Source organism: Variovorax sp. BGA-UO-ETr-C22, from assembly GCF_059567965.1.
In genome coordinates, this window is sequence record NZ_JCAQPA010000009.1 from 558,622 (window position 1) to 612,382 (window position 53,761).

The 53,761-nt window shown below is 70.2% G+C and carries 54 protein-coding genes and 1 pseudogene (2 of these 55 running past the window's edge); 31 read left to right on the forward strand and 24 right to left on the reverse strand.

Translation table 11 applies throughout. From position 1 onward, the window contains the following. Positions 1–387, forward strand: a pseudogene (gene hisC, locus AC57B8_RS12125) (histidinol-phosphate transaminase) (its annotated part extends 597 nt beyond the left edge of the window); the annotation flags it as partial. 52 nt (positions 388–439) lie between these two features. After that, positions 440–1,408 (forward strand): Bug family tripartite tricarboxylate transporter substrate binding protein, encoded by a 969-nt coding sequence (locus tag AC57B8_RS12130; RefSeq protein WP_496479727.1) that lies wholly within the window; start codon positions 440–442, stop codon positions 1,406–1,408. A 3-nt stretch (positions 1,409–1,411) separates the two neighbouring features. Here the strand turns inward: AC57B8_RS12130 and AC57B8_RS12135 are convergent, their stop codons facing one another. Then, positions 1,412–2,152 (reverse strand): IclR family transcriptional regulator, encoded by a 741-nt coding sequence (locus AC57B8_RS12135; protein ID WP_070063727.1) that lies wholly within the window; start codon positions 2,150–2,152, stop codon positions 1,412–1,414. 89 nt (positions 2,153–2,241) lie between these two features. Here AC57B8_RS12135 and AC57B8_RS12140 point away from each other — a divergent pair, with 89 nt between their 5' ends. The 4 genes from AC57B8_RS12140 (at position 2,242) to AC57B8_RS12155 (ending at position 5,845) form a co-directional block, all read left to right on the forward strand. Then, entirely contained in the window at positions 2,242–3,177 is a 936-nt protein-coding gene (locus AC57B8_RS12140) for a hydroxymethylglutaryl-CoA lyase (RefSeq protein WP_390347046.1), read from the forward strand. Beyond that, positions 3,170–4,360 (forward strand): CaiB/BaiF CoA transferase family protein, encoded by a 1,191-nt coding sequence (locus tag AC57B8_RS12145; RefSeq protein WP_496479728.1) that lies wholly within the window; start codon positions 3,170–3,172, stop codon positions 4,358–4,360. The genes AC57B8_RS12140 and AC57B8_RS12145 overlap by 8 nt, the downstream gene beginning before the upstream one ends. Positions 4,361–4,401: 41 nt before the next feature. Then, entirely contained in the window at positions 4,402–5,328 is a 927-nt protein-coding gene (locus tag AC57B8_RS12150; protein ID WP_062479733.1) for a LysR family transcriptional regulator, read from the forward strand. A gap of 64 nt (positions 5,329–5,392) precedes the next feature. Beyond that, the gene (locus AC57B8_RS12155; RefSeq protein WP_056584391.1) at positions 5,393–5,845 is read left to right on the forward strand and encodes a DUF2214 family protein; all 453 of its coding nucleotides are present in this window, start codon (positions 5,393–5,395) and stop codon (positions 5,843–5,845) included. Between the two features lie 82 nt (positions 5,846–5,927). Here the strand turns inward: AC57B8_RS12155 and AC57B8_RS12160 are convergent, their stop codons facing one another. After that, a complete protein-coding gene (locus AC57B8_RS12160; RefSeq protein WP_095743349.1) occupies positions 5,928–6,293 on the reverse strand; it encodes a hypothetical protein in 366 nt (121 codons plus the stop codon). 132 nt (positions 6,294–6,425) lie between these two features. Here AC57B8_RS12160 and argS point away from each other — a divergent pair, with 132 nt between their 5' ends. From argS to AC57B8_RS12195, 7 genes are all read left to right on the forward strand, one after another. Beyond that, complete coding sequence (argS, locus tag AC57B8_RS12165; protein ID WP_070063731.1) at positions 6,426–8,111, forward strand: arginine--tRNA ligase; 1,686 nt, start codon at positions 6,426–6,428, stop codon at positions 8,109–8,111. A 14-nt stretch (positions 8,112–8,125) separates the two neighbouring features. After that, complete coding sequence (locus AC57B8_RS12170) at positions 8,126–8,893, forward strand: SPOR domain-containing protein (protein WP_496479729.1); 768 nt, start codon at positions 8,126–8,128, stop codon at positions 8,891–8,893. 156 nt (positions 8,894–9,049) lie between these two features. Next, positions 9,050–9,694, forward strand: a complete 645-nt coding sequence (locus AC57B8_RS12175) for a thiol:disulfide interchange protein DsbA/DsbL (RefSeq protein ID WP_095743352.1) — start codon at positions 9,050–9,052, stop codon at positions 9,692–9,694. A 122-nt stretch (positions 9,695–9,816) separates the two neighbouring features. Beyond that, positions 9,817–10,536, forward strand: coding sequence for a lipopolysaccharide transport periplasmic protein LptA (gene lptA, locus AC57B8_RS12180; RefSeq protein WP_159278745.1), 720 nt, complete (start codon positions 9,817–9,819; stop codon positions 10,534–10,536). Next, positions 10,533–11,327, forward strand: a complete 795-nt coding sequence (gene lptB / locus AC57B8_RS12185) for an LPS export ABC transporter ATP-binding protein (RefSeq protein ID WP_070063734.1) — start codon at positions 10,533–10,535, stop codon at positions 11,325–11,327. Before lptA ends, lptB begins: the two co-directional genes overlap by 4 nt. Positions 11,328–11,344: 17 nt before the next feature. After that, positions 11,345–12,934, forward strand: a complete 1,590-nt coding sequence (gene rpoN, locus AC57B8_RS12190) for an RNA polymerase factor sigma-54 (RefSeq protein ID WP_354347981.1) — start codon at positions 11,345–11,347, stop codon at positions 12,932–12,934. A 10-nt stretch (positions 12,935–12,944) separates the two neighbouring features. Further along, positions 12,945–14,561: a phospholipase D family protein gene (locus AC57B8_RS12195; protein WP_496479730.1), complete on the forward strand. Its 1,617-nt coding sequence runs from the start codon at positions 12,945–12,947 to the stop codon at positions 14,559–14,561. Between the two features lie 4 nt (positions 14,562–14,565). On the opposite strand, the gene AC57B8_RS12200 is transcribed toward AC57B8_RS12195, so the two are convergent. The 5 genes from AC57B8_RS12200 to AC57B8_RS12220 form a co-directional block, all read right to left on the reverse strand. Beyond that, positions 14,566–15,213 (reverse strand): LysE family translocator, encoded by a 648-nt coding sequence (locus AC57B8_RS12200; RefSeq protein WP_496479731.1) that lies wholly within the window; start codon positions 15,211–15,213, stop codon positions 14,566–14,568. 25 nt (positions 15,214–15,238) lie between these two features. Further along, entirely contained in the window at positions 15,239–15,871 is a 633-nt protein-coding gene (locus AC57B8_RS12205) for a YceI family protein (RefSeq protein ID WP_095743357.1), read from the reverse strand. A gap of 38 nt (positions 15,872–15,909) precedes the next feature. Next, positions 15,910–16,494 (reverse strand): YceI family protein, encoded by a 585-nt coding sequence (locus AC57B8_RS12210; RefSeq protein WP_159273635.1) that lies wholly within the window; start codon positions 16,492–16,494, stop codon positions 15,910–15,912. Continuing rightward, positions 16,491–17,102 (reverse strand): cytochrome b, encoded by a 612-nt coding sequence (locus tag AC57B8_RS12215; protein ID WP_496479732.1) that lies wholly within the window; start codon positions 17,100–17,102, stop codon positions 16,491–16,493. The genes AC57B8_RS12210 and AC57B8_RS12215 overlap by 4 nt, the downstream gene beginning before the upstream one ends. Before the next feature lie 92 nt (positions 17,103–17,194). Then, entirely contained in the window at positions 17,195–19,021 is a 1,827-nt protein-coding gene (locus AC57B8_RS12220) for a sensor histidine kinase (protein WP_496479733.1), read from the reverse strand. 81 nt (positions 19,022–19,102) lie between these two features. On the opposite strand from AC57B8_RS12220, the gene AC57B8_RS12225 reads away from it, so the two are divergent. Further along, complete coding sequence (locus AC57B8_RS12225) at positions 19,103–20,356, forward strand: THUMP domain-containing class I SAM-dependent RNA methyltransferase (RefSeq protein ID WP_062480312.1); 1,254 nt, start codon at positions 19,103–19,105, stop codon at positions 20,354–20,356. Position 20,357: 1 nt separating this feature from the next. On the opposite strand, the gene AC57B8_RS12230 is transcribed toward AC57B8_RS12225, so the two are convergent. Beyond that, positions 20,358–20,672, reverse strand: a complete 315-nt coding sequence (locus AC57B8_RS12230) for an SMR family transporter (protein ID WP_492683442.1) — start codon at positions 20,670–20,672, stop codon at positions 20,358–20,360. A gap of 14 nt (positions 20,673–20,686) precedes the next feature. Continuing rightward, positions 20,687–21,625, reverse strand: coding sequence for a DMT family transporter (locus tag AC57B8_RS12235; RefSeq protein ID WP_496479734.1), 939 nt, complete (start codon positions 21,623–21,625; stop codon positions 20,687–20,689). A 120-nt stretch (positions 21,626–21,745) separates the two neighbouring features. Here AC57B8_RS12235 and AC57B8_RS12240 point away from each other — a divergent pair, with 120 nt between their 5' ends. Beyond that, positions 21,746–22,657, forward strand: coding sequence for a LysR family transcriptional regulator (locus AC57B8_RS12240; RefSeq protein ID WP_496479735.1), 912 nt, complete (start codon positions 21,746–21,748; stop codon positions 22,655–22,657). A 50-nt stretch (positions 22,658–22,707) separates the two neighbouring features. Beyond that, positions 22,708–23,133, forward strand: a complete 426-nt coding sequence (locus AC57B8_RS12245) for a PIN domain-containing protein (protein WP_496479736.1) — start codon at positions 22,708–22,710, stop codon at positions 23,131–23,133. Between the two features lie 16 nt (positions 23,134–23,149). Here AC57B8_RS12245 and AC57B8_RS12250 read toward each other — a convergent pair whose 3' ends face one another. Beyond that, complete coding sequence (locus AC57B8_RS12250) at positions 23,150–24,055, reverse strand: BUD32 family EKC/KEOPS complex subunit (protein ID WP_496479737.1); 906 nt, start codon at positions 24,053–24,055, stop codon at positions 23,150–23,152. Beyond that, positions 24,052–25,752: an FMN-binding glutamate synthase family protein gene (locus AC57B8_RS12255; protein WP_095743364.1), complete on the reverse strand. Its 1,701-nt coding sequence runs from the start codon at positions 25,750–25,752 to the stop codon at positions 24,052–24,054. Before AC57B8_RS12255 ends, AC57B8_RS12250 begins: the two co-directional genes overlap by 4 nt. Positions 25,753–25,821: 69 nt before the next feature. Between AC57B8_RS12255 and AC57B8_RS12260 the strand changes: the two genes are divergently transcribed. Both AC57B8_RS12260 and AC57B8_RS12265 read left to right on the forward strand, forming a co-directional pair. After that, the gene (locus AC57B8_RS12260) at positions 25,822–26,616 is read left to right on the forward strand and encodes a UPF0149 family protein (RefSeq protein WP_062480299.1); all 795 of its coding nucleotides are present in this window, start codon (positions 25,822–25,824) and stop codon (positions 26,614–26,616) included. 368 nt (positions 26,617–26,984) lie between these two features. Next, a complete protein-coding gene (locus AC57B8_RS12265) occupies positions 26,985–28,172 on the forward strand; it encodes an MFS transporter (RefSeq protein ID WP_496479738.1) in 1,188 nt (395 codons plus the stop codon). Here the strand turns inward: AC57B8_RS12265 and AC57B8_RS12270 are convergent. Further along, positions 28,162–28,485 (reverse strand): GNAT family N-acetyltransferase, encoded by a 324-nt coding sequence (locus tag AC57B8_RS12270; RefSeq protein WP_159278737.1) that lies wholly within the window; start codon positions 28,483–28,485, stop codon positions 28,162–28,164. The genes AC57B8_RS12265 and AC57B8_RS12270 overlap by 11 nt on opposite strands. Next, complete coding sequence (locus tag AC57B8_RS12275) at positions 28,482–28,979, reverse strand: nuclear transport factor 2 family protein (RefSeq protein WP_070063749.1); 498 nt, start codon at positions 28,977–28,979, stop codon at positions 28,482–28,484. Before AC57B8_RS12275 ends, AC57B8_RS12270 begins: the two co-directional genes overlap by 4 nt. 193 nt (positions 28,980–29,172) lie before the next feature. Here AC57B8_RS12275 and AC57B8_RS12280 point away from each other — a divergent pair, with 193 nt between their 5' ends. Both AC57B8_RS12280 and AC57B8_RS12285 read left to right on the forward strand, forming a co-directional pair. Next, positions 29,173–29,937, forward strand: coding sequence for a helix-turn-helix transcriptional regulator (locus tag AC57B8_RS12280; protein ID WP_496479739.1), 765 nt, complete (start codon positions 29,173–29,175; stop codon positions 29,935–29,937). A gap of 122 nt (positions 29,938–30,059) precedes the next feature. Beyond that, a complete protein-coding gene (locus tag AC57B8_RS12285) occupies positions 30,060–31,253 on the forward strand; it encodes an Acg family FMN-binding oxidoreductase (protein ID WP_496479740.1) in 1,194 nt (397 codons plus the stop codon). Between the two features lie 15 nt (positions 31,254–31,268). On the opposite strand, the gene AC57B8_RS12290 is transcribed toward AC57B8_RS12285, so the two are convergent. Together AC57B8_RS12290 and AC57B8_RS12295 are read right to left on the reverse strand one after the other, a co-directional pair. Then, positions 31,269–31,793 carry a CinA family protein gene (locus tag AC57B8_RS12290; RefSeq protein ID WP_496479741.1) on the reverse strand — a complete coding sequence of 175 codons (525 nt, stop codon included), beginning with the start codon at positions 31,791–31,793 and terminating at the stop codon, positions 31,269–31,271. 5 nt (positions 31,794–31,798) lie between these two features. Further along, on the reverse strand, positions 31,799–32,356 hold the full coding sequence (locus AC57B8_RS12295; RefSeq protein ID WP_496479742.1) for a phosphatidylglycerophosphatase A family protein: 558 nt from the start codon (positions 32,354–32,356) through the stop codon (positions 31,799–31,801). A gap of 162 nt (positions 32,357–32,518) precedes the next feature. Here AC57B8_RS12295 and AC57B8_RS12300 point away from each other — a divergent pair, with 162 nt between their 5' ends. Further along, positions 32,519–33,979, forward strand: a complete 1,461-nt coding sequence (locus AC57B8_RS12300) for an MFS transporter (RefSeq protein ID WP_496479743.1) — start codon at positions 32,519–32,521, stop codon at positions 33,977–33,979. On the opposite strand, the gene AC57B8_RS12305 is transcribed toward AC57B8_RS12300, so the two are convergent. Then, a complete protein-coding gene (locus AC57B8_RS12305; protein ID WP_159273648.1) occupies positions 33,976–35,688 on the reverse strand; it encodes an FAD-dependent oxidoreductase in 1,713 nt (570 codons plus the stop codon). The two genes, AC57B8_RS12300 and AC57B8_RS12305, sit on opposite strands and share 4 nt — an antisense overlap. Before the next feature lie 19 nt (positions 35,689–35,707). Beyond that, positions 35,708–36,724, reverse strand: a complete 1,017-nt coding sequence (locus AC57B8_RS12310) for a Bug family tripartite tricarboxylate transporter substrate binding protein (protein WP_496479744.1) — start codon at positions 36,722–36,724, stop codon at positions 35,708–35,710. A 99-nt stretch (positions 36,725–36,823) separates the two neighbouring features. Here AC57B8_RS12310 and AC57B8_RS12315 point away from each other — a divergent pair, with 99 nt between their 5' ends. Then, complete coding sequence (locus AC57B8_RS12315; RefSeq protein WP_095743373.1) at positions 36,824–37,723, forward strand: LysR family transcriptional regulator; 900 nt, start codon at positions 36,824–36,826, stop codon at positions 37,721–37,723. 63 nt (positions 37,724–37,786) lie between these two features. Further along, complete coding sequence (locus tag AC57B8_RS12320) at positions 37,787–38,512, forward strand: DUF3053 domain-containing protein (RefSeq protein WP_496479745.1); 726 nt, start codon at positions 37,787–37,789, stop codon at positions 38,510–38,512. Here the strand turns inward: AC57B8_RS12320 and thiL are convergent, their stop codons facing one another. After that, entirely contained in the window at positions 38,513–39,469 is a 957-nt protein-coding gene (gene thiL, locus AC57B8_RS12325; RefSeq protein ID WP_354347964.1) for a thiamine-phosphate kinase, read from the reverse strand. A gap of 136 nt (positions 39,470–39,605) precedes the next feature. Here thiL and AC57B8_RS12330 point away from each other — a divergent pair, with 136 nt between their 5' ends. Continuing rightward, entirely contained in the window at positions 39,606–40,745 is a 1,140-nt protein-coding gene (locus AC57B8_RS12330) for a helix-turn-helix transcriptional regulator (protein ID WP_496479746.1), read from the forward strand. Positions 40,746–40,827: 82 nt separating this feature from the next. Next, complete coding sequence (locus AC57B8_RS12335) at positions 40,828–41,613, forward strand: SGNH/GDSL hydrolase family protein (protein WP_062483039.1); 786 nt, start codon at positions 40,828–40,830, stop codon at positions 41,611–41,613. Positions 41,614–41,626: 13 nt separating this feature from the next. Here AC57B8_RS12335 and AC57B8_RS12340 read toward each other — a convergent pair whose 3' ends face one another. Further along, a complete protein-coding gene (locus AC57B8_RS12340) occupies positions 41,627–42,256 on the reverse strand; it encodes an isochorismatase family protein (protein ID WP_496479747.1) in 630 nt (209 codons plus the stop codon). Positions 42,257–42,363: 107 nt separating this feature from the next. Here AC57B8_RS12340 and AC57B8_RS12345 point away from each other — a divergent pair, with 107 nt between their 5' ends. Next, entirely contained in the window at positions 42,364–43,353 is a 990-nt protein-coding gene (locus AC57B8_RS12345; RefSeq protein WP_496479748.1) for a GlxA family transcriptional regulator, read from the forward strand. A gap of 9 nt (positions 43,354–43,362) precedes the next feature. Here AC57B8_RS12345 and AC57B8_RS12350 read toward each other — a convergent pair whose 3' ends face one another. Genes AC57B8_RS12350 through apaG form a run of 4 tightly spaced genes read right to left on the reverse strand, consistent with a single transcriptional unit; the run spans position 43,363 to position 48,264 of the window. After that, entirely contained in the window at positions 43,363–44,586 is a 1,224-nt protein-coding gene (locus AC57B8_RS12350; protein WP_095743380.1) for a YbdK family carboxylate-amine ligase, read from the reverse strand. Next, positions 44,583–45,854 (reverse strand): cation:proton antiporter, encoded by a 1,272-nt coding sequence (locus AC57B8_RS12355; protein ID WP_062480997.1) that lies wholly within the window; start codon positions 45,852–45,854, stop codon positions 44,583–44,585. The genes AC57B8_RS12350 and AC57B8_RS12355 overlap by 4 nt, the downstream gene beginning before the upstream one ends. Beyond that, positions 45,851–47,824, reverse strand: a complete 1,974-nt coding sequence (tlpB, locus tag AC57B8_RS12360; protein WP_496479749.1) for a transporter-like protein TlpB — start codon at positions 47,822–47,824, stop codon at positions 45,851–45,853. Before tlpB ends, AC57B8_RS12355 begins: the two co-directional genes overlap by 4 nt. Before the next feature lie 44 nt (positions 47,825–47,868). Continuing rightward, positions 47,869–48,264, reverse strand: coding sequence for a Co2+/Mg2+ efflux facilitator ApaG/CorD (gene apaG, locus AC57B8_RS12365; RefSeq protein ID WP_062481013.1), 396 nt, complete (start codon positions 48,262–48,264; stop codon positions 47,869–47,871). A 60-nt stretch (positions 48,265–48,324) separates the two neighbouring features. On the opposite strand from apaG, the gene rpe reads away from it, so the two are divergent. After that, positions 48,325–49,020, forward strand: a complete 696-nt coding sequence (gene rpe / locus AC57B8_RS12370) for a ribulose-phosphate 3-epimerase (RefSeq protein WP_496479750.1) — start codon at positions 48,325–48,327, stop codon at positions 49,018–49,020. On the opposite strand, the gene AC57B8_RS12375 is transcribed toward rpe, so the two are convergent. Next, positions 49,010–49,243, reverse strand: coding sequence for a hypothetical protein (locus AC57B8_RS12375; RefSeq protein ID WP_369631050.1), 234 nt, complete (start codon positions 49,241–49,243; stop codon positions 49,010–49,012). The two genes, rpe and AC57B8_RS12375, sit on opposite strands and share 11 nt — an antisense overlap. Before the next feature lie 163 nt (positions 49,244–49,406). Here AC57B8_RS12375 and AC57B8_RS12380 point away from each other — a divergent pair, with 163 nt between their 5' ends. From AC57B8_RS12380 to AC57B8_RS12395, 4 genes are all read left to right on the forward strand, one after another. After that, the gene (locus AC57B8_RS12380; protein ID WP_496479751.1) at positions 49,407–50,399 is read left to right on the forward strand and encodes a succinylglutamate desuccinylase/aspartoacylase family protein; all 993 of its coding nucleotides are present in this window, start codon (positions 49,407–49,409) and stop codon (positions 50,397–50,399) included. A 157-nt stretch (positions 50,400–50,556) separates the two neighbouring features. After that, the gene (locus AC57B8_RS12385) at positions 50,557–50,715 is read left to right on the forward strand and encodes a hypothetical protein (protein ID WP_167394958.1); all 159 of its coding nucleotides are present in this window, start codon (positions 50,557–50,559) and stop codon (positions 50,713–50,715) included. Positions 50,716–50,744: 29 nt separating this feature from the next. Then, positions 50,745–52,934 (forward strand): catalase, encoded by a 2,190-nt coding sequence (locus tag AC57B8_RS12390; protein WP_496479752.1) that lies wholly within the window; start codon positions 50,745–50,747, stop codon positions 52,932–52,934. 226 nt (positions 52,935–53,160) lie between these two features. Beyond that, positions 53,161–53,761, forward strand: the 5' end (the start) of a protein-coding gene (locus AC57B8_RS12395; RefSeq protein WP_496479753.1) for a CHAT domain-containing protein. The gene runs 1,511 nt beyond the window's last position; 601 of the gene's 2,112 nt are visible here — the first part of the coding sequence; it begins with the start codon at positions 53,161–53,163; its stop codon lies off the right edge, out of view.

Genomic DNA, 53,761 nt, shown 5'->3' on the forward strand with positions numbered 1-53,761 from the left:
GGGATGCGCATCGGCTACGGCGTGTCGCAGCCGGCGCTCACGGCGCGCCTGAACGCGCACCGCCCGCGCTTCAACGTGACGACGCCGGCCCAGGCCGCGGCCGTGGCGGCACTGGGCGACACCGACTTCCTGGCGCGCACCTACGAACTCAACACCGCCGGGCGCGAACAGCTCGCCGCGGGCTTCGCCGCACTCGGCCTGACGCAGGTCCCGTCGTCGGGCAACTTCGTGATGGTGCAGGTCGGCGACGCGCCGGCCGTGCACGCGCGCCTGCTGGCCGCCGGCATCGAGGTCTCGCTGCTCGGCCCCTACGGGCTGCCGCAATGGCTGCGCGTGAGCGTCGGCCTGCCGGCGCAGAACGAAGCCCTGCTGGCCGCGCTGCGCTGACAGCCACGCGCACAGAGCACACCGAAGAACAACCACCCCGAGGAGACCGCCCATGCAACGCCGCCAGTTCGCAGCGCAGGCCGCTGCCGTCATCACCGCCACGGCGCTCGCGCCGATGGCGTTCGCGCAGGAGCGCACGGTGCGCATCCTGATCGGCTTTCCGCCGGGCGGGTCGGCCGACGTGGTCGCGCGGATCCTGGCCGACAAGATGCGCGTGTCGCTCGGACAGAACGTCATCGTCGACAACAAGCCCGGCGCGGCCGGCCGGCTGGCGCTGGCCGAGCTCAAGCGCTCGCCGCCGGACGGCAGCGTGCTCATCTTCTCGCCCAGCGGCGCGATGGTGATCCACCCGTGGCTGTATTCGAACCTCAGCTACGACACGGTGAAGGACTTCACGCCGATCGCGCTCGGCAGCACCTTCGACTTCGCGGTCACGGCTGGGCCGGGCGCGCCGGCGGGCGACCTGAAGGCGGTGCTGGCCTGGATGAAGGCCAACCCGGGCAAGGCCAACTACGCGACCTCGGGCGCCGGCACGGTGCCGCACTTCGCGGGCCAGCTGCTGGCGCAGGCCTCGGGCGTGCCGATGACGCACGTCGCCTACCGCGGCGGCGCGCCGGCCGCGCAGGACCTCATCGGCGGACAGGTGCCGCTGATGGTGGACACCGCCTCGGAAACCATCGAGCACCACCGCGCGGGCAAGGTCCGCATCCTCGCGGTGACGGGCGAAAAGCGCAGCCGCGCGCTGCCCGACGTGCCGACGCTGAAGGAGGCCGGCATCAACGTGACGGCCGATGCATTCTTCGGGCTGTACGGCCCGCCGGGCATGTCGCCTGAGCTGGTCGCGCGCATCGACAAGGCCGTGGCCGACGCGCTGCGCCTGCCCGATGTGCAGGAAAAGATCTACGCGCTGGGCCTCGTGCCGGCGCATGCGGGGCCGGCGGAACTGGCGAGCATCCAGGCGACGCACCTGAAGCGGTGGGAACTGCCGATCAAGAATTCCGGCTTCAAAGCCGAATCCTGATGCTCACACCTGCCCGCTGAGCGCCTTCGCCGCCGCGCGCACGGGCTCGATGTAGGCCGCGTCGTAGCGGTGCGTCGGCATCGTCAGCGTGACCGCCGCGGCCAGGCCGCCATCCGCATGGAACACCGGCGCCGAGATGCCCGCCAACTCGGCCGTGCGATCGCCCACCAGCGCGCAATAGCCTTGCGCGCGGATCGCGTCGTACAGCTTGCGCTCCTTGGCGCCGCGCGGCCGTTCGGCCTCGGGCCCGAAGGCGATCAGCACGCGCGCGCCCGCGCCCCGGTCGTTGGGCAGCAGGTCGCCCGCGCGCACGTGGTCGCGCACCACATGCGAGGAGTCGACGCGGAACTGGCACAGCCGCACCCAGCTGTCGCCCTGGTCCTGCCGCACGTGGTACGCCGCGCTCTCGCCGGTGGCGGCGGCGAGCGTGCGCAGCACCGGCAGCACGAGGCGGTCGAGCGACTGCGACGCCGCGTACAGCCCGTGCAGCCGCGCGATCTCCAGCCCCAGCGCGTAGCGCCCGTCGTCCTGCCGGCGGATCAGCCGCGCATGTTCGAGCGAGGCCAGCAGCCGCAGCACCGTGCTCTTGTAGAGCTGCGTGCGCTCGGCGAACTGCGCGAGCGACAGCGCCTCGTCGCCGGGCCGGAAGGCCGACAGCAGGCTCAGCGCGCGGTCGACCGCGGCGGCGCCGCCGGGGGCGGCGTTGAGGTCGGACACCGATTCGGTCTGGGCTTTGCGGGGCATGGCGTGGCTTGACAGTCGGCGGGCTTGCCGATTTAATTCTGTTTAACAGAATATAGTTCTGCAAGATAGAACAGTCAAGAAAGCACCCGATGACCTCCCCCGACGTTCTCATCAGCGAGGTCGGTCCGCGCGACGGCCTGCAGTCCGTGAAGGCCACCATGCCCACGGCCGACAAGCTGCGCTGGATCGATGCGCTGCATGCCGCCGGCCTGCGCGAGATCGAGGTCGCCTCCTTCGTGCCCGCGAAGCTGCTGCCGCAGATGGCCGACGCCGCCGAGGTGGTGCGCCACGCCGTCACGCTGCCCGGCCTCGTGGTGATGGCGCTGGTGCCCAACCGCAAGGGCGCGCAGGCCGCGCTCGAGGCGGGCGTGCACAAGCTCACGATGCCGGTGTCGGCCAGCGTCGCGCATTCGCTGGCCAACGTGCGCAAGACGCCGACCGAGATGGTCGAGGAGGTGCGCGCCATCGCCGAGCTGCGCGGCGCCCTCGCGCCGCAGGTGAGGCTCGAAGCCGGCATCTCCACCGCCTTCGGCTGCACGCTGCAGGGCTTGGTGCCGGAAGACGACGTGATCCGCCTGGCCGTGCAGTGCGTCGAGGCCGGTGCGCAGGAGGTCGGCCTGTCGGACACCGTGGGCTACGCCAACCCCGCGCAGGTGCGCCGCCTCTTCAAGCGGCTGCGCGCCGAACTCGGCGTGCACGCGGGCGCGGCCCACATGCACAACACGCGCGGCCTGGGCATCGCCAATTGCCTGGCCGCGTGGGACGAGGGCGTGCGCACCTTCGACGCCTCGCTCGGCGGCCTCGGCGGCTGCCCGTATGCGCCGGGCGCGTCGGGCAATGCGGTCACCGAAGACCTCGTCTTCATGTTCGAGGCCATGGGCGTGCGCACCGGCATCGACATCGACACACTCATCGCGGCGCGCGCGCCGCTCAAGGCCGGCCTGCCCGGCGAGCCGGTCTACGGCATGACGCCCGAAGCCGGCCTGCCCAAGGGCTTTGTCCAGGAAACCCTCTCTCATGTCTGAAGCCAATCCCTTGCCCTACGCGGGCGTGCGCGTCGTCGAGTTCACCCACATGGTCATGGGCCCGACCTGCGGCCTGCTGCTGGCCGACCTGGGCGCCGAAGTCATCAAGGTCGAGCCCATCGAAGGCGACAACACGCGCCGCCTGCTGGGCTCGGGCGCGGGCTTCTTCCCGACCTTCAACCGCAACAAGAAGAGCATCGCGCTCGACCTGAAGAAGTCCGAGGGCGTGGAGGCAGCGCTGCGCCTCATCGCCACCGCCGACATCGTGAGCGAGAACTTCAAGCCCGGCACGATGAAGAAGCTGGGGCTCGATTACGACACGCTCGCCAAGCTCAACCCGCGCCTCATCTACGTGAGCCACAAGGGCTTCCTGCCCGGCCCGTACGACCACCGCACCGCCCTCGACGAGGTGGTGCAGATGATGGGCGGCCTGGCCTACATGACCGGCCGCGCCGGCGACCCGCTGCGCGCGGGCACCAGCGTGAACGACATCATGGGCGGCATGTTCGGCGCCATCGGCGCGATGGCCGCGCTGCGTCAGCGCGACCTCACCGGCAAGGGCTGCGAGGTGCAGTCGGCGCTGTTCGAGAACAACGTGTTCCTCGTCGCGCAGCACATGATGCAGTTCGCCGCCACCGGCAAGGCGGCCGACCCGATGCCCAGCCGCATCTCGGCCTGGGCCGTGTACGACGTGTTCACGGTGAAGGACGGCGAGCAGATCTTTCTTGCCGCCGTGAGCGACAAGCAGTGGGCCATCTTCTGCAAGGCCTTCGGCCTCGAGGAGATGCTGGCCGACCCGCGCCTGAAGACCAACAACGACCGCGTGCGCGCACGCGAGTGGATGATGCCGATCCTGCGCTCGCACCTCGCCAACCACAGCGCGGCCGAACTGAGCGCGGTGTTCGAGCAGAACGAGCTGCCCTTCGCGCCCATCACCAAGCCGCAGGAGCTGTTCGACGACCCGCACCTGAACGCCACCGGCGGCCTCGCGCCCGTGCGCATGAACGACGGCCACATGGCAAAGGTGCCGCTCGCGCCCTTCACGCTCGGCGGCGAACGCCCGGGCATCCGCCTGCAGCCGCCGCACATCGGCGAGCACAGCGCGGCGCTGCTGAAGGAAGTGGGCTACAGCGACGGCGACATCGCCGCGCTGCGGGCGCAGGGCGTCACGGCCGGCGACTGAGAAGGCGAGAAGGCGGTGGCGGGCGATATAGTTCCCGCGCCATGGACCGCCTCAAGCAGCTCGAATCCTTTGTCTCGGTCGCGACCCGCGGCAGCCTCACCGCGGCGGCCAAGGCGGAAGGCGTGGCGCCCGCGATCATGGGCCGTCGCATCGACGCGCTCGAAGAACGCCTGGGCGTCAAGCTGCTGGTGCGCACCACGCGCCGCATCGCGCTCACGCACGAAGGCAGTGCCTTTCTCGAAGACTGCCAGCGCCTCCTGACCGAGTTCGCGAACGCCGAGGCCAGCGTGAGCGCCGGCGGCGTGAAGGCCAGTGGCCACCTGCGCGTGACCGCGCCGGCCGGCTTCGGCCGCCGCCATGTCGCGCCGCTGGTGCCGCGCTTTCATGCGCTGCATCCCGAGGTGACGATCTCGCTGAACCTCAGCGACCGCGTGGTCGACGTCACGGGCGAGAGCTTCGACTGCGCCGTGCGCGTGGGCGACCTGCCCGACTCGTCGCTCGTGAGCGTGCGCCTGGCCGACAACCGCCGCCGCTGCGTCGCCACGCCCGAGTTTCTGCGCCGCCACGGCGCGCCCAAACACCCGGGCGAGCTGTCGCGCTTTGCCTGCCTCACGCTGTCGAGCGACGCCTCGCAGACGCGCGGCTGGGCCTTTCGCATTACCAGCGAGGAGGGCGTGCAGGAACTCATTCACCTGCGCCCCAGCGGCCCGCTCGATTGTTCCGACGGCCAGGTGCTGCACGACTGGTGCCTGGCGGGCCACGGCATCGCCTGGCGCAGCACCTGGGAGGTCGAGGCCGAGATCGACGCGGGCCTGCTCGTGCCCCTGCTCGACGACTTCGCCGCACCGCCCAACGGCATCTATGCGGTGTTCACAGGCACCAAGCACCTGCCGCTGCGCGTGCGACTGTGGCTTGATTTCCTCAAAGCGCAGTACGGGCAGCCGGAATTCTGGGGCGGGCGGTCCTGAAATCGTGACCGGGCGGCACAATGCTTTTTGCATTTGCTTGCAACCCCGATGAAGAAAGTTTCCGATGACCCTCGAAGCCATCCTCGCCTACCTGCATCTGTTGGCCATCCTCACGATGGTCGTGTTCATCTCCAGTGAAGCCGCGCTGTGCCGCGTGCAATGGCTCAATGCCGCCGTGGTCGAGCGGCTGGCCAAGGTCGACATGGTCTACGGCATCGCCGCCATCGCGGTGCTGGCCACCGGCATCGCGCGCACCTGGTGGGGCGTGAAGGGCACGGCCTGGTACTGGACCAACCCTCTGCTGCACGTGAAGCTCACGCTGTTCATCATCGTGGGCGTGCTGTCGATCTTCCCGACGCTGACCTACTTCCGCTGGCGCAAGACGCTGCGCGCCACGGGCAAGCTGCCGGCGGAGGCCGACATCCTGAAGACGCGCAAGCTGGTGATGATCCAGGCGCACCTGATCGCGCTGATCCCGCTGGTGGCGGTGTTCCTGGCGCGCGGCTTCGGCAAGTAATCAACAAAGAAAAAAGAAAAGGCCCGCGCGAGCGGGCCCTTCGGGAGTAACAAATGTCAGCGCCACACGGCGCTGCGCCGGATCAGGCCTTGGCGGCGCCGGCTTCGCACTTCTTCATGAAGCTGTTCTTGGCGGCACCGGCCAGGGCCTTGCCGTTCTTGTCGATGGCCTTGGCGGCGCAGGCGGGTCCGGCGGCTTCCTTGGTGCACTTCTTCATGAAGCTGTTCTTGGCGGCGCCGGCCAGGGGCTTGCCGTTCTTGTCGATCGCCTTGGCATCGCAGCTGGCGCCACCGGCGGGTGCGGCCGCAGCGGCAGGGGCTGCCGCAGGTGCGGCGGCGGCGGCGGGGGCCACGACCGGTGCGGGTGCCTTGTCCTGCGCGTAGGCGCTGAACGACAGGCAGGCGCCGAGCGCGACGGTGGAGGCGACCAGGGAAAGGAGCTTCTTCATGGTGGATATGTCCTTGCAAGGTTGGGTTGTGACAGACGCCCCGCCTCGGGGCCGACCATCCTAACGGGCGACATCGCCCATCGGATGACGATCGTTAACTGGGTCCGGGTTTGCCCCCGGTAAAATTCACAGATGCTATTGGTCAAACAGGAGCTGCTCGCGGCGCTCGCGAACACGCTCGAAACCCTCTCTCCCGGCGCCGGCGCCAAAGCCGCGTTCGAGTCGCCCAAGGTGGCGGCGCACGGCGATTTCGCCAGCACCGCTGCCATGCAGCTCGCCAAGCCGCTGGGGCGCAAGCCTCGCGAACTGGCCGAGGAACTGAGCGCTGCGCTGCTCGCCACCCCTGCTTTCGGCCAATGGGTCGAGGCCATCGAGATCGCCGGCCCCGGCTTCCTCAATATCCGCCTGAAGGCTGCCGCCAAGCAGCAGATCGTGCGCGAGGTGCTGGCCGCCGGCGAAACCTTCGGTCAGCAGCCCGCCACCGGCGAAAAGGTGCTGGTCGAGTTCGTGTCGGCCAACCCGACCGGCCCGCTGCACGTCGGCCACGGCCGCCAGGCCGCGCTGGGCGACGCCATCTGCAACCTGCAGGCCTCGCAGGGCCAGAGCGTGTGGCGCGAGTTCTATTACAACGACGCCGGCGTGCAGATCCAGACGCTGGCCAACAGCACGCAGCTGCGCGCCAAGGGCTTCAAGCCCGGCGACCCCGAGTGGCCCAGCGGCGAAAAGGCCCCGGCCTACAACGGCGACTACATCGCCGACATCGCCGAGGACTTCAAGGCGAAGAAGACCGTCAAGTCGGACGACCGCGAGTACACCGCCAGCGGCGACATCGACGACCTGGACAGCATCCGCGAATTCGCCGTGGCCTACCTGCGCCGCGAACAGGACCTCGATCTGCAGGCCTTCCGCGTGCGCTTCGACAACTACTACCTCGAGTCCAGCCTCTACACCAGCGGCCGCGTCGAGGCGGCCGTGGCCAAGCTCGTGGCCGCCGGCAAGACCTACGAGCAGGACGGCGCGCTGTGGCTGAAGTCGACCGACTACGGCGACGACAAAGACCGCGTGATGAAGAAGCAGGACGGCACGTACACCTACTTCGTGCCCGATGTGGCGTACCACATCGCCAAGTGGGAGCGCGGTTTCCACAAGGTCGTGAACATCCAGGGCACCGACCACCACGGCACCATCGCGCGCGTGCGCGCCGGCCTGCAGGCGGCGGGCGAAGGCATTCCCGAGGGCTACCCCGACTACGTGCTGCACACCATGGTGCGCGTCATGAAGGGCGGCGAAGAGGTCAAGATCAGCAAGCGCGCCGGCAGCTACGTCACGCTGCGCGACCTGATCGAGTGGACCAGCACCGATGCCGTGCGCTTCTTCCTGCTCAGCCGCAAGCCCGACACCGAATACACCTTCGACGTCGACCTGGCGGTCACCAAGAACAACGACAACCCCGTGTACTACGTGCAGTACGCCCACGCGCGCATCTGCTCGGTGCTCGCGGCCTGGGGCGGCGACGTGGCCGCGCTCAAGGCGGTCGACCTGTCGCCGCTGGACAGCCCGGCAGCCCAGGCGCTGATGCTGCTGCTGGCCAAGTACCCGGCCATGCTGACGGCGGCGGCGAAGGATTTCGCCCCGCACGACGTGACTTTCTACCTGCGCGAACTCGCGGCCAGCTACCACAGCTACTACGATGCCGAGCGCATCCTGGTGGACGACGAGCCGGTCAAGCTGGCGCGTCTCGCACTCGTCGCAGCGGCCGCGCAGGTGCTGCACAATGGCCTCGCGATCCTCGGCGTCAGTGCGCCGAGCAAGATGTGAATCACCCTCTGAACATGAAGAAGACAAGCAGACAACGCGGCAACATCGTCATCGGGCTGATCATTGGCCTGGTGCTCGGTCTGGGCGTCGCCCTGGGCATCGCGGTCTACGTCACCAAGGTGCCGATCCCGTTCGTCAACAAGACGCAACGCGGCGGTGCCGAGCAGGACGAAGCCGAAGCCCGCAAGAACCGCGACTGGGACCCGAACGCGCCGCTGGCCGGCAAGGCCGGCGCGCCCAAGCCGGCCGTCACGCCGCCGGCCGCCACGGCCACCGGCCCGGTGAACCCGATCACCGGCGCGCCCGCCACCGTGGCGCCCGGCACGCCGCCCGTCGCCACCGCGCCGGTCACCGCCCCGGCGCCCGTGGTGGTGGCGCCCAAGCCGGCGCGCCCCGCGCCGGTGCCGGCCGAAGCCAACGCCCTGCCGCCGTCGAACGATCCGCTGGGCGACCTCGCCCGCGCCCGTGCGGGCGGCAGCACGACCACCGCGTCCGCCGCGCCGAGCCACACGGCCGCCGCCGCACCGTCGTCCTCGGGTGCCGATCCCTTCATGTACTTCGTGCAGGCCGGCGCCTTCCGCACCACCGACGACGCCGAGGCGCAGCGCGCCAAGCTGTCGCTCATGGGCGTCGAGGCCAAGGTCACCGAGCGCGAGCAGGCCGGTCGCACGGTCTACCGCGTGCGCGCGGGCCCGTTCAACAAGAAGGACGACGCCGACCGGCTCAAGGAACGGCTCGACGGCGGCGGTCTCGAATCGGCGCTGGTGCGCGTGCAGCGCTGACCCGTCAGCGCCTTTCTTGAACAGCCTTTAAGCTCTCGCCCGCGCGGCATCTGCCGCACTCGTTTGTCAATTCCAGCGCCTCGGTCGCGCCGTCCACGGGGAACTCCCGGCGGCGCGCCGGCTCTGTACTGCGGTACCCACAGGAGAACCTTTTCCATGAAACGTCGTGACTTTTCGCTGGCCGCCACTTCGATCGGGCTGCTTTCGCTGGCTGCCGTTCCGGCACACGCCCAGCGCGCCCCCAAGGCCGGCACCGATTTCCTCGTGCTCGACAAGCGCGTGCCCGTCGATGCACCCGCCGGCAAGGTCGAGGTGGTCGAGTTCTTCTCGTACAACTGCCCGCATTGCAATGACTTCGAGCCCTCGCTCGAAGCCTGGGTCAAGGCAGCCCCGAAGGAAGTGGCCTTCCGCCGCATCCCGGTGCCCTTCGTGGGCAACGACGTCGAAGCCAAGCAGCGCCTGTACTTCACGCTCGAAGCCATGGGCAAGCTCGACGAGTACCACCCGAAGGTCTTCGCCGCGATCCACGCGCAGCGCCAGAACCTGAACGGCGACGCCAACATCCAGGCCTGGGCCGAGCGTGCCGGCCTCGACGGCGCCAAGTTCAAGGAAACCTTTGCGTCCTTCGGCGTGGCCAGCAAGGCCCGCCGCGCGGCGCAGCAGACCGAGGCCTACAAGGTCGCCGGCGTGCCGGCCCTGGCCGTGGCGGGCCGCTGGTATGTGGACGGCGAAACCGCCGGCAGCATGTCCAAGGTGCTGCAGGTCGCGACCTTCCTCATCGGCGAAGCCAAGAAGGGCTGACCGACCCGGCGACCTGCTTTCTTGGTCGAATGCAAGGCCCGCTTCGGCGGGCTTTTTCATTGGCGGCGGTGGGCAATTGCCATCCCACGCATACAATGTTTCAGAGCAAGTTTCGTGCCTTTATGACATTGCCCTCCATCCCCACATTCCCCACCCTTCGTCGCCTCGGCCGCCTGGCTTTCGGCGCGCTGTTGCTGGCCGGCGCCGCCTCGGGCGCCCTGGCCGAAACCGCCGACCGCACCAAGCCGATGAACATCGAGTCCGACTCGATGCGCTACGACGACCTGAAACAGACCAGCGTGTTCACCGGCAACGTGCTGGTCACGAAGGGCACGATCATCATCCGCGGCGCGCGGCTGGACGTGCGCCAGGACGCCGAGGGCTACCAGTACGGCGTGGTCACGGCGGCGCCCGGCAAGCTGGCCTATTACAAGCAGAAGCGCAACGCCGGCGACGAGTGGATCGAGGGCGAGTCGGAAGTCATCGAGTACGACAGCCGCGCCGACAACGTCAAGTTCATCCGCCGCGCCGTCATGCGCCGGCTGATCGGCGCCACGGCCAACGACGAGAGCAGCGGCGCGCTGATCGTCTACGACCAGAGCAACGACACCTACACCGTCAACGGCTCCCTCGTGCCGCCGAACGCCGGCGTCTCGGCGGGCGGCGGCGGGCGCGTCAAGGCCATCCTCACGCCGAAGGCCGCCGCGGCCCCGGCGGCGGGCGGTTCCGCACCGGCAGCCGGCGGCAAGAAGCCCGCGGCCCCGGCACCCACTCCCGCGCCCGGCGCCGGGCTGCGCCCGAGCACCACGCTGGGCGGCACCGAAGGGGAAGGGCGCAAGTGATCGAAACCGCAGGAACCCAGACCGCCGACGGCATTCCGGGCAGCCGCCTCGTGGCGCGCGGCCTCAAGAAGAGCTACGGCAGCCGCACGGTCGTGAAAGACGTCTCGCTCGACGTGCAAAAGGGCGAGGTCGTCGGACTGCTCGGCCCCAACGGCGCGGGCAAGACCACCTCGTTCTACATGATCGTCGGGCTGGTGCGCGCCGACGCTGGCGAGATCACCATCGACGGCGAGCCCATCGCCCACATGCCCATTCACCGCCGCGCGCGCATGGGCCTGAGCTACCTGCCGCAGGAAGCCTCGATCTTCCGCAAGCTCACCGTCGAGGAAAACGTGCGCGCCGTGCTCGAGCTGCAGCGCGAGCCCGACGCCAACGGCCGCATGATGCCGCTGACCAAGCAGCACACCGAAGAGCGCCTGGCCGACCTGCTGGCCGACCTGCGCGTGGACCACCTGCGCGATTCGCCCGCGCTCGCGCTGTCGGGCGGCGAGCGCCGCCGCGTCGAGATCGCGCGCGCACTGGCCACCCAGCCGCGCTTCATCCTGCTGGACGAGCCCTTCGCCGGCATCGACCCGATCGCCGTGATCGAGATCCAGCGGATCATCAGTTTCCTGAAAGAGCGCGGCATCGGCGTGCTCATCACCGACCACAACGTGCGTGAGACGCTGGGCATCTGCGATCACGCGTTCATCATCAGCGACGGGCACGTGCTGGCACAAGGCACACCCTCGGAGATCGTCGACAACGCCGAGGTACGCAGGGTGTACCTGGGCGAGCACTTCCGCATGTAAGGGCGGGGGCGGTTCCTATGAAGCAAGGGCTGTCCCTTCGCGTCTCGCAGCATCTGGCCTTGACGCCTCAGCTGCAGCAGTCGATCCGGCTTCTGCAGCTCTCCACGCTCGAACTGAGCCAGGAGGTGGAGCAGATGCTGGACGAGAACCCGTTCCTCGAGCGCACCGCGGAAGAAGCGGCGCGCGAGGAATTCGGGCTGGACACGGCCGACGCGCCGGTGCCGCGCGACGACGCGGGCGAGGGCGAGGCCGAGTTCACGCCGTCCGCCGCCAGCACGTCCTCCACCTCCAGCGACACCACCACCTCGACCCCCGACACCGACGGCCCCGCCGCCGAGATCGCCGAGCGCGAGCCCGACTGGGAAGGCGACGGCACCGTCGACATGGCGCCCGACGACAGCGAGTGGGGCAGCGACGCGCCCGCGCGCCAGAACAACCTGGGCGACGACGAGCGTGCCGACGCCACCGAACTCGCGCGCAGCCAGGAGTCGCTGCAGTCGTTCCTGCACCGCCAGGCGTTGAGCCTGCGGCTGAACGAAAACGACTGCGCCGCGCTGCGCTTCCTGATCGAGTCGCTCAACGACGACGGCTACCTCGAAGACTCGCTGCCCGCATTGGCCTCGGGCCTGGCGGGCGACGACAACGACCAGTTCGACGACCTCGTGCACCACTTCCAGGTGGCGCTGGGCCTGCTGCAGAGCCTGGAGCCGGTGGGCGTCGGCGCGCGCGACCTCGGCGAATGCCTGAGCATCCAGCTGAAGGCGCTCGCCAGCGAAGACGAGACCGAGGCCGAAGCGCTCATCCGCAAGACCGCCATCGCGATCTGCAAGCAGCCCATGGAGCTGCTCGCGCGGCGCGACTTCAAGCGCCTGGCCACGCTCACGCGCACCAACGAAGACCTGGTGCGCTCGGCGCTGCAGGTCATTGCGCGGCTCGAGCCCAAGCCGGGGCGCCGCTTTGTCGACGTCGAACGCAACATCGTCATTCCCGACGTGATCGTCACCAAGACCGGGCGCGGCACCAACGTGAAGTTCCGCGTCATGCTCAACCCCGAGGTCATGCCGCGCCTGCGCGTGCACGACATCTACGCCGGTGCGCTCAAGTCGCACAAGGGCGAGGGCAGCCAGGCGCTGTCGCAGCGGCTGCAGGAGGCGCGCTGGTTCATCAAGAACATCCAGCAGCGCTTCGACACCATCCTGCGCGTGAGCAACGCCATCGTCGAGCGCCAGAAGAGCTACTTCGTGCACGGCGAGCTGGCCATGCGCCCGCTGGTGCTGCGCGAGATCGCCGACGAGCTGGGCCTGCACGAGTCGACCATCTCGCGCGTGACCACCGCCAAGTACATGGCCACGCCCTTCGGCACGGTCGAGCTGAAGTACTTCTTCGGTTCGGCGCTGGGCACCGAGACCGGTGGCAATGCGTCGAGCACCGCGGTGCGCGCGCTGATCAAGCAGTTCGTGAGTTCCGAGAGCATCAAGAAGCCGCTGTCCGACAGCCAGATCTCCGAGATGCTGAAAGAGCAGGGCATCGAGTGCGCGCGCCGCACCGTCGCCAAGTACCGCGAAGCGCTGCGCATCGCACCGGCCAACCTGCGCAAGGCTCTGTAGAAAGCCCACGATGACCCGTCGCCTGCTGTCGCGCTGGGGGCATTGGGTTCTTGTTGTGGCTGCGGCGCTGCTGTTCGCCGGCTGCGCCACGCTGCCCGACGAGGCACCGCGCCCGCCCACCAAGGCCATCGCCGTCTCGGCCGACACCGCGCTCGGCAAGATCGCGCTGGCCTCGCAGCCCGACCCCGACCTCAGCGGCTTTCGCCTGATGCCCGGCGGCGATTTCGCCTTCGACACGCGGCTGCAGCTGGCGCGCCGCGCGCAGCGCACGCTCGACGTGCAGTACTACCAGATCGAGAACGACGAGACCGGCCGCTACCTGCTGCGCACCCTGCGCGATGCGGCCCAGCGCGGCGTGCGCGTGCGCCTGTTGATGGACGACCTGTACACGTCCGGCGAAGACGAGCTGCTGCTTGGCCTGGCCGCCACGCCGAACGTGGAGCTGCGCCTGTTCAACCCGTTCCCGGCCGGGCGCGGCAGCCTGCTCAAGCGCTTCACCGCGTCGCTGTTCGACTTCAGCCGCGTCAACCGCCGCATGCACAACAAGCTCTTCATCGCCGACGGCGCGATGGCCGTGGCGGGCGGGCGCAACATCGGCAACCAGTACTTCCGCCGCACCACCGGCCCGAACTTCATCGACCTCGACACCTTCGTCACGGGTGCGCTGATCCCGCGCCTGGGCGTGCTGTTCGACCAGTACTGGAACAGCCCGCACGTGCGCCCGATCGGCGCGGTCGTGCACACCGACCTGCCGCGCGAGGAACTGCAGCGCCGCTTCGACGCCGCCACCGGCCCCGACACCACGCCGCCGCCGCCCAGGCCCGCGCCCAACGACCTGCTCGGCTACAGCCCGGTGGCCGACGACCTCGACGCCGGCAAGCTCGGCCTGATCTGGACCACCGCCGAGGCTTATGCCGATTCACCCGACCGCGTGATCGGCAAGACCGCGTCGTATGGCGGCGTGCCGCTGCTCGACGTGGACAGCGTGCGCTACAACGTGGTCGAGCAGATGCGCCGCGCGCGCAGCGAGGTGACGCTGGTCTCGCCCTACCTGATCCCGGGCGCGTCGGGGCTGGAGGTGATGCGCGAGATCCGCGGGCGCAACGTGAAGATCAGCGTGGTCACCAACTCGCTCGCCGCCACCGACGAGCCACTGGTGCACACTGCCTACCGCCGCTACCGCGCCGACATGCTGGCGCTGGGCGCCGAGCTGCACGAGCTGAGTTCCGCGCGCACGCGGCGCAGCGTGCGCCTCGGCCTGTTCGGCACGTCCGTCGGGCGGCTGCACGCCAAGTCGGCGGTGATCGACCAGCGCATCCTGTTCGTCGGCTCGATGAATTTCGATCCGCGCTCCGAGATTCACAACACCGAGATCGGCCTGTTCATCCGCAGCCCCGAGATGGCGCAGCAGACCCTGAAGCTGCTCGACGTGCTCAAGCAGCAGGGCGCCTACCGGCTGCGTTTTGCCGAAGGCGCCGATGCGGGCGCAGTCGGCTCGCGGCGCATCGAATGGGTCAGCGAGGAAGGCGGCAAGACCACCGTGCTGCACGAAGAGCCCGACTCGGGCTTCTGGGACCGCACCATGCTCGAACTGCTGTCGCCGCTCACGCCCGAGAGCCTGCTCTAGTGCCTCAGGTGCCGCGCACGGCCGACCACACGAGCCGCAGGCCCAGCAGGCCCATCACGCCGCCGGCCGCGCGGTCGATCCAGGTCTTGTAGCGCAGGTAGGCCGCGCGCGGCGCGGCCGAGGACAGCGCCAGCGCGACGATCGCGTACCAGCCCGTCTCGATGCAGAAGATCACGGCTGGCACCGCGAGCGCCAGCACCAGCGGCACCTCGCGCGGCAGGAAGGCCGCGAAGATGCTCGCGTACACCACCGCCGTCTTCGGGTTGCTGATCTGCGTGGCCAGGCCGAGCAGGAAGGTGCGTCCGCTGCGGCCCTGGCTCCGGGGCGAGGCGTCCGTGTCGGGCGTGATCGCGAGCGGCTGGCGCGCGCCGCGCCAGATGCGAAAGCCCAGGTAGATCAGGTAGGCACCGCCGAAGGCCTTGATCGCGAGGTACAGCGCCGGTACCGCGAGGAACGCCGCCTGCAGCCCGGCCAGCGCCGCGATGGAGAACGCCAGCCCGCCGGCGCCCATGCCCAGCGCCGCCGCGAGCCCGTCGCTGCGCGAGGCCACGGCCGTGCGCGCCACCATCACGAAGCTCGGGCCCGGGCTCATCGCGCCCACGGCCATGGCGCCGGCGATGCCGAGCAGGGACAGGAAGTGGGCGTCGGTCATGAGTGGGCTCCGGTGGGGGATGTGTTCATTGCACGTTCACGGCTTCGACCTGCACCAGCAGCTTCACCTTGTTCTCGAAACCGAAGTTCAGGCCCCAGGTGATGCCCCAGTCGCTGCGCTGCACGGTGGCCTCGAAGTCGCCGCCGCAGACCTGGCGGTTGATCAGCGGGTTCAGGTAGCAGTTGAAGCGCACGGCCTTCAGCGTCACCGGCTTGGTCTGGCCCATGAGCGTGAGCGTGCCGGGCACGTCGGTCACCTTGTCGCCGCTGAAGTCGATGCGCTCGGCCACGAAGCGGCCGGTGGGGAATTCGGCCACGTTGAAGAAGTCCTTGCTCTGCACGTGGCGGTTGAGCAGGTCGACGCCGGTGTTGATGGAGCTGATGTCCATCGTGATGTCGACCTTGCCGCTGGCGCCGGTGCCGTCGATCTGCACCGAGCCGTCCTTGGTGCTGAAGCGGCCGCGGTTGGTGGTGGTGCCGTAGTGGCCCATCTCGTACATGACGAAGGTGTGGGTCGGGTCGATCACGTAGCTCGCATTTTTGACCGGCCCGCCCGCGGGCTTGGCGGCCAGCGGCGGCGCCGTGTATTCCTGGGCCGTGGCGGCCAGCGGCAGGGCCGCGCCCGCGCAAAGGGCCGCGGCGAAGAAGAGCTTGTTCATGGCAAAGGAAGAGAGATGCATGGGAAATGAAATCGTCGTCACAGCGGCCCGAGGCCCGCGAGCGTCAGCTTGAAGCGCACCTGCACCTCGTTGCCGACCACCGAGGTGTCGGTCCATTCGCCGTCGCCCACCTTGTAGTCGAGCCGCTGGATCGTGAGGGTGCCCGTGGCGACCGAATACGCGCCGCCCGACGACACGATGCTCACGGGCACCGTCACGTACTTGCTGACGCCCTTGATGGTGAGCTTGCCGGCCATTTCGAAGCGGCCCTCGCCCAGCGCCTTGATGGCGCTCGAGCGGAAGCTGGCCTGCGGAAAATGCGCGGTGTCGAACCAGGTCGGCTTGGGCAGCTCGGCATCGCTCATGGGCACGCCGAAGCCGGCGCTGGCGGTGTCGATCTGCAGCACGACCGAGCCGCCCTCGGGCTTCTTCGGGTCGAAGGCGACCTGCGCGTCGAAGCGCTTGAAGCTGCCTTCCACTGGCACGCCCATCTGCTTGCTGACGAAGGCGATCTGGCTCTTCTCGGGCACCAGCTTCGCGGTGGTGGCCGGCATGGGCTCGGCCGCGGCGTGCAGCGCGAGGCCGAAGAGGGCGGCGGCGCCCCACAAAAGACGGGTCGTCATCCGGCGGATTCCTTGCGTGGCGCGGGCCACATGCGTTGCAACAGACTGTCGTGGTCGATCCAGTGGTGCTTGAGCGCCGCCGCCACGTGCAGCAGCGTGACGCCGGCCAGCAGAAAGGCGCTGCGCTGGTGCAGCGGCTTGAGCACGGCCTCGGCGAAGTCCTTGTCGACCGCCACCAGGTCGGGCAGCGGCAGCAGGCCGAACCACACGACCGGCACGCCCATGCCCGAGCTGTAGGCCCAGCCGAACAGCGGGACCGCGAAGAACAGCAGGTACATCAGCGCATGGCTGATGCGGTGGGCGGCCCGCTGCCAGGTCGGCATGGCCGCCAGCACCCGCGCCGACAGCGGCGGCGGGCGGTGCGTGAGGCGCCACAGCAGCCGCAGCGCCGACAGCAGGAGGATGGTGATGCCGGCCCACTTGTGCCAGCTGTAGAGCTTCAGGCGCTGCGGCGAGAAGGGCAGGCCCGTCATGTAGAGCCCGACGCCGAGCGAGCCGACGATCATCGCCGCGAGCAGCCAGTGCAGGGCCATCGCGACCCGCCCGTAGCGGGGCTCGCGCAGGGCGGCGGCGCCAACGGCAGGGGCGGAAAGTGGTTCGACGGGCATCGGGGCAGGGGCGGCGGCGGCCTGTGCGCGGAGCATAGCTCGGAAGCGATGACACCGCAGCGGGGCCGGCCCCCGCCGGGAAGCACCGCGCGCTACGTCGACGACGGCGGTTGTTGCTGTTGCTGCTGGGCTCGCAGCAGCACGCGCCGCAGCGCGTCCGGCTGCACCGGCTTGCGCAGCGCATGCCAGCCGCGCGTGGCGGCCAGCTGCTGCGTGGCTTCGGTGATGTCGGCCGAGATCAGCGCGATCGTCAGCGCGGGCTTGCGCTGCGCCAGCCGCTCGGCCAGCGCGATGCCGTTGAACGCGCCGGGCAGGCGGATGTCGCACAGCGCCACGTCGAGCGCGTCCAGGTCGGCCAGCGCGAGCGCCTCGGCGGCGCTGGCGTAGATGCGCGGCGCCACGTGCCAGTGCCGCAGCAGCGCCGAGAGGCTGTCGGCCACCACGATGTTGTCCTCGACCACCAGCACGGCCAGGCCGGGGCGCAGCACGGCATTGGCATCGGGCTCGTCCAGCGCCACCGAGGGCGCGGGGGCCGGCACGGCCGCCGCACCGGGGCGGGCCGCCGGCAGCTCGAAGCTGAAGACCGAGCCCTTGCCCGGCGCCGAACGCAGCGCGACCTCGATGCCCAGCTGCCCCGCCAGCCGTCGCACGATCGCCAGCCCCAGGCCGTGGCCGTGCTGCAGGTTGCGCTCCACGTTGCCGACCTGTTCGAAGTCGTCGAACACGCGCGTCTGCGACTCGGCCGCGATGCCGATGCCGCTGTCGCGCACCTCGACGCGCCACGCGCGCCCGGTGTCCGTGCCGGGCCGGCGGCGCGCCCGCACGGCCAGCAGCACGCGCCCGCGCGGCGTGAACTTGAGGGCGTTGTCCAGCAGATTGGAGAGCACGCGGCGCAGCGCCACGGTGTCGGTCCAGGCCACCGCCTCGGTCGGGCAGCGCACCGCGACGCGGCCTTCGCCGGCCTGGCGCGCCAGCTCGTTCAGCAGCGGCGCCAGCGCCACCGCCGCCGGGCGCAGCGGATCGACCGCGGCCTCGATGCGGCCGATCTCGAGCAGCTGGTTGGTCAGGCCCTCGAGCGCCTGCTGCGCGCGCGAGAGCGAGGCCACCGTGTGCTGCACCGCCGCGCTGTCGGTGCCGTGCTGCAGCTGCTGGCGCAGCACCTCGGCCTGCAGCCCGATGGCCATCACCGGCTGGCGCAGGTCGTGGTTGGCCGCCGAGAAGAAGCGCAGCCGCTCGGCCTGGGCCTGCTCGGAGGCGCGCAGGCCGGCCAGCGCCTGTTCGCGCAGCGTGCGCTCGTTCAGGCGCAGGCCGATGTTCTCCTCGAGCTGGCGCGAATGGTCGGCCACCAGCTTCCACATCATCGCGGTCAGGCCGATGCCGATCACCGCGACGGCCATCATCACCGGCGCCCCGAGCCACAGGCCCGTGACGATCACCGGTGCCAGCAGCAGCGTGATGGCCAGCTGCGTGGCCGGCGTGTAGAACGACACCGAGAACGCCGACGACAGCGTCATGCCCATGAGGATGAGGCCCAGCAGCAGTTGCAGGTCGGGCCGCTCGGGGTTGAACAGCAGCACGCCCGCCAGGCCGTGCGCCAGCTCCCAGATGGCCGTGCGCAGCGTGTGCTGGCGCTGTGCGGCGCGCAGGGTGGCGGGCGTGAAGGGCTCGGGCAGGCGCTGTGCAAAGAAGCCGCGCATCACCGTGACGCCGGTGACCAGCGCCAGCCACACCAGCGCGCGCAGCGGCGAGAACTGCCAGGCGAAGAGCGCCGCCACGCCGCAGTTGAGCAGGTACTGCACCAGCAGCACCGGCCCGAGCGGGCGGATCGACAAGCGCAGCACTTCGCACTGGATCGCGAAGCGGTGGTCGCCGTCGCGGGCGTCTGCCGGGGGGGCCGCGGAGGCGGGGGTGGGCGTCATGGGCAAATCGACTATATAGAGAAGGCCCCAGCCCCGGCGACAATGGGGGCCCTTAGCGGGCTTCCCGATGGCCGACTTTCCGTGAACGATCTCTCATTTTTCCTGCCTTGCGCCGCCGGCGTCGAGGAATTCCTTGCCCAGGAGGTGCATGCCCTGACCGGCCGTGCCGGGCAGGACCTGCTCACCCTGCGCGGCGGCGTGCGCGTGCGCGCCGACTGGCGCGACGGCCTCAAACTCAACCTGCACAGCCGGCTCGCGCAGCGCGTGCTGGTCGAACTGGCCCACGGGCCCTACCGCAACGAGAACGACCTGTACGCCATCGCCAACGGCGTGGCCTGGGAGATCTGGTTCACGCCCAAGCAGACCTTCAAGATCGAGACCACGGCCCAGCACAGCCCGCTGCAGAGCCTGAACTTCGCCACCCTGCGCATCAAGGACGCCGTGGCCGACCGCTTCCGCGCCAAGGCCAATGGCGTGCGCCCCAGCATCGAGACCCAGTGGCCCGACTGCCGCATCTTTGCGCACCTGACCACCGACAGCTGCACGCTGTACATCGACACCTCGGGCGAGCCGCTGTTCAAGCGCGGCTGGCGCCAGGACAAGGGCGACGCCCCGCTGAAGGAAACCCTGGCCGCCGCCATGCTGGCCGCCAGCGGCTGGTGGAACCCCGAGACCGGCGAGGTCGCCAAGGCCCCGCTGTACGACCCCTGCTGCGGCAGCGGCACCATCGCCATCGAGGCCGCGCAGATCGCCAGCGGCATCGCGGCGGGCTCGCTGCGGCGTTTCGGCTTCGAGAAGCTGCTGCCGTTCCAGGCGCACGTCTGGGCCGCCATCAAGAATGAAGCCGCCAACGCGCAGCATGCGAGCGCCATCGCCGTCTTCGGTTCCGACGTGTCGCACCGCATGGTCGACTTTGCCGAGCGCAACGCCGAACGCGCGGGCGTGGCCGGCGCCATCGAGTTCCGCGGCGGCGACGCCCTGCAGCGCATGCCGCCGGCCGAGGGCGGCGTGATCATGCTCAACCCGCCGTACGGCGAGCGCATCGAGGTCGGTGGCGTGGCCCGCTTCGGCGCCCGCGAGGCCGCCCAGACCCCGGGCGACGGTGAAGGCGGCGACGGCGGCGACTTCTTTCCGCAGCTCGCCACCCACTGGAAGAAGAACTACGCGGGCTGGACCGCCTGGGTGCTCACGCCCGACCTGAAGCTGCCCAAGCAGATGCGCCTGAAGGAGTCGCGCCGCGTGCCGATGTGGAACGGTCCCATCGAATGCCGGCTGTTCCGCTTCGACATGGTGCGGGGCTCGAACCGCGCCGCGCCGCAAGACGCGCCCACCTGAACTAGCTCTGCAGCTTCAGGCCCGCGATCCCCAGGAAGATCAGCGCGATGCACACCAGCCGCAGCGGCGCCGCGCTCTCCTGGAAAAAGAAGATGCCGATCAGCGTGACGCCGATGGCGCCGATGCCGGTCCAGATCGCGTAGGCCGTCCCGACCGGCAGCGTCTTCATCGCGGCGGTGAGCAGCACGATGCTCGCCAGCGCGGCGCCCAGGCCCAGCGCACCGGCGCCGGGGCGCTCCCAGCCCGCCGCGGCCTTCAGTGCGAGGGCCATCACGATCTCCACCAGTCCGGCGGCAAGCAGAAGGAGCCAGGCCATGGCGTTCGCTCCCTTCACAGCAGCTTGATGATGGCCACGCCGAGCAGCAGCACGGCCACGCCCGCCATGCGCAGACCCGACACCGGGCGCTGCGGCAGTCGGAACCAGCCGTAGCGGTCGACGAACACCGACGCCACCTGCTGCCCCGCCACCGTCAGCCCGACCGCGGCCGCGGCGCCGATGGCCGGGATCGCGGTGAACACCGTCGTCACATAGGCCGCGCCCGCCAAGCCGCCGAGCCAGCCCCACCACGGCATGCCGCGCAGCGCCGAGCCCTGCGGTGCGACCGCCGCAGGGGCGGGCGCACGCCGGAACAGCGTGACGAGCAGCAGCGCCAGGGCCATCGCCAGCGTCGCCACGAAGAAGCTCACCGCCCCCACCGCGAACGGCGCGCCCAGGTCCTGCCGCAGCAGGCCGTTGACCACGCCCTGTACCGGCAGCACCGCGCCGGCCAGCAGCGCCAGCACGATCCAGCCCGCCTTGCCCGCCAGTGCCTGGCGCAGGCTGCCGGCCTGCCCGGCGACGATGGCCCCGGCGCCGAGCAGCACCGCCAGCGTGCCGCCGGCCATGGCCGGTGTCAGCGCCCTCGGTGCCACGCCGAGCAGGCCGAAGGTGTCGAGCGCGAACGAGGCCAGCATCTGCCCCGCGATGAACAGGCCGACCGCCACCACCGCGCCCAGGCGCGGAAACAGCAGGATGGTCGAGACCACGTAGAAGGCGCTGGCCGTGCCGCCGATCACGTGCCACCACGGCACGCCCGGCAGGCCGGCCAGCGCCGTCAGCGTGCCCGTGGCGAGCGCCACCGCCAGCAGGGCCAGCGTGCCGACCGACAGCTGCAAGGTCGTGGCGGTGAAGGGGCTGCCCGTGGCCTTGGAGAGCTGGGCGTTGGCGCCGGCCTGCACTGCGAGCAGGCCCCCGGCGACGAGCGAGGCGGGAATGAAAAACGCGTCCATGGTGGTCGACCTCCGTGTGGTGTGGATGCGGGGCGGGCGAATCGCGGCCCCCTGCGGACGAATGTAGGATCGGCACGTTTGCAAAGCCATTCGAAAAAATCGCATCCGGGGTATGCATAAATGCATGACACAGACTGGGACGACTTTCGCGTGTTCCTGGCCGTCGGCCAGGCCGGCTCGCTCTCCGGCGCCGCGCGCCAGCTGGGCGTGAACCACTCCACCGTGCTGCGGCGCCTGGGCGCGCTCGAGGCGCGCATGGCGGTGCGCCTGTTCGACCGCCTGCCCGCCGGCTATGCGATGACGCTGGCCGGCGAGGCGCTGCGCGAGCGCCTGCAGGGCGTGGGCGAGCAGATCGATGCCGCGCAGCGCCACCTCATGGGGCTCGACCTGCGGCTGACCGGCGTCATCCGCATCACCAGCACCGACACCTTCATGGCCGGGCTGCTCGGGCCGATCCTGGCGGACTTCCGGGCGCTGCACCCGGGCATCGAGCTGCAGGTGGTGATGAACAACCTCTTCCTGAGCCTGACCAAGCGCGAGGCCGACGTGGCGATCCGCCCGACCAACGCCCCGCCGGACCACCTGGTCGGGCGCCGCGCGGGGCGCCTGCAGACGGCGGTGTATGCGTCGAAGGCCTACCTTGCGAAGCACCCGGCGACGACACCGCTGGCTGCGCACGACTGGGTCGCGCCCGACGAAGGTTTGTCGCACCTGATGCAGGCGAAGTGGCTGCGTGAGCAGGTGCCGCCGGCGCGGATCGCGGCGCGCGTCGACAGCCTCGTCGGCATGACGCAGCTGGTGAAGCGCGGCCTGGGCCTGGGCATGCTCCTGTGCATGCTGGCTGATGCGGAAGACGAGCTGGTGCAGGTCGAGCCGCCGAGGGAAGCGCTCGACACGCAGGTCTGGGTGCTGACGCATCCCGACCTGAAGGAGGTCGCGCGGATCAAGGCCTTCACCGACTTTGCCTATGCGCGGCTGGTCGCCGACGCGAAGGTGCTGGCCATGCCTGCGGGGCGGCCGGCGGCGCGCTAGCTGGCGGCCGCATGGTGCAACATCGGCGCTCGACCGTTTTCACGCCCCCCATGACCTTGCCTGCCTCCGCCCTCGTCGTCATCGACACCAACATCGCCCTCGACCTGCTGGTCTTCGAAGACCCCGCCTGGGCGCCGCTGGTCGACGACCTCGCGCGCGGCGCGCTGCGCTGGCTGGCCACGCCCGCGATGCGCAGCGAACTGGAACGCGTGTTGGGCTACCCGCTGATCGCCCGGCGCATGGCGCAGCGGGAGCTGACGATTCCGGTGGTGCTCGCGGATTTCGATGCGCGCGTGCAGCTGGTGACCGAGGTGCCGGCGCGCGCGCCCTGCGTGTGCAGCGACCCGGACGACCAGGTGTTCATCGACTTGTCCGTGGCGCACGGGGCGCAGTTGTTCAGCAAGGACAAGGCGGTGCTGTCGATGAAGAAGCGGCTGGCGCTGCGCGGGGTGGCGGTGCGCTCGGCGCTGGCCTAGGCCACGCCGGTCCGTCTCAGGCCTTGTTCAGCTCGTACCACTGCCCCAGCAAGCGCGCGACGGCCCGCACTCGCTGCGTGTCCCGCCCCCAGCGCCGGCTGGCCGGCAGCTTCTGCGCCCACTTCATGCGCCGCGCCGCGTTCGCGATGCGCTCGCGCACTTCTTCGTTCACGCTGCTCAGTGCCGCATGCCAGTGTTGGCCTGCGGCCTGCGGCGCGGCGGCCTCGAGCATCATGGCCGTGGAGTGCAGGTAGCTCAGCCAGTCGCGGGCCTGGCATTCGGCCAGGGTCATGACCTCGGAGGGGTCGTCCTCGAAATCGATGTAGCCGATCACGCCGTCAGGGCACTGCACGAGGTTGCGGTCGAAGGCCTGGCTCAGGTGCTGGCCGCACAGGTGCACGGCGGCGATGGCGGCCAGGCCCTCGCGCCACACGGCGAGCAGGGCGGCCGGGCCGGCGGCGGCGGCCTGGTCGATGCGTTCCTGCAGCACCACGGTGGCACGGCCGCTTTCGCCGAGGTCGGAAATCAGCAGGCCGTCGGCCTGCTGCGCCAGCACGATCGGCACGCGCAAACCTGCGGCGGCCAGTTGCTTCAGGCGCCGTGCCTCGGTGGCGATGGCGGCCTCGCCGCCCGGGTTGGGCACGGGCTTGATCACGTCGAGGCCGGCCAGCCGCGCGGCCAGTGCCATCACGCGGTAGCCCCACTTGCCGTGGCGCGGACCGGCCTTCTTGAGCCAGACGCGCTCGCTGCCTAAGCGGTGGCTGGCCACGTTCTTGGCCTGCCTGGGCAGGGTGACGCGCAGGAACTCGGCGTAGTCGCCGGACGCCGAGCCCGGGGCGTCGTCGAGCGGCGCGGGCGCCGATGCGGCGCCCCGTTGGCTGTACAGGCGCGTCGCGGCGCCTCCTCGTCTCAGTGGATTCATGCGGCCATGGCGAAGCCCGGCGCCAGCAGCCCGTGCGGGCCCTGCGTCACGGGCTGGAAACTCTGTGCACTGGCCAGCGGCCAGTAGGTGCGGAAAACGGTGTGCTGGTTGTCCAGCGGTCCGAGCAGCGCGCCGGGCTGCACCTGCATCACCAGGTTGCTCAGCAGGCGCACCTCGGTGTCGGAGATGCGGCGCACGATGTGGTGCGCGGTGATCTGCTGCGGGTGATCGAGGCCCGCGGCCTGCACCAGCTCCTGCAGCGCATGCAGCGTGCTGCGGTGGAAGTTGCGCACGCGGTCGGCCTTGGTCGGCACCACCAGCGCCTGCTGGCGCACCGGGTCCTGCGTGGTCACGCCGGTGGGGCAGTGGCCGGTGTGGCAGCTCTGGGCCTGGATGCAGCCCAGCGCCATCATGAAACCGCGCGCCGCGTTGCACCAGTCGGCGCCCAGCGCCATCATGCGGGCCACGTCGAAGGCGGTGATCACCTTGGCGGCGCAGCCGATCTTGATGCGGTGGCGCAGGTTCACGCCGATCAGCGTGTTGTGCACCAGCAGCAGGCCTTCCTGCAGCGGCGCGCCGACGTGGTCGCTGAACTCGACCGGCGCCGCGCCCGTGCCGCCCTCGGCGCCGTCGACCACGATGAAGTCGGGCGTGATGCCGGTGGCCTGCATCGCCTTGACGATGCCGAACCACTCCCACGGGTGGCCCAGGCAGAACTTGAAGCCGGTCGGCTTGCCGCCCGACAGCTCGCGCAGCCTGGCGACGAAATGCATCATCTCGGTCGGCGTGGAGAACGCGCTGTGCGACGAGGGCGAGACGCAGTCCACGCCCACCGGCACGCCGCGCGCCGCCGCGATCTCGGGCGTGACCTTGGCCGCCGGCAGCACGCCGCCGTGGCCCGGCTTGGCGCCCTGGCTCAGCTTGATCTCGATCATCTTCACCTGCGGGTCGCGCGCGTTGGCGGTGAAGCGCTCGGCATTGAAGGTGCCGTCGTCGTTGCGGCAGCCGAAGTAGCCGGAGCCGATCTCCCAGATCAGGTCGCCGCCGTGCACGCGGTGGTGCTGCGAGATCGAGCCCTCGCCGGTGTCGTGCGCAAAGCCGCCCATCTGCGCGCCCTGGTTGAGCGCGAGGATGGCGTTGGCCGACAGGGCGCCGAAGCTCATCGCCGAGATGTTGAACACGCTCGCGCTGTAGGGCTGCGTGCAGACCTGCGCCAGGTTCGCATCGGCCGGCTGCGGCGTGCCGCCGATCACGATGCGGAAATCGTGCCCGGCCAGCTTCGTGGGCTGCATCGAGTGGTTGATCCACTCGTAGCCCGCGGCCGACACGTTCAGCTGCGTGCCGAAGGGCCGGTTGTCGGGCTCGCCCTTGGCGCGCTGGTACACCAGCGAGCGCTGGGCGCGCGAGAAGGGTGCGGCCTCGGCGTCGCTCTCGATGAAGTACTGGCGGATCTCGGGGCGGATGAATTCGAGCAGAAAGCGCAGGTGCCCGATGACCGGGTAGTTGCGCAGGATGGCGTGGCGCGCCTGGCGCAGGTCGTGCACGCCGGTGCCGGTGAGCACCGCGAAAGCGGCCACGCCGATCCACGCGAGCCACAGGTGCGGCGAGGCCAGAACCAGTGCCAGGCAGGCGACCAGACCCAGCACACACAGGACGAACGCGCTGTAGCGTGCGGGAAACGGAATAATCGTGGGCATAGTCATCAGATGTCGGCTGGAGCCTGCTGCATCATAGAGGGCTGCCCCCAACCTGCCATGACTGCTGCCATGACGACCACACCCGACACCCCCGATACCCCTGACACCGCCCTGGCCGCCTCCTCGCAAGCGCTGGGCCCCGACGATTTCGACGCCCTCGACAGCGCGCTCGACGCCATGCGCGAGCACGACGAGGAAATTCCCCAGTGGGAGTTCTGCGAAGGCTTCATGGCCGCGCTGATCTGCACGCGCCGCCCCATCGACCCCACCGAATACTGGCCCGTGCTGCTGGGCGACCACTTCGTGCCGGCCCAGCACATGGAGTTCGTCTGGAACTGGAAGCGCCGCTGGCGCGAGATCGAGGAGGGCCTGGATGCCCCTGTCGAATCGCTCGAGGACGAGCGCAGCTGGCAGCCCGAGGTGCTCGACACTCGCGGCGCCATCGCCTCGCTGCCCGAGGAAGAACGCGCCGAGATGGCCGCCGAAGAGATTCCCTCGTTCGCCCAGGTCTGGGCGCTGGGCTTCATGTACGCGGTCGAGAACTGGCCCGAAGACTGGGCCGCGCCGCGCGACAAGGAAGCCGCCCAGATGCTCGACGACGCGCTCGACAACATCGTTGCGCTGACCGAGGACGACACCGCCAAGCCCACGCTGTCGATGTACGACGAGAACGGCCCGCCCAGCGTGAGCCAGCAGCGCCTGGACGACTTCGGCGCCGCGATCTGGGCGGTGTACGACCTGCGCCAACTCTGGAAGAGCCTGGGCCCGAAGGTCGAGACGATCCGCAAGGAAGCCACGCCCGGCCGCAACGATCCGTGCCCGTGCGGCAGCGGCAAGAAGTACAAGAAGTGCCACGGTGAGTGACTGGGTTGAGTCCCAGGCGTCACGGACGGCTTGCCGTTCAGGGCGCGCTCCCGCCGACGGGGTACCTTGCTCCGCGAATGTCCCCCGGCCTGCGGCCTCCTCCTTGATTTCGCTGCGCAAGGCACCCCATCGGCGTGAGCGTTGGGCAGTGCGGCCGTTGATCGGCGAGCACACCACCGCCACTTCCCGTGCGCAGGACACTGGGTGCTTCCCGCAGCGAAATCAAGGAGGAGGGGCGAAGCCCCGGGGGACATTCGCGGAGGGAAGTACCCGGTGGCCTGTGCACGCGCCCTGAACAGCAGCATCAAGAACACGCACACCTCATGAGTCCTGCAGCACAGCCCCTGACACCCCGAGCCGCCTGGGTCATGGTCCTCGCCCTCTGCGCAGGGGTTGCGCTCAGCCAGGCCTTCCGCACCGTCGGCGCCATCATGGCGAGCCCGCTGCAGTCGGACTTTCATCTCTCCGCCCAGGCCCTCGGCATCTTCTCGGGCGCCTTCCACTTCGCGTTCGGCGCGATGCAGCTCTTCATGGGCATCGGCATCGACCTGCACGGCGTGCGCCGCACCGTGCTCGTGGCCTTCCCGGTCGCGATCGCGGGCGCGCTGCTGTCGGCCGTGTCGCCGGACTACCTCGTGCTGGTGGCCGGGCAGGCGCTGATCGGCGTCGGCTGCGCGCCGGCCTTCCTCGTGTGCACGGTGTTCATCGCGCGGCACTTTCCGGCGGCGCGTTTCGCCACCGTGTCGGGCCTGGTGCTGGCCATCGGCGGCCTGGGCATGCTGGCCACCGGCACGCCGCTCGCGTGGCTGGTGCAGGCGTATTCGTGGCGCGCGGGCTTCCTGGTGCTCGCGCTGGCGTCTGCGCTGGCCTGGCTCGCGATCTGGCGCTGGGTGCACGAGCCCGCGTCGGCCGTGCCGCAGGTGAAAGAGTCGATTCCCGAAGCCGTGCGCCAGTTCGGCGCGCTGTTCGCCATGCCGCACACGCTGGGCATCATGGTGCTGGGCGCGGTGACGTATGCGGCCTTCATCTCGCTGCGCGGGCTGTGGCTGGGCCCGCTGATGATGGAGCGCCACGGCTACTCGCTGGTGCAAAGCGGCAACGTCGCGCTCGCCGTGTCGGTGATCGCGCTGTTCGGCTCGCCGCTGTTCGGCCGTTTCGACCGCGACGGCGCCGCGCGCCGCCGCTGGATCGTGGCCTGCGGCCTTTTCTACGCCGGCCTGTTCGCGCTCATCGCCGTGGTGCATTCCGCATGGCTCGACATCGCGGGCATGGTGCTCATCGGCGTGCTCTCGGGCTTCATCGTCTGGCAGTACGCCGACGTGCGCGTGGCCTACCCAGCGGCGCTCACGGGCCGCGCGATGGCCGTCTTCACGATGGCGATGTTCCTGGGCGTCGCGTTCATGCAGTGGGGCACGGGCGTGGCGGCCTCGGTGGCCGCGGCGCACGGCGGCGATCCGCTGACCGCCGTGCTGGCGGTCATTGCGGCGCTGCTGGTGATCGGCATTGCGGCCTTCGCGTGGCTGCCCGCGCCGAAGGCGAACGCCGTCAGATCTTGAAGGCGCGCTGGATGTCCGGCCGCACGAGGTCGGCGTACTCGCGGTGCTTGCGGATGTAGCCCGCGATGAACTGGCACACCGGAATCACATGCCGCCCGTTGGCGCGCGCCTCGTCGAGCACGTGCCTCGCAATGCCCGAGCCCACGCCCTTGCCTTCATGCTCGGGCAGCACCTCGGTGTGCGTGAACATGATCGCGTCGGTCAGCAGGTTGTACTCGGCATAGGCCGCGAGCTTGCCGTCGAGCGTGGCTTCGTAGCGGTGCTGCGCTTCGTTGTTCGTGAAGGTGAGGGCGGTCGAGGAAGAAGTGGTCATGAGGGTTGGCGTGCAAGAAAAGTGGCGAGGTTGGCGGCGGCGGTGGCGCGCACCTTGTTGCGCAGCATCGGCGTCCAGCCCAGCAGCAGGCCCGGCGTGCCCAGCGCCTGTCGCGACCAGGTCCAGAACGGAAAGCTGTCGCGGTGCGTGGCGATCAGGCCGTCGGGCGTGAAGGTGAAGCGCGCGTCGATGCTGTTGTCGACCAGGCGGCCGGTGGCGCTGAAGCGGTAGTGCGCGTCCCAGTGCGCGCTGCCCGTGCGGGCGTCGGCCTGCACGTCGCGCCAGCTCAGGCGCCACACGTCGGCGCCCTTGGCCTTGGTGGCTTCGCAGAGCATGCGCCACATGCCGCCGATCTCGCGCCGGCCGCGCAGCGAAAAGGCCTCGTCGTCGAACACCGCGTCGGGCGCGTAGCAGGCGGCCATGGTGGCGGCGTCGAGTTGCGAGAACGCGCTGTAGAAGCGCTCGATGGTCGGGGCGTGGGTGGCTGCGGTCATGGGGCTTCGGGATGGGGGGTCCCGGATCATCGCCGGGATGCGCCGTGCAAGGAAGTGCATGGGTGATTCCGGGTGTCCCGCATTAACATGCGCCCCGATGCCGGTCCTTGCAGGGCCGGCGCCCTGGCGGTGGCGCAGAAAAACCAGAACCACAGCGCTGCGCCCGCCGCACACAACCCGAGGGGACGCATCCATGGCCGAGGTGATCAACGACTGGCAGTTCGTCGAGGCCGTCATGGCCGCCCGCACGCTCGAGGAGGTGGCACAGGTCAACCGCCGCGCGATGCGGGCGATGGGCTTCAACCACGGCGCCTACGTGCTCAAGCGCCCGGTGCCCGCGCCCCGTGCCGACGCCCCCGCGCAGGACGCGCTGGTGTTCTTCCACGACCTGCCCCCGGCGTGGGCCCGCACCCGCTACGAGTCGCTGCGCAGCAACGCCGGCGAGCAGGCCGACGCCCGCGTGCAGCATGTGCGCGCCGGCATGCCGGCCACCGCGTGGAGCTGGCTCGGTCAGGTGAGCCACACGCGCGCCGACATCGGGCAGCGCGCCCGCGGCCTGCTGCGCAGCGCCGGCGAACACGGGCTGAAGGCGGGGCTGACCGTGCCGCTGTGGACGCCCGGCATCGACTGGGCCTTCATGACCCTGACCACCGACGCCACCGCCGACCTGCGCGAACTGCGTGCGACGTTGGCGCCGATGAACTACTTCGCCTCCTGCCTGCATTCGACCGTGCGCCGGCTGCAGGGCGACGCCAAGGTGCCGCTCCTGAGCGCGCGCCAGCGCGAGGTGCTGCACTGGGTGGCGGTCGGCAAGTCGACCTGGGAGATCTCCGAGATCCTGTGCGTCAGCGAGCGCACCGTGTACTTCCACCTCGTGGGCGCCGCCCGCAAGCTCGACACGCAGGGCCGCACCGCCACCTGCGCGCGGGCCCTGGCGCTGGGCCTGCTCACGCCCTGAGCCGGCCCGACTTACCCCTGTCGGAAACGACAGGGGGCCGCGTGGCGCCGCGCGGGGCGGTGCTGCAATCGGCCACGGGCAGGCCGTGTGTCACGCGCCCGATGCTTTAACCGATCGAGCCCATGAGAGAACGCAGAAATTTCGTGCGCCTGCTGGGCGGCGGCCTCGCGGTGGCGGCGGGCGCGACGGCCCTGGCCACCTGGTGGCTCCACGCCGACGTGCCGGCCGCCGCCTTCGAGATCTGGAACGGCCCGGGCGACGAGCCCGACGTGCGCAAGCGCGCCGTCGCCTATGCCGTCACCGCGCCCACGGCCTACAACGGCCAGCCGTGGCGGGTCGACCTGCGCGAGCCCGACGCCGTCGTGCTGCACGCCGACCGCGCCCGCGTGCAGCCCGCCACCGACCCCTTCGGGCGCCAGCTCATGATCGGCCACGGCGCGTTCATCGAACTGCTGGTGATGGCGCTGGCCCAGCAGGGCGTGCAGGCGCGCGTGCGGCTGTGGCCGCAGGGCGAACTGGTGGGCGATGCGCCGCAGCAGTGGCCCGACCTGCCGGTGGCGCGGCTCACGCTGTCGCGCGGCGGCACGCCCGATCCGCTGTTCGCGCAGGTGCTGCGCCGGCGCACGCCCAAGCAGCGCTTCGACACCGGACGCAGGGTGTCGGCCGACATGCTGCAGGGGCTCACCGCGGCCGTGGCTTCGGCTTCAAGCGGGGGCGTGCAATCGGCCGGCACGGTCGACATGGCCCGCGTGCTGCCGCTGCGCAGGCTGTGCGCGGCGGCGGCGCGCGTGGAGCTGGTCACGCCCCACACCGCGCGCGAGAACCTGCGCCTGCTGCGCATCGGGCCGCAGGAAATCCTGGCGCACCGCGACGGCTTCTCGCTCAACGACCCGGCGCTGCGCATGGCGGTCGCGCTGGGGCGCTTCGACCGCGAGGTGCCGGCCGCCGAAGACAGCCTCTCCTTCCGGCAGACGCTGCGGATGTTCGAGGACCAGGCCCACACCGCGATGGGCTTCGTCTGGATCAGCACCGGCGGCAACAGCCGCAGCGATCAGATCGCCGCGGGCCGCGCCTACGTGCGCCAGCAGCTGCGCGCCACCGACCTGGGCCTGGGCATGCAGCCGATGAGCCAGCCGCTCGAGGAATTTCCGGAGATGGCGCCGCACCACGCGGCGGTGCACGACATGCTGATCGGCGCCGCGCCGTCGCGCCATGCGCGCAGCCCGACCGTGCAGATGATGTGCCGCCTGGGTTTTCCGACGGCGCCGGTGCCGCCCGCGCCGCGCCGGCCGGTCGGCGATTTCATGCAGGCCTGAACAGCCCGCGTGCGATCAGCGCGCCAGCAGCTGGACCAGCGTCTGCAGCGCGTAGTGCACCGTCGCCGCGCGCACCGTGGCGCGGTCGCCGTCGAAGCGGCGGCGCTCGGTGCGCACCTGCCCGTCGACCGACCAGCCGAACCACACGGTGCCCACCGGCTTGTCGGGCGAGCCGCCCGCGGGGCCGGCCACGCCGGTCACGGCCACGGCCGCGCGCGCCGGGGCGCCGCGGGCAATGGCGCCCTCGGCCATCGCGCGCGCCACGGGCTCGCTCACGGCGCCGTGGGCTTCGATCAGCGCGGCGTCCACGCCCAGCATCTCGGTCTTGGCGGCGTTCGAGTAGGTGACGAAGCCGCGCTCGAACCACACGCTGGAGCCCGCGAGGTCGGTGCAGGCGCCGGCGATCAGGCCGCCGGTGCAGCTTTCGGCGGTGGCCATCATCCAGCCCTTGGCCTGCAGCCGTTCGGCCAGCGTCGCGACGAGCGCGGGCACGTCCTGTTCGGCCAAAGCGGTGGCTGCAGAAGGAGTGGAAGGTTGCATCGGGTTCACCATGCGCGCCACAGCGCAATCACCAGCAGCGTGCAGAAGGCCGCCACCAGGTCGTCCAGAAGAATGCCGAAGCCCGCGCGCCACCACTGCACCCGCGCGGGATCGTTCGGCTTGAAGGCGGCGTCGGCCCAGCCCACGGGGCCGGGCTTGGCGGCGTCGAAATAACGGAACAGCGCAAAGGCCACGACCTGCGCCCACAGGCCGGCCGGCGTCACCAGCCAGAGCACGAGCCAGAAGGCGACCACCTCGTCCCACACGATGGCGCCGGGGTCGGACACGTTCATGTTGCGCGCGGCCACCGTGCAGGCCCACCAGCCGATCGGCAGGCCGGCGAGGATGATCCAGCCGATGGTCGCGGGCGTGAACCACAGCTGCATCACCACGAACGCGGCCCAGGCCCACAGCGTGCCCACGGTGCCGGGCGCGAAGGGCGACAACCCCGAGCCGAAACCCAGCGCGATGAAGTGCGCGGGGTGCGAGAGCAGAAAGTGCAGGGTGGGGCGACGCATCGGGGGACGGGGCAGGGCGCCGGTGGTGGCGGAAGAAGAATCCATCGAGGAAGAAGGGGAAGAAGAAACGGCGTGCATCGGTTTCGAAGTGTCGCGCATCCTGTGCGACGGCTGCGCGCCGAAGTTTCTATTTATCAAAGCAATAGCTTGTTTAATTGAAGGGCGCCGCCTAGTATCCAGGCTCCTTTGGCGTTCTCCTTCGTTCTCATGTCGTCCTCCTCCTCTTCCCTCGATGCCGCCGCCGTTGGCGCGCCGCCGCCCACCGCCGCCTGGCGCGAGCTGTTCAGCGGGCGCAACGGCTGGCGCGCGCTGGCGCTGACCGGCGGCGTCGCGCTGCACGCGGTCAACGTCCACATCGTGACGACCGTGCTGCCCTCGGTGGTGCGCGAGATCGGCGGGCTCGACTGGTACGCCTGGAGCACGACCCTGTTCGTGGTCGGCTCGATCCTCGGCGCCACCCTCTCGGTGCGGCTCTTGGCCGCGCGCGGGCCGCGCGGCGCCTGCCTCACGGCGCTGGCCGTGTTCACGGCCGGCTCGGTGGGCTGCGCGCTGGCGCCGGCCATGCCGTGGCTGCTCACGGGGCGCACGGTGCAGGGCCTGGGCGGCGGGTTGCTCGCGGCGCTGAGCTACGGGCTGATCCAGCGTGTGTTCGAACCCCGGCTGTGGCCGCGCGCGGTGGCGCTGGTGTCGGGCATGTGGGGCGTGGCCACGCTGTGCGGGCCGGCCGTGGGCGGGCTGTTCGCGCAGGCCGGCCACTGGCGCTGGGCCTTCTGGGCGCTGCTGCCGGTGGCGGCGGCGCAGGCCCTGCTGGTGGCGGTGCAGCTGCGGCCCGCGGCTGGCATCCGGCATGACCGGCCGGCGCAGATGCCGCGCGTGCCGGCGCCGCAGATCGCGCTGTTGGCGCTGTCGGTCTTGGTGATCGCCGCCAGCGGCTTCTGGCCCGGCCTCGCAGGGCAGGCCGTGGGCGTGGCGCTGGGCCTGGCCATCGGCTTCGCCGCCACCCGCATCGACCGCCGCGCCGGCGCCGTGCGCCTGCTGCCGACCGGCGCCTATGCGCTTGGCACGCCGCTGGGCGCGATCTACGCGAGCGTGGCGCTGCTGCTGATCGGCACCACCACCGAGATCTTCGTGCCCTACTTTCTACAGCTGCTGCACGGCCACTCGCCGCTCATGGCGGGCTACCTCACGGCGGCGATGGCGGGCGGCTGGAGCATCGGCTCGCTGACCTCGTCGGGCCGCACTGGCGCAGGCGCCGACCGCATGCTGCGCGCCGGGCCGGTGGTCTGCACCGCGGGCCTGCTGGCGCTTGCGTGGCTGCTGCCGACGCCGGGGGCGCTCGGGGCTAACGTCGAGACCACGTTCGTGGCCGTGGCGCTGGCGGCCGTCGGCTTCGGCGTGGGCATCGGCTGGCCGCACCTGCTGACGCGCGTGATGGCGCTCGCGCCGCGCGGCGAAGAAGGTTTGGCGTCCGCGTCGATCACGACCGTGCAGCTGTACGGCATGGCCGTCGGTGCCGCCGTGGCCGGGCTGGTGGCGAATGCGGCGGGGCTCACGGTGCCCGGCGGCGTGGACGGTGCGCGTTCGGCCGCGATCTGGTTGTTCACGGTCTTCGCGCTGGCGCCTGCCATCGCCGCGTGGCTGGCGTGGCGCGCGGTGGCGCGGCGCTAGGCCAGTACGCCTTCCCAGGCGAGGGCGCGCCGGCGGCCACGTTCGCGCCGCGTTTCGCCGCGCAAGGTGGCGACGAGGTCATACACATCCGCCGGCAGGTGCGCGCCGCGCCACGCGATGTGCTGGTCGGCGCGGCACATCACGAGGCGGTGCGCATAGGCCTTGGGCAGGCTCGCGGTTTCGATGTCGAGCACCGTGAGCGGCATGCGGTACGCGGCGGCCGCGCGCTCCAGCGGCCGCACGTCCACGCTGCGGTCGAAGCGCAGCAGCGTGTAGCCCGGGCCGAAGGCGTCGTAGAGCGAGCGCCCGTCGGCCAGCCAGAAGTGCGGCGCGCGGCAGCCGGGCACGGTGGAGGGCGTGAACTCGCCCATCGAGTACGGCGGCGCGCGGTGCTCGCCGTCGGGCACGATGATCGGTGAGCCCGTGTAGAAATAGCCGAAGTTGAGCCCGCCGCAGCAGAACTGCTGCACGTTGAGCGCATAGGCCTCGCGGCCGATCTCGGCGCGCTGCGCGTCGCCCGCGGGGCCGGGCGCCTCGATGTCGGGCGGCACGGCGCGGCGCGCGCGGATCATCTTCTGCGCATGGTCCATCGCGAACTGCGACACCTGCTCGGTGATCGGCAGCCGCTCGGCCTCGTAGGCGTCGAGGATGGCCTCGTCGCCCCAGCCCTGCACGCAGGCGCCCAGCAGCCACGAGAGGTTGAGCGCGTCGGCGATGCCGGCGTTCATGCCGTAGCCCGCGTAGGGCACCCACAGGTGCGCGGCGTCGCCCGCGAGGAACACGCGGCCGTCGCGAAAGCGCGTGGCCACGAGGCGCCGGCCGATCCAGTCTTCCTTGCTGATGATGTCGTAGTGGAAGTCGGGCCCCACGCCCAGGATCTCGCGGATCGAGGTGTCGCGGTCGACCGAGTCGAACTCGGGCTCTTCGGCGTTCAGGTGGTTGTGCACCAGCCAGGTCTCGTGGCCGTCGATGGCGAACATCGTGCCGCAGCGGCGCGGGTTCATCGCGTAGTACGACCACGCGGGCTTGCCCGGAATCAGCGCGCGCAGCTGCGGCGCGCGGATGAAGGTCGACTGCACGCGCTGGATGACGGCCGTGCCTTCGAGCTTCGCGCCGATCTGCTTGCGCACCGGCGAGCTGCCGCCGTCGCAGCCGACCATGTAGCGGCAGCGGATGCTGCGCGTGGCGCCGCTGTCCATGTCGGTGGCGATGGCGCTCACGCCCTCGGCATCCTGTGTGAAGCGCTCGAAGCGCGTGCGGTTGAGCAGCGTCACGCCCGGCAGCGCGGCCGTGTGCTTCAGCAGAATCGGCTCGAGGTAGATCTGGTTGATGCGGTGCGGCGGCTCCGGCGTGGGCCACCACGCGTCGGGGCCCTCGGTCTCGGTGTAGCGGTCGCGCCGGCACGGAATGGGAATGCGCGTGAGCTCGGTGCCCGTCACCGTGGTGCGAAACACCACGTCGTTCGGGTGGTCGGCCGGCAGCCCGGCATCGCGCAGCTGCTGCGCCACGCCCAGGCGGCGGAACTGCTCCATGGTGCGCGAGGCCACGTGGTTGCACTTCACGTTCGGCGGCTCGGCGAAGCGGCGCGTCTCGCACAGGATCACCGAGACGCCGCGCGAGGCCAGGTCCATCGCCAGCGTGAGGCCCACGGGGCCGGCGCCGACGATCAGCACGTCGGCTTGCATCGAGGTGTCGGCGGTCTTCGTCATGTCTCTATCGGCTTGTCGTTCAATCGAGCTTGATGTGGGCGTCCTGGATCACCTGGGCCCATTTCTTCGTCTCGGCGCGGATGTAGCTGTCGAAGGATTCGACCGAGCCCGGCGCCGGTTCCACGCCGAGCGCGCGCATCGCGGTCTTCACCTGCTCGTCGCCGAGCGCGGCGTTGAACTCGGCATTGAGCCGCGCCACCACCGGTGCCGGCGTGCCGGCCGGCGCGACCACGCCGAACCAGCCGGTCGAGTCGTAGCCCGGCAGGCCGGCCTCGGCCACCGTCGGCACCTCGGGCAGCATCGGCAGGCGCTGCGGGCTGGTCACGGCAAAGGCGATCAGCTTGCCGGCGCGGATCTGCTGCAGCGACGAGGGCAGGTCGACCACCGCCAGCGGAATCTGCCCGCCCAGCACGTCGAGCGCCGCCGGGCCCGAGCCGCGGTAGGGCACCTCAACCAGCCGCGTGCCCGCCATCTGGTTGAACAGCGCCGCCGACAGGTGCATGGCCGTGCCGTTGCCGCCATGGCCGATCGACAGCGTGCCCGGCTTCGCCTTGGCCAGCGCGATGAGTTCGCGCTGCGTCTTCGCGGCCACTGAAGGGTGGCCCACCAGCACGAAGGGAATGGCCGCCAGCATGCCCACCGGCTTGAGGTCTTTCTGCGGATCGAAGGGCATCTGCGGGTACAGGCTCACGTTGGCCGCCAGCGCGCCCGCCGCGCCCACGCCCAGCGTGTAGCCGTCGCCCGGCGCCTTGGCCACCAGCGTCAGCCCCACGTTGCCGCCCGCGCCGGGACGGTTGTCGACCACCACCTGCTGGCCCAGCTTCTCGTTCAGGCGCGGCACCAGCATGCGCACCACGCCGTCGGCGCTGCCGCCGGGCGGGAAGGTCACGACCATGCGGATCGGCTTGGTGGGGAAATCGCCCGCCGGGGCTTGCGCCAGCGCGGTGCCGGCCACCAGCGCGCCGGCCACGGCCCACAGCAGTTGCCTGCGTCGCCCACGAAATGCGTGCATGCCGCGGGCGATGGGTGCTGTCATTCGGGCCTCTCCTTGAATTCGGTGCTTTGATCGGAGATTGAACGATGGCAGCATTCATTCGTAAATCAAGAAATTCCGAATGATTTTTCAAATTTTCTGATGAATACGAACTTCAGTCCTACGATCCGCCAGCTGCGTGCGTTCCTCGCGGTCTACCAGCTGCGCAAGCTGGGCGCCGCGGCCACGCGGCTGTTCGTCACGCAGTCGGCCGTGAGCATGCTGATCCGCCAGCTCGAAGAGGGCCTGGGCACGCGCCTGTTCGACCGCACCACGCGCGCGCTCAAGCCCACGGCCGCAGCCGAACAGATGATTTCCACCGTCGAGCGCGTGCTGCGCGACGTCGATTCGCTCTCGGCCGATTTCCGCGAACTCGCCACGCTGGAACGCGGTCGCGTGACGCTGGCCATCACGCCCACGCTGGCCGGGTTTTTATTGCCCGATGCGCTGCGCGCCTTCGGCGAGCAGCACCCGAAAGTTCGCGTGCTGGTGAACGACTGCGCACCCGACCAGTTCCTGTCGCGCATCCTCGGCGAGCACGTCGACTTCGGCATCGGCACGCCCGAGCGGCCCGGCCCCGAGGTCGAGGTGCAGCGCCTCATGCGCGATCACCTCGCCGTGGTGTGCCGCACCGACCACCCGCTGGCCAAGGCGCGCGTGGTGCGCTGGTCGGACCTGGGCCGCCACCCCGTCATCACCGTGCGCCCCGGCTACGGCGTGCGCCCGCTGATCGACGGCACGGCGGCGGAGGCGGGCGTGACGCTCGACGTGGTGAACGAGGTGTCCTTCCTGTCCACCGCGCTGTGGATGACGGCGGCGGGCATGGGCGCGTCGATCATGCCGTCGGCGTTTGCGCGCGCCGAGAAGAACCCGGTGCTGGTTGTGAAGGTGCTCAGCGCGCCGCGCGTGGTGCGCGACATCTCGATCGTCACCAAGCGCGGCCATTCGCTGTCAGCGGCGGCGCGGGCGTTCATCGAGGCGCTGAAGCAGAGCCTGCAGTAGCCGTGGGCGCCGGCCGGTCGTATGCTGGCCGGTCATTTTCTTCGCGCGAAAGCAGGTGCCTCCATGACAACAACCACACGGTCCCGTTTCTCTTCCGGCTGGCTGTGCCTCGCGTTCGGCCTGGTGCTGTCGATGCTGCTCGTGGCCTGCGGCAACAAGGAGGCCGAGCAGCGCAGCGCCTTCATCGCCTACCTGCAGACCCGCGTGCTCGACAAGCCCGGCTTGCGCGTGCCCACGCCCACCGCCGAAGAAAAAGCATCGTTCGGCGACTACGCGCAGCACTACGCGGTGATCACCGATTTCAACGAAGGCATGAACAAGTCGGTGAGCCAGCCGATGACGCAGGTCATGGCCAAGGGCGCGCTGCGCTCACTGGCCGACCTGCCGGCGCGCCGTGACGATCTCAAGGCCGCCAAGGAGGGCCTGGGCGGCTTGCGCTCCGCGCTCGACCAGCAGCTGGCCAAGGCCGACGCGGCGCGCGCGCAACTCAAGCAGCCCGACGACCTGAAGCAGGTCTACGGCAAGGCCTACGAGAAGACGGTGACGACGCCCGCCGCCACCTTCAAGGAGGTGTTCCCCGCGCTCGACGCCGTGTTCGACAGTGCGCTGGCCATCGGCGATTTCATGGAGAAGAACAAGTCGAAGCTGCAGGTCTCCGGCGCTTCGCTCACCGTGACCGACCCCGCGGTGAGGGCCGAGCTCGACAAGATGGTGCAGCAGCTGGGCCGCCAGTCGGCCGCCATCAACACCGCGCAGGACAAGATGCGCGCGATGCTGCGCGGCTCTTGATCAGACGAAGTGGTCGAACGAGCCGAAGCGCTGTGACACCGGTGCGCCGCCCGCATCGACGATGCGAAGCCCCGCGTCCGCTTCGATGCGGCCGATGCGTGTCACGCGCGTGGCGCTGGCTTGCCCGGCCTGCTCCACTGCCGCACGCGCCGAGGCCGGCGCGGTGAACACCAGTTCGTAGTCGTCGCCGCCCGAGAGCGCGCAGGTGCGCAGCGCCTCGGTGGGCAGGCCGGCCGTGTCGACGGCGATCAGCGCGGTGGTGGCGTCGGCATCGAGCGTGGCGCCCACGCCGCTGGCCGCGAGGATGTGGCCCAGGTCGCCGATCAGGCCGTCGCTCACGTCCACCGCCGAGGTGGCGATGCCACGCAGCGCCTGGCCCAGCGCCACGCGCGGCGTGGGTTGTTCCATGCGTGCGCGGGCCTGTGCGAAGGCCTCGGCGGGCAGGCTCAGCGTGCCGCGGAACACCTCGAGCGCCAGCCGCGCATCGCCGAGCGAGCCGCTCACCCACAGGTCGTCGCCCGCACGCGCGCCCGAGCGCAGCAGCGCGGCGCCGGCCGGCACTTCGCCGAACACGGTGATGCAGATGTTGAGCGGGCCGCGCGTGGTGTCGCCGCCCACCAGCTCGCAGCCGTGGGCGTCGGCCAGCGCGAACAGGCCGCGCGAAAAACCTTCGAGCCAGGGCTCGTCCACGCCGGGCAATGCCAGCGCCAGCGTGAAGGCCAGCGGCTTCGCGCCGCAGGCGGCCAGGTCGCTGAGGTTCACGGCCAGGGCCTTGTGGCCGAGCCGGGCCGGCTCCACGGTCGAGAGAAAGTGCCGCCCCTCCACCAGCATGTCGGAGGACACGGCGAGCTGCATGCCCGCGGCCGGCGCGAGCAAGGCGCAGTCGTCACCCACGCCCAGCGGCGAGCGCGTGGCGGGGCGTTTGAAATAGCGTGTGATCAGGTCGAATTCACCCATGGGTGCGAGAGCATAACGACCTGGCGCGGGGCCGCCCGCCGCGGCGCCCGCGGGAAATGGGGGCTGACACTGGAAGCATTTTGTAATACCGTCATGCAAGCGGATACACCGAAAGTCCAAACAGGAGGAGGCCGCCATGACAGCCATCGTGCAGGGAGGCGTGTCCGCCGACGCAGACACCGACCGGATCGTTGCCTTGCTGTACGACGGGATCACCTGTCCCGGCGACTGGTACGACGCGCTCGATGCCATGCGCGAGGTGCTCGGCGCCGCCTGCTTTCACACGCTCACGGTGCGCCGCGCCGACTGCTCGGTGGTGGGCGCGGGGCTCGCCAACCTGGAGAGCCCGCCCGACAAGGTGCGCGAGTACGAGCAGCACCTGGCGCGCGACGACATCCGCATGCAGATGCCGGTCAACGCCCCGCTGGGCACGCCGGTGACCGACCACGCCTACTTCGGCGCGCGCACGCTGTCGCGCAGTCCGATCTATGTCGACTGGCTCGCGCCGCTCGGCCTGCGCCACACGCTGGCGATGGGGCTGCGCGCCGACGACGACACGCGCGAGGTGCTCGGCTTCATCCGCCCTCGGGCCGAAGCGCCCTACGGTCCTGAGAGCGAGGCCTTCTGCCGGCGCCTGTCGCCGCACCTGGTGCGCGCCAGCGAACTGCGCGCCCGCATGATGCAGCTGGGCGAGCACGCGGCCACTGGGCTGTCGGCGCTCGACGCGCTGCCGCAGGGCATCGCCGTGGTCGACGAGGCCTGCCGCATCGACCACCTGAACGCGCGCGCGGCGGCGTGCGCGGGCCGCGGCGGCCTGTTCGACAGCGCGCAGGGGCGATTGCGGCTCGCGTCGTCCGCGCTGCAGTCGGCCTTCGAGCAGCGGGTGCGCGAGGCCTGCGCCCCGGCCGGTGGCGCGCGGGCCGGCGTGCTGCACCTGCCCGTGGCCGGCAGCGTGGTCCGCATCACGGTGCTGCCGCTCAAGCCCTCGCACCCGCTGGCCGTGCTGCGCCAGCGCCACCGCGCGCTCGTGGTCTTCGCCCATCCGGCCGAGGCGGCGCCCGTGGAGCCGCGGCAGCTGGAAAGCCTGCTCGGCCTGAGCCCGACCGAGGCGCGGCTCGCGCTGTTGCTGGCGAGCGGCAAGACCGTCAAGGACTTCGCCGCCGCGCAGCACTGCTCCGAACACACGGCGCGCAGCCACCTGCGCAACGTGATGCGCAAGACCGACTGCCACCGGCAGGCGGAGCTGGTGCTGCTGGTGCAGTCGCTGCGGGACTGAGCAGCAGGTTCTACTGCGAACGGGGGATGGCGCCGCGCGGCGGTTGCGAGAACCATGGCGCCCTCTACACGAGGAGTTCGCCATGGCTGTCTACTGGGACGAGACCAAGATGCAGATGGGCCCGCACGGCACCGCGACCATCCTCGCCTTCGGCGATTCGTGGTTCTGGTACCCGCTGCCGGGCGGCAGCCTGCTGAACTTCCTGGGCGACGTGGTCGGCGCGCGCGGCCACGTGATCCTGGCCAAGGGCATGAACGGCGCGGAAGCCCAGGACTATGTGGAGGGCAAGTACCGCAACGCCGTGCGCGAGTCGCTGCGCCTGTACGGCCCGACGCTGTCGGCGGTGTTCATCAGCGGCGGCGGCAACGACTTCGCGGGCTTCAACGACCTGCGCCCGCTGCTCAAGTCCGATTGCACGGGCGAGACCCAGGCCGCGCAGTGCTTTCGAAACGGCAAGGGCGGCTTCGACCAGTTCCTTGTCGACATGGACGAGCAGTACCGTGCGCTCATCGGCCTCATCTACACCCGAACGAGCGTCGACTGCCACATCGTCATGCACAGCTACGACTACGCGCCGCCCACGGGCAAGGCGCTGTTCGGGCGCGAAGGCTGGCTGCGTCCGGCGCTGGTCGACGCGGGCGTGGCGCCCGAGCTGTTCAAGCCCTGCGTCGACCACCTGATCGACGGCTTCCACGGCATGCTGCAGAACATCGCCGCGGGCGACCCGCAGCACCTGCACGTGGTGGACAGCCGGGGCACGCTGGGCCCGACCGACTGGGCCAACGAGCTGCACCCCAACGGCCGCGGCTTCAAGAAGATCGCGGTTCAGCGCTGGCAGCCCGTGCTGCAGCCGCTGAACCTGGCCTGAACTCTTGTGAAGTTCAGACGCCGCGCGCGCGGCGGTTGGACATGACCACGTTGTCCTTCTCGATCGCCGCGCCGGCCTTGAGCGCCGCGACCCACGCGTCGGTCGTCGCCACGGCAGCGAAGTTGCTGTGGAACACGACGCTGAAGACGCGGTGGATTTCCTCGGCGCTCACGTGGCCAGCTGCGTTCTCATAAGGCAGCGCGCCGGTGGCGTCCGACAGGAACTCCACGTTCAGCCCGCGGTGCATGGCTTCGAACACGGTGGAGGCATCGCAGTTCTGCGTCATGTAGCCGGTCACGCTCAGCGTGTCGATCTCGTGGCGCGCGAGCCAGTCGGCGAAGTCGGTACCGGTGAAGACGCTCGGGAAGGCCTTGGTGATGAGGTGGTCGCGCGGGCGCTGGGCGATCTCGGGGTGCAGCTGGCCGTGGAAGTTGTCGGCCTGGAAGACCGGCGCGCCCTTCGGCGCGTGGTGCTGCACCACCACCACCGGCACGCCGGCCGCGCGGGCCGCGTCCATGGCCTGCGCGATCTTCGGCAGCGAGCTTTCGACCGGCGGGTATTCGATGGGCAGGCCGCCGCCTTCGAAGTATTCGTTCTGCACGTCGATGACGACGAGGGCGCGGCGCGGTGCGGACTGGCTCATGGGTATCTCCTTCGGTGGTTGTGTGTGTGTCTGGAATGGCTCGATTCTTCGCGCACCGCGGGTTTTGCGACAGTGGCCCGAAAGCCATTCATCGATAAGATCGGGCCATGCGCTCATCTGCCGTTGAAACCATCGCCGAGACCATTGCCGTGGTCGCCTTCGACGGCATCAGCCCCTTCCACCTCTCCGTGCCCTGCATGGTGTTCGGCGAAGACCGCACCGACACCGGCGCGCCGCGCTTTCGGGTGCAGGTCTGCGCGCCCGAGCCGGGGCCGCTGGCCACCAATGCGGGCTTCGCGCTCGTGGTGCCGCACGGCCTGGAGGCGATCCGCCGCGCGCAGATCGTGGTGGTGCCGTCCTGGCGCGACGACGGCCGGCCCGCGCCGCCCGCGCTCATCCGCGCGCTGCAGGCGGCGCACCGGCGCGGCGCCACCGTGGTCGGGCTGTGCCTGGGCGCCTTCGTGCTGGCCGAGGCGGGCCTGCTCGACGGCCGGCCCGCCACCACGCACTGGCACCTGGCCGCGGCGTTCGCCAAACAGTACCCGCAGGTCGTGCTGCAGCCCGAGGTGCTGTACGTGGACGACGGCGACGTGCTCACCTCGGCGGGCACGGCCGCGGGCATCGACTGCTGCCTGCACCTGCTGCGCGTGCGCTACGGCGCCGACACCGCGAACCGCGCCGCGCGGCGCATGGTCGTCGCGCCGCACCGGCAGGGCGGTCAGGCGCAGTACATCCAGCAGCCCGTGCCGGCAGCGGCCGAACGTGACCGGCTCACGCCGCTGCTCGAATGGCTGGGGCGGCATCTGCAGGTGCCGCACGAACTCGATGACCTCGCCCGGCGCGCGCTCATGAGCCGGCGCACCTTCACGCGGCGCTTTCGCGAATCGACGGGCACGACGGTCGGCCAGTGGCTGCAGAACCAGCGCCTGGCGCTGGCGCAGCGGCTGCTCGAAACGACCGACCGCTCGGTGGAGCGCGTGGCGGCCGATGCGGGCTTCGGCTCGGCGGTGCTGCTGCGCAAGCACTTCGCCACGGCGTTCAAGGTGTCGCCGACGGTGTACCGCCGGCAGTTCTCGCAAGAGGCCGTGACGGCCTGACCTGCGAACTCAGGCCGCGCCGCGAAAACGCAGCGAGGCCTGGCGCACCACTTCCGCCAGCAGCCGTTCCTTGCCCTGCTTCTCGCGCAGCCAGCGTGCGTCGTTGCGGTTGGCCTCGACGCTGGTGCGAAGCTCGCCCAGCGCCTGCGTGGCGTTGAGCGCCTCGCTGTGCCATTCGAGCTGGGTCATGGTCATCAGGATGTGGTCGCGCAGCGGCATGTGCTGGCCGCTGGCCGGGTCGACGTACACGGCGTCCAGGCCGAAGCGGCAGGCCTGGAAGCGGTTGTAGGTGTAGACGAGGTAGTCGTCCTCGCTCGGCTCGAAGGGCTGCTCCTGCAGGAACCACGCGGCCAGCGACTGCACATAACCCGCGAGCGCGGCGGCGCGCTCGATGGTGAGCGGCGTGTCGAACACGCGGATCTCGATGGTGCCGAACTCGGGCTTGGGGCGGATGTCCCAGTAGAAGTCCTTCATGCTGCGCACGACGCCGGTGCGGGTCATGCGCTCGAAGTAGGCCTCGAATTCCTTCCAGCTCGTGGTGAAGGGCGCGCGGCCCGAGAGCGGGAACGCGAACACGGAATTGAGCCGCGCCGAGTCGAACTGCGTGTCCTGCCCCTGCACGAACGGCGAGGATGCCGACAGCGCGATGAAGTGCGGGATGTAGCGCGACATGCGGTGCAGCATCAGCAGCGCCGAGTCGGCGTCGGGGCAGCCGATGTGCACGTGCTGGCCGAAGATGGTGAACTGCTTGCTCAGGTAGCCGTACAGCTCCGACAGCTCGCGAAAGCGCGGCTTGTCGTAGATGCGCCGCTCGTGCCACTGCTGGAACGCATGCGTGCCGCCGCCGACCACCGCGATGTTGAGCTTGTCGGCGTTCTTGATAAGCGCCTCGCGGATCGGCGACAGCTGCGTGATCACGTCCTGCGCCGAATGGCAGATGTCGGTCGAGATCTCGATCATGCTCGAGGTCATCTCGGGCACCACGCTGCCGGGCAGCGGCGTCTGCGCCATCAGGCGCAGCATGTCCTCGGCGTACGGTGCGAGGTCGTAGTCGTGCGTGTTCACGAGCTGCAGCTCGAGCTCCACGCCCAGCGACAGCGCCTCCGACTTGTTGAAGGGCTCGAGCTTGACGGCGCGGCTCGCCGGATCGGCGGGCAGCGGCGCGGAGCGCACGTCGTCGCTGTCCGGATCGATCGGGAGGACGGAGGTGGGGTTGCTGTTGCTGCTGCTCATCGCTGCGTGTCTTCCGTGGTGCTGAAGGCCTGTGGCGTCCAGGGGACCGAACTCTCGCCCACGGCGTGGATCGCCACGGTGGCGAGCACGGCGCCCATCACTTCCATCAGCAGGATCGAGGGCAGGGCGACCTGCGTGATCATGGTGCCCAGGAGCGGCGAGGCCGAGGCGAAATTGGAGGCGATCAGCAGGGCGATCGACGACAACGGCGTCATCGCGCAGCCGACCCAGAAGGCCTGCTTCCAGCTGGCGCCGCTGCCCGGGTTGGCAATGGCCACGCCCGAGATCTTGGTGACCAGGCGCACGCCGATCACGGCCAGCACCACGCTGGCCACGGGCAGCGTCCAGTCGGCCTGCGCCGCCACCATCGACACCAGCACGAACATCAGCATGGTCAGCAGCGACGAGGCGGTGCCGAGCTGGCGCTGCCAGGCCCAGGGCTTGGGGTTGAGCGTCTTGAGCAGCACACCGCCGATCAGCGCCGCCAGCGGTGCCGAGCCGCCGATGTGGGCCGTGAGCGCCGCGCCCGCCGCGATGATCGCCAGCAGCAGGATCGAGGTGTTCTCGCTGTTCGGGCTCATCACGCGCAGCGCCGAGCGCAGCGCCAGCGCCATGATCGCGCCGACCACGAACGACATGCCCAGCACCACCGCCACCGGGTAGAGCTTGAGCATCAGCGACTGCGGCGCGCGCTCGATCAGGCCGGCCTGCGCGTAGCCCAGCGTGAGGGCGTAGAAGGTGTTGAGCGTGGCCAGCGTCATGGCGCGTTCGGTCACCGGGCCGGCGGCGCGGGTGTCCATGATCACGCGGCTGAGCACGGCGGGTGAGGCGACGATCGCCATCAGCGCGATGGGGTTGGCCACCGGCTCGGGCAGGCCCAGAAGAATCAATATCCAGTACACGCCGAAGTAGGTCAGCCCCGCCTCCAGCAGGCTCTGCACCAGCACCATCGGGTTGTGGCGGAACCAGCGCAGCGGCAGCCGCCCGCCGGCCTCGAACAGCACCACGGCCGCGCCCAGCTCCAGCAGGAACAGGCTGATGCCGCGCAGCGGCCAGATCGCGCCCTCGAAACCGGCAAAGCCCACCACCGCGCCCACCACCGAATAGCCGATGACCTTGGGCATCCCCAGGTAGCGCTGCACCAGGTGGCCGGAGGCCGCGGCGGCGGCCACCAGCAGGGCCCAGAGCACGGTGGGCAGGCCGGCCGAGGGGCGCGCCCATTCGGCCCAGAAGCCCTGGAGTTCGGCGAGGAGTGCGGTCAGGTTCATGTAGGCAGGAAGAAGCTCACCGGCCGGCTGCGCCAGCGGGCCCAGATCGCGCTGCGGATGCGGGCGCGGTCACCGAGGCTCACGCTGTGCGCGCGCAGCGCCAGACGGAAAGCGAAGTAGAAACTCACGCTCACATTGAGCGCGCCGATCACCGGGATCGCCGCAACCGCCCACCACAGGGCCGGCTGGTGCAGTGCCGGCAGGCCCATGGATGCCGCCGCGGCCGCGATCTGGCCGGCCGACAGCGTGACATGGCGCACATCCAGCCCGAGCCCGAAGAAGCCCGCGAACGCGGGCAGCAGTCCGAGCATGAGTCCCAGCGAGATGTTGGAGGCGAAGCCTGAGATGTGTGTGCGCATGAAGGCGGCCCAGCGACGGGCCCGGGCGGCACCGAGAAAGGCGCCGATGCGAGGGTTGTAACGCATGGCGGAGTCCAGGCGATGCAGGACAAAGGCGTTTTCTGTCCATCCGGCGATGATGCTGGACGAAAACAGCAGGATGCCGGTGATTGCCGCGAAAAGCACGGTCGGTCCGAGCAGCGACAGCGAATGCAGCGTCGAGGCCGCATGCGCCGCGTCCAGCAGCGGCCGGCCCAGCGCGGCCTGCCAGCCCAGCACCAGCAGGCCCACCGCCGGCACCACCAGGAGCACGTTGCCCAGCACGGCCGCCACCTGCGAGCGCACGAGGTTGGCCACCTCGTCGACGAACTGGCCCACGGCGTCGTCCGACTTGATGTCGCGCAGCCGCGCCGCCATCGCGGGCGCGGTCATGGCCGGCTGCTTGGTGGCCAGGGTGAGGTGCAGCAGCTGGATCGCCACGAAGCTGGCCGCATACATGAGGCCCGCGGCCAGCCCGCTCCAGAAGGCCGACAGGGCCAGCGCGTAGATGCCGAACTTGGCCAGCACCGTCAGCGCCGTGAAGGCGCCGCCGCCGGCGGCCTTCTTCACCATCTGCAGGTAGCTGCGGCGGTCGCGGGTGATGTAGTGCTCGCCCGTCTCGGCGCTGCGCTCGGTCACCTTGGCCGCGAGCATCGACGAGTTGGAGGCGATCAGCGCGCGGATGCTGTTGCGCTCACCGCCCGCCAGCACCAGCTTGCCGACCAGCCGCGCCATGCTGGGCCCCGGCACGGGCGACATCAGGCAGTCGAGCAGCTCGCGGATGCGCAGCACGCGCTCGCGCAGCTGGCGCAGCCGGAACACCAGGCCGACCGAGATGCCGTTGTCTTCCAGGTGCGTGTAGACCGACGAGGCGCTGGAGCGGCAGGCGTCGAGCCGGTCGCGGAAGGCCACGAAGGCGGCCTGCAGCGATTCTTCGTCGCGCGGCAGGGCAAACATCTGCTCGCGCAGCGCGTCCAGGTCGGCCATGAGGGCGTGGAAGGGGCGCGCCTCGCCGGCTTCGGGGCTGATGCGCAGCCTCAGCTCGGGCGAAAAGCCCGTCGCCACCACCTGGCTGCAGCAGTAGGTGACGGCGTCCATCACCGTGTGGCGCCAGCGCGCCGAGCCGTCGGGCATGGGCGCGGCGTCGGCCAGCAGCGCGCCGATGCGCGCGAGCTGGGTGTCGTCGAGCAGCGCGATCCAGCCGGCGTCGAACACGCCGGGCAGCACCAGCCGGAACAGGTCCGAGGCGTCGGTGGTCTCGGGCGTGCCCGGCAGGATCTTGCGGCGCATGCGTTCGCCGAACTCGCTCAGGAAGGCGGTGCGCGGCGCAAAGCCGTAGTCGGCCAGCAGCGCCGTGAGGTCGACCGACTGCGTGAACGCGCGCCACCAGGCGCGCAGCCGGTCGCACAGCTCGGGCCGTGCCTCGACGGCGTCGAGCAGCAACTGCACGCGGCCGATGGCGGCCTGCGGCGAGGCGCGGTCGCCGCGCAGCCAGTCGAAGAGGTTGATGAGCCAGATGTGGCGCTGCGCCACATCGGCCGTGGGGTCGAGGCCGGCAAGCAGCCCCTGCAGATCGCGCGATGCGGCAGCCATGGGGGAGCGGAAGAGAAAAGAAAGAAAAAGAGCGCGTCGCGCGCTCAGTGCAGCACCCGGGAGACCGGGGCGCCGCCAATGTCGGCTTCGAGCACGAACATGGGAACGGGCACGTCGAAGCGCTCGCCTTCTTCGGTCACCACGAAGAAGCTGCCATGCATGGTGCCGCTGGCCGCCTGCAGGCGGCAGCCGCTGGTGTAGCGGAACGATTCGCCGGGCGCCAGCAGCGGCTGCTGGCCGATCACGCCGAGGCCCTTGACCTCCTGCGCATGGCCCGAGGCGTCGTTGATGAGCCAGTGGCGCGCGATCAATTGCGCGCCCACCGTGCCCACATTGGTGACGGTGATCGTGTAGGAGAAGGTGTAGACGTTGTCCTTGGGCGAGGACTGGTCGGCCAGGTAACGCGGTTCGACCTGTACGCTGAAGGGGCTGTGTGACATGGGGCGCATGGTAACGGAGGCCTTTCCTCGGACTTCCGTCGGCTGCGAGAATCCGGGGTTATGAGCAGCACCCCGTTCCGCATTGCGCCCTCCATTCTTTCCGCCGACTTCGCGCACCTCGGCCAGGAACTGACCGACGTGATCGCGGCCGGCGCCGACTGGATCCACTTCGACGTGATGGACAACCATTACGTGCCGAACCTGACCTTCGGCCCCATGATCTGCCAGGCCCTCAAGCCCTACGCCAAGACCGCCGACGGCACGCCCGTGCCCATCGACGTGCACCTGATGATCCAGCCCGTCGACGCGCTGGCCGCGTCTTTTGCGCAAGCGGGCGCTGACTACATCAGCTTCCACCCCGACGCCTCGACCCATGTGCACCGCAGCATCCAGGCCATCAAGGCCGCCGGCTGCAAGCCCGGCCTGGTGTTCAACCCGGGCGCCGGCCTCGAGGCGCTGGACTGGGCCATCGACGACATCGACCTGATCCTCATCATGAGCGTCAACCCCGGCTTCGGCGGCCAGAGCTTCATCGACTCGGCGCTGCGCAAGATCGAGCAGGCGCGCAAGCGCATCGAGCAGAGCGGGCGCGACATCCGCCTCGAGGTCGACGGCGGCATCAAGGCCGACAACATCGCCCGCGTGGCCTCGGCCGGCGCCGACACCTTCGTGGCGGGCAGCGCGATCTTCAACGCCAAGGACTACGGCGGGGTGATCGGCGACATGCGCCAGCAGCTGGCCACCGTCAAGGCCTGACCTTGCCGTCGGGCGTGCGCTCGGGCGTCAGCCCGCGGTCGGTGTCGACCACGCCGCGTTCCACGTCCTCGTAGCCGCGCCGGCCCTTCTCGGGCGGCTGGCCGTCCTGCATCACCTGGCTGTCCGACGACTGGTCGCGCTCGTGCGGCAGTCGCGGCGCCGATTCGCCGTCCTGTGCGACGCGGGTGGTGTCCTTCTTGTCCTTGCGCGGTTGCTGGGCCATCGTGTGCTCCTTCAAAGTTCGGGTCTGGCGCCAGCTTGCGCGGCGCCCCGCCACGGGGCAGTAGGACAGGCGGGGGCGCGGCTGTAGGTTCGCGCTGCGCGCCCGCCGCATCCCGGGGTTTTGTCTTTTGCGCGGCCACAGTCGCCTCCGCATAATCGCCCGCATGCCCACCCCGCTTTTCGACGATGCCGCGACCGCCACCGACAGCCTGCGCCTGCATGCCTTCGCGTCGCTGAACCCCGGCCCGCGCCTGCTCGTGATCGGCGGGGTGCACGGCGACGAGACCTGCGGCACTGAGGGCATCCAGCGCGTGCTGGCCGACTTCGATGCCGGCGAACTGCAATTGCTGCGCGGCGAACTCACCCTCGTGCCCGTGGCCAACCCGCTCGCGCGACGACGCCTGCAGCGCGAGGGCCAGCGCAACCTCAACCGCCTGTTCCGCCCGAGCGAGACGCCCGCCGACTACGAGGCCCGCATCACCAACCGGCTGGCCCCGGTGATCGCGCGCCACGACGTGCTGCTCGACCTGCATTCCTTCCAGAGCGAGGGCGAGGCCTTCGCGATGATTGGCCCGCGCGACAACAGCGGCAGCCTCGAACCCTTTGCGCGCGCGCAGGAAGAAGGCCGGCTCGCGCTGCACATCGGCACGCCCATCGTGGTCGAGGGCTGGCTCGACATCTACGCCGCCGGCCTCGCGCAGCGCGGCGCGGCGGTCGACGAGGCCGCCATCGACTTCGGCCGCGGCACCAACGAGTACATCCGCAGCTGCGGCGGCTACGGCGTCACCCTCGAATGCGGCCAGCACCAGGACCCGCAGGCGCCGCAGGTGGCGTGGGCGGCCATCCGCCGCACGCTCGCGCTGCTGGGCATGGCGGCGCTGCCGCCGGGCCTGTCGGCTGCGCCCCCGCAGCCGCCCCAGCTGCTGCGCCTGGCCAGCGTGACCGACCGCCTGCACGAGGACGACAGCTTCGTGCGCGACTGGGCTACCTTCGACCCCGTGCAGCGCGGCGAACCCGTGGGCATGCGGCACGACGGCACGCTGGTCAGCGCGCCCGACGACGGCTTCATCGTGTTCCCGAACGCGATGGCGCTGCCGGGCGCCGAGTGGTTCTACTTCGCGCGACCCAGCGAGCGCGTGCTCGACCCGGGCGCCTGAGGCTCGCGCCTGTCGGCGCCCTCCTACCGGTGACGCCCACCTTCTCCCACAGACGGGGAGGGGCGGCCACTACGGCCCGCGCACCGGGCCCCACCTAAGCTTCCTCTTTGCGGATTTGCCGGCTTGCGGCCCCGCTTCTCTCGGAGGGAAAAACATCATGGAAATCTCGGCACTGTTCGATTCGCTCATGGGCACCTGGGGCGACGACATCCTGATCTGGGCGGTGGCTGCCGTGACCGCCTGCATCGGCCTGATCGCCGTGGTGAACGTGCTCGACATCTTCATCGGCAGCGGCAACAGCAACGAGGCCGGCTGAGCCGACCCGCATCGATGCCCAGAACCCCGATGTCCCCCCAGAACAAGGCCGCCGCAGGCCGCCGCGCCAGCACCGCCAAGACCGGTGACGGCGCCAACGCCAAGCAGCTGCAGCTCGAGGGTTTCACCACCGAGCACCCCCCGCACCTGACGACCAACCAGGGCCTGCAGGTTCCCGACAACCACAACTCGCTCAAGGCGGGCGTGCGCGGGCCGACGCTGCTCGAAGACTTCATCCTGCGCGAGAAGATCACGCACTTCGACCACGAGCGCATTCCCGAGCGCGCCGTGCATGCGCGCGGCTCGGCGGCGCATGGCTACTTCCAGGTCTACCAGTCGATGTCGCAGTACACCTGCGCCGACTTCCTGCAGGACCCCGATGCGAAGACGCCCGTGTTCGTGCGCTTTTCGACCGTGGCCGGCTCGCGCGGCTCGGCCGACACCGTGCGCGACGTGCGCGGCTTCGCCGTCAAGTTCTACACGCGCGAGGGCAACTACGACCTCGTGGGCAACAACATCCCCGTGTTCTTCATCCAGGACGCGATGAAGTTCCCCGACCTCATCCACGCCGTCAAGCCCGAGCCGCACCACGAGATGCCGCAGGCCGCGAGCGCGCACGACACCTTCTGGGACTTCGCCTCGCTCATGCCCGAGAGCACCCACATGCTGATGTGGGCCATGAGCGACCGCGCCATTCCGCGCAGCCTGCGCATGATGGAAGGCTTCGGCGTCCACACCTTCCGCTTCGTCAACGCGCGCGGCGAGAGCCACTTCGTGAAGTTCCACTGGAAGCCCAAGCTCGGCGTGCACGGCCTCGTGTGGGACGAGGCACAGAAGATCGCCGGCAAGGACCCCGACTTTCACCGCCGCGACCTCTGGGAGGCCATCGAGCAGGGCCACTTCCCCGAGTGGGAACTGGGCGTGCAGCTCATCGCGCCCGACAAGGCCGAGTCGCTGGGCTTCGACCTGCTCGACCCGACCAAGCTGATCCCCGAAGAGATGGTGCCCGTGCAGCGCATCGGCAAGCTGGTGCTCAACCGCAACCCCGACAACTTCTTCGCCGAGACCGAGCAGGTGGCCTTCCACCCGGGCCACGTCGTGCCGGGCATCGACTTCAGCAACGACCCGCTGCTGCAAGGGCGCCTGTTCAGCTACACCGACACGCAGATCTCGCGGCTGGGCGGCGCCAATTTCCACGAGTTGCCGATCAACAAGGCCGTGTGCCCGTTCCACAACATGCAGCGCGACGGCATGCACCGCCAGACCATCGCGCGCGGCCAGGTCGCCTACGAGCCCAATACGCTGGGCAGCGGCACCGAGTTCCGCGTGGACGGCGGCAGCCACGGCTTCCAGTCCTTCCCCGAAGAGATCGAGTCGCCCAAGGTGCGCCGCCGCAGCCCGTCGTTCGACGACCACTTCACGCAGGCGCGCCTGTTCTTCAACAGCCAGAGCATGGCCGAGAAGGAGCACATCGTCGCGGCCTTCCGCTTCGAGCTGTCGAAGCTCGAAGTGCCGGCGATCCGCCAGCGCATGGTCGACAACCTCGCGCACGTGGACGAGAAACTCGCGCGCCGCGTGGCCGAGCCGCTGGGCATCGGCGAGCCCGACGCGAAAGCGGCCGCAGGGTACTCGGGCTTTCGCGAACACCGCATCGAGCTGCCCATCGACGAATCGCCCGCGCTGCGCATGAGCGACGGCAGCGCCGACGGCGTGGTGCGCACGCGCAAGGTCGCGATCCTCGTGGCCGACGGCGTCGACTCGGCCTCGCTCAAGCCGATCCGCGATGCGCTGGAGCAGGTGGGCGTGCTGTGCAAGGTGGTGGGTCCGAAGCTCGGCACCGTGGCCAGCGCGTCGAAGCGCCAGATCGACGTCGACATGACCTTCACCAACACCGCCTCGGTGTTGTTCGACGCCGTGCTCGTGCCTGCGGGTGCCGAGGGCGCTGCGGCGCTCGCGGCGCAGGGCGATGCCGTGCACTTCGTTCTCGAGGCCTACAAGCACTGCAAGGCGATCTGTGCGGTGGGCGAGGGCGTGCAGTTGCTGGCCACGCTGGGCGTCACGTCCGAGGGCGAGGCGCCGGCCGGCGTGGTGGTGGCCGAAACGCCTGTCACCAACCTGGGCGACGCCACGGCGGCGACGCAGATCGCGCACGACTTCATTGCAGCGATCGCGAAGCATCGGCACTGGGACCGACTCAACATCGACAGCGTGCCCGCATAGCGTGAGCAGGCTCTACGCCATTTGCGCTAGACCGTATTGCGAATAGGCGAGGTGAACACCCGCTCCTAGACTTTCCCACGAGGCCTGAACGGCGCGCACTCCCGCGGCGTCGAGCGTTCGCGGCAGCGAGTGCATGGGTCGAGGGGGTTCAATGGCGTGGTTTTCGAGATGGGGATGTGCGCATCCGGCGCGTCGCCGTGCCGGTCTTGCCGGTGCGGTCGGCCTGGTGGGTGTGCTGCTTCTGGGCCCCGGCGGTCCTTCGGCGCAGGCACAACGTCCCGCGCCACCACCTGCAACTCCCGCCGCTGCGGCGGGCGGCCCGAATGCCGAGGCCGCGGCCGACCGGATGGCGCAGGCGCGGCTGGCCGACACGGACACGCTGCTGGCCCTGACCAGCGAAGGCGCGGTGCTCTACGGGCAGGACGCGGTCAAGCTCTCGGGCTATCAGTACTGCAGCCAGGCGGTCGCCTTGGCCGAGGCGGGCGAGTTCCGCCAGAGCGTGCGCGCCGCAAGCAAGGCGCTGCACCTGGCCAACGCCACCAGCGACCCGAACCTGCGCGCCGTGGCCAACCGCGACCTGGCGATCGTCTACAGCTACTCGGGCCAGCTCGAGAAGGCCGAGGAGTTCGCGCGCGAAGCGCTGCGCCATCCCGCGCGCGACCCCAAGCTGGTGGTCGGTCCGGTGCAGAAGGTGATCGGCGACGTGCGCACGCGGCGCGGCGACTTCGCCGGCGCGGTGCTCAGCTACGACGAGGCACTGGCCAACAGCTCGCCGCGCTACGCGCCGCTGGTGCAGGCCTCGCTGGTCAACGCGCTCATCGAATCGG

What these genes read in the sequence shown, in the direction of transcription:
- AC57B8_RS12310 (WP_496479744.1), bottom strand. Translation starts at nt 36,724, where the DNA reads ATGACAGCACCCATCGCCCGCGGCATGCACGCATTTCGTGGGCGACGC.
- AC57B8_RS12280 (WP_496479739.1), top strand. Translation starts at nt 29,173, where the DNA reads ATGGCCGAGGTGATCAACGACTGGCAGTTCGTCGAGGCCGTCATGGCC.
- thiL (WP_354347964.1), bottom strand. Translation starts at nt 39,469, where the DNA reads ATGGGTGAATTCGACCTGATCACACGCTATTTCAAACGCCCCGCCACG.
- AC57B8_RS12295 (WP_496479742.1), bottom strand. Translation starts at nt 32,356, where the DNA reads ATGGATTCTTCTTCCGCCACCACCGGCGCCCTGCCCCGTCCCCCGATG.
- AC57B8_RS12250 (WP_496479737.1), bottom strand. Translation starts at nt 24,055, where the DNA reads ATGAATCCACTGAGACGAGGAGGCGCCGCGACGCGCCTGTACAGCCAA.
- AC57B8_RS12195 (WP_496479730.1), top strand. Translation starts at nt 12,945, where the DNA reads ATGACCCGTCGCCTGCTGTCGCGCTGGGGGCATTGGGTTCTTGTTGTG.
- AC57B8_RS12350 (WP_095743380.1), bottom strand. Translation starts at nt 44,586, where the DNA reads ATGAGCAGCAGCAACAGCAACCCCACCTCCGTCCTCCCGATCGATCCG.
- apaG (WP_062481013.1), bottom strand. Translation starts at nt 48,264, where the DNA reads ATGTCACACAGCCCCTTCAGCGTACAGGTCGAACCGCGTTACCTGGCC.
- AC57B8_RS12160 (WP_095743349.1), bottom strand. Translation starts at nt 6,293, where the DNA reads ATGAAGAAGCTCCTTTCCCTGGTCGCCTCCACCGTCGCGCTCGGCGCC.
- AC57B8_RS12345 (WP_496479748.1), top strand. Translation starts at nt 42,364, where the DNA reads ATGCGCTCATCTGCCGTTGAAACCATCGCCGAGACCATTGCCGTGGTC.
- AC57B8_RS12270 (WP_159278737.1), bottom strand. Translation starts at nt 28,485, where the DNA reads ATGACCACTTCTTCCTCGACCGCCCTCACCTTCACGAACAACGAAGCG.
- AC57B8_RS12240 (WP_496479735.1), top strand. Translation starts at nt 21,746, where the DNA reads ATGCATGACACAGACTGGGACGACTTTCGCGTGTTCCTGGCCGTCGGC.
- AC57B8_RS12150 (WP_062479733.1), top strand. Translation starts at nt 4,402, where the DNA reads ATGGACCGCCTCAAGCAGCTCGAATCCTTTGTCTCGGTCGCGACCCGC.
- AC57B8_RS12255 (WP_095743364.1), bottom strand. Translation starts at nt 25,752, where the DNA reads ATGCCCACGATTATTCCGTTTCCCGCACGCTACAGCGCGTTCGTCCTG.
- AC57B8_RS12200 (WP_496479731.1), bottom strand. Translation starts at nt 15,213, where the DNA reads ATGACCGACGCCCACTTCCTGTCCCTGCTCGGCATCGCCGGCGCCATG.
- AC57B8_RS12380 (WP_496479751.1), top strand. Translation starts at nt 49,407, where the DNA reads ATGCCCACCCCGCTTTTCGACGATGCCGCGACCGCCACCGACAGCCTG.
- AC57B8_RS12220 (WP_496479733.1), bottom strand. Translation starts at nt 19,021, where the DNA reads ATGACGCCCACCCCCGCCTCCGCGGCCCCCCCGGCAGACGCCCGCGAC.
- argS (WP_070063731.1), top strand. Translation starts at nt 6,426, where the DNA reads ATGCTATTGGTCAAACAGGAGCTGCTCGCGGCGCTCGCGAACACGCTC.
- AC57B8_RS12355 (WP_062480997.1), bottom strand. Translation starts at nt 45,854, where the DNA reads ATGAACCTGACCGCACTCCTCGCCGAACTCCAGGGCTTCTGGGCCGAA.
- AC57B8_RS12375 (WP_369631050.1), bottom strand. Translation starts at nt 49,243, where the DNA reads ATGGCCCAGCAACCGCGCAAGGACAAGAAGGACACCACCCGCGTCGCA.
- AC57B8_RS12155 (WP_056584391.1), top strand. Translation starts at nt 5,393, where the DNA reads ATGACCCTCGAAGCCATCCTCGCCTACCTGCATCTGTTGGCCATCCTC.
- AC57B8_RS12145 (WP_496479728.1), top strand. Translation starts at nt 3,170, where the DNA reads ATGTCTGAAGCCAATCCCTTGCCCTACGCGGGCGTGCGCGTCGTCGAG.
- AC57B8_RS12305 (WP_159273648.1), bottom strand. Translation starts at nt 35,688, where the DNA reads ATGACGAAGACCGCCGACACCTCGATGCAAGCCGACGTGCTGATCGTC.
- AC57B8_RS12300 (WP_496479743.1), top strand. Translation starts at nt 32,519, where the DNA reads ATGTCGTCCTCCTCCTCTTCCCTCGATGCCGCCGCCGTTGGCGCGCCG.
- AC57B8_RS12215 (WP_496479732.1), bottom strand. Translation starts at nt 17,102, where the DNA reads ATGCCCGTCGAACCACTTTCCGCCCCTGCCGTTGGCGCCGCCGCCCTG.
- AC57B8_RS12290 (WP_496479741.1), bottom strand. Translation starts at nt 31,793, where the DNA reads ATGCAACCTTCCACTCCTTCTGCAGCCACCGCTTTGGCCGAACAGGAC.
- AC57B8_RS12205 (WP_095743357.1), bottom strand. Translation starts at nt 15,871, where the DNA reads ATGAACAAGCTCTTCTTCGCCGCGGCCCTTTGCGCGGGCGCGGCCCTG.
- AC57B8_RS12315 (WP_095743373.1), top strand. Translation starts at nt 36,824, where the DNA reads ATGAATACGAACTTCAGTCCTACGATCCGCCAGCTGCGTGCGTTCCTC.
- AC57B8_RS12130 (WP_496479727.1), top strand. Translation starts at nt 440, where the DNA reads ATGCAACGCCGCCAGTTCGCAGCGCAGGCCGCTGCCGTCATCACCGCC.
- rpe (WP_496479750.1), top strand. Translation starts at nt 48,325, where the DNA reads ATGAGCAGCACCCCGTTCCGCATTGCGCCCTCCATTCTTTCCGCCGAC.
- AC57B8_RS12230 (WP_492683442.1), bottom strand. Translation starts at nt 20,672, where the DNA reads ATGGCCTGGCTCCTTCTGCTTGCCGCCGGACTGGTGGAGATCGTGATG.
- AC57B8_RS12135 (WP_070063727.1), bottom strand. Translation starts at nt 2,152, where the DNA reads ATGCCCCGCAAAGCCCAGACCGAATCGGTGTCCGACCTCAACGCCGCC.
- AC57B8_RS12210 (WP_159273635.1), bottom strand. Translation starts at nt 16,494, where the DNA reads ATGACGACCCGTCTTTTGTGGGGCGCCGCCGCCCTCTTCGGCCTCGCG.
- AC57B8_RS12385 (WP_167394958.1), top strand. Translation starts at nt 50,557, where the DNA reads ATGGAAATCTCGGCACTGTTCGATTCGCTCATGGGCACCTGGGGCGAC.
- AC57B8_RS12235 (WP_496479734.1), bottom strand. Translation starts at nt 21,625, where the DNA reads ATGGACGCGTTTTTCATTCCCGCCTCGCTCGTCGCCGGGGGCCTGCTC.
- AC57B8_RS12275 (WP_070063749.1), bottom strand. Translation starts at nt 28,979, where the DNA reads ATGACCGCAGCCACCCACGCCCCGACCATCGAGCGCTTCTACAGCGCG.
- AC57B8_RS12175 (WP_095743352.1), top strand. Translation starts at nt 9,050, where the DNA reads ATGAAACGTCGTGACTTTTCGCTGGCCGCCACTTCGATCGGGCTGCTT.
- tlpB (WP_496479749.1), bottom strand. Translation starts at nt 47,824, where the DNA reads ATGGCTGCCGCATCGCGCGATCTGCAGGGGCTGCTTGCCGGCCTCGAC.
- AC57B8_RS12330 (WP_496479746.1), top strand. Translation starts at nt 39,606, where the DNA reads ATGACAGCCATCGTGCAGGGAGGCGTGTCCGCCGACGCAGACACCGAC.
- AC57B8_RS12170 (WP_496479729.1), top strand. Translation starts at nt 8,126, where the DNA reads ATGAAGAAGACAAGCAGACAACGCGGCAACATCGTCATCGGGCTGATC.
- AC57B8_RS12260 (WP_062480299.1), top strand. Translation starts at nt 25,822, where the DNA reads ATGACGACCACACCCGACACCCCCGATACCCCTGACACCGCCCTGGCC.
- rpoN (WP_354347981.1), top strand. Translation starts at nt 11,345, where the DNA reads ATGAAGCAAGGGCTGTCCCTTCGCGTCTCGCAGCATCTGGCCTTGACG.
- AC57B8_RS12285 (WP_496479740.1), top strand. Translation starts at nt 30,060, where the DNA reads ATGAGAGAACGCAGAAATTTCGTGCGCCTGCTGGGCGGCGGCCTCGCG.
- AC57B8_RS12245 (WP_496479736.1), top strand. Translation starts at nt 22,708, where the DNA reads ATGACCTTGCCTGCCTCCGCCCTCGTCGTCATCGACACCAACATCGCC.
- AC57B8_RS12265 (WP_496479738.1), top strand. Translation starts at nt 26,985, where the DNA reads ATGGTCCTCGCCCTCTGCGCAGGGGTTGCGCTCAGCCAGGCCTTCCGC.
- lptA (WP_159278745.1), top strand. Translation starts at nt 9,817, where the DNA reads ATGACATTGCCCTCCATCCCCACATTCCCCACCCTTCGTCGCCTCGGC.
- AC57B8_RS12390 (WP_496479752.1), top strand. Translation starts at nt 50,745, where the DNA reads ATGTCCCCCCAGAACAAGGCCGCCGCAGGCCGCCGCGCCAGCACCGCC.
- AC57B8_RS12335 (WP_062483039.1), top strand. Translation starts at nt 40,828, where the DNA reads ATGGCTGTCTACTGGGACGAGACCAAGATGCAGATGGGCCCGCACGGC.
- AC57B8_RS12140 (WP_390347046.1), top strand. Translation starts at nt 2,242, where the DNA reads ATGACCTCCCCCGACGTTCTCATCAGCGAGGTCGGTCCGCGCGACGGC.
- AC57B8_RS12320 (WP_496479745.1), top strand. Translation starts at nt 37,787, where the DNA reads ATGACAACAACCACACGGTCCCGTTTCTCTTCCGGCTGGCTGTGCCTC.
- AC57B8_RS12340 (WP_496479747.1), bottom strand. Translation starts at nt 42,256, where the DNA reads ATGAGCCAGTCCGCACCGCGCCGCGCCCTCGTCGTCATCGACGTGCAG.